The following is a 51,711-nucleotide window of genomic DNA, read 5'->3' on the forward strand; positions in this document are numbered from 1 at the left end:
GATCAGCGTGACCCGCGCGCCGGCCGCGGCGGCTGCCCGTGCCGCCGACAATCCGGCCGGACCACCACCGACAATTGCGATATCGGCAAAGGCATGACGGACGACGTAGCGATCGGGATCCGGCTCGGTGCCGGCTCTGCCGAGGCCAGCCGCCTTGCGAATGAAGTGCTCGTAGACCTTCCAGGCGCGCCGCGTCGGGCCCATGAAGGTCTTGTAGTAGAAGCCGGCCGAAAGAAACGGCGCGAACAGGCCATTGACGCTTTGCACGTCGAAGGCGAGCGACGGCCAGCGGTTCTGGCTTTCCGCGACCATGCCGTCGTCAAGCTCCAGCGTCGTCGCCGGCAAGTTCGGCTCGCGCCTGCCCGCTGTCCCCAGCGTGACCAGGGCGTTCGGCTCCTCCGGCCCGGCGGAAAGAATGCCACGCGGACGATGATATTTGAAGCTGCGCCCGACCAGGGTGACGCCGTTGGCGAGCAGCGCGGATGCGAGCGTGTCACCACGATATCCGGCCATCTTTTGGCCGTCGAAGCTGAATTCGACGGGATAAGAGCGGTCGATGCGACCGCCGCCTTGTAGCCGCTTGTTCCGGGCGTTCATGCTTGCGATGTCCTGGCGAAGGTGACCGAAGAAACGACGTGGTTGCGTGTGTCGCGCTCGACCACCAACCACTGGCGGCAGCCGACCACGTGCTGCCAGAACTCGCGGTGGAGGCCTGCGGGGTTTTTCCGGACATAGACATAGGCGTACCAGGCCTCCGGATCGGGATCGTCATGGGCCGGACGCCGGACGGAAGCATCGCCGCCATAGCGGAACTCGTCATGGTCGCGCGGACCGCAGCAGGGGCATTCGATGCGCAGCATCTTCTTCCCGCCTCCTATTGCAGCCAGGCGGAGGGGCCGGCGCCGGCTTCGTCCAGCGTATGGCCGGTCCGGAAACGGTCGAGCCCGTAGCCCGCGATCAACGGATGCGGCTTGCCGGTGGCGATCGTGTGGGCGAAGCACCAGCCGGAAGCCGGCGTCGCCTTGAAGCCGCCATAGCACCAGCCACCGTTGAGATAGAGGCCGTCGATCGGCGTCCGGCAGATGATCGGGCTGGCATCCGGGGTCATGTCCATCACGCCGCCCCAATGACGCAGCAGACGGATGCGCGAAATGCACGGCATCAAGGCGATCGCCGCCTCGGCCACCTCGCGCACGACGCCGAGATTGCCGCGCTGGGCGTAGGAATTGTAGCCGTCGAGATTGCCGCCGAAGACCAGTCCGCCCTTGTCCGACTGGCTGACATAGAAATGATCGGCGCCGTAGGCGACGACATGGTCGACCAGCGGCTTCAACGGTTCGGTGACGAAGGCCTGCAGGACATGGCTTTCGATCGGCAGATCAAGGCCGGCCTTGGCACCGAGCACGGATGTATGGCCGGCAACGGCGAGGCCGACCTTGCCGGCGCTGATCCGGCCTTTCGTCGTCTCGACGCCGACGATCCGTTCGCCATCGCGAATGAAGTCCGTCACCTCGCAGTTCTGGATGATGTCGATGCCATGGCCATCGGCGGCGCGCGCATAGCCCCAGGCGACGGCGTCGTGCCGCGCCGTGCCCGCGCGGCCCTGGAAGATCGCGCCATGGATCGGAAAGCGGGCCGTGTCGGAAAAATCGAGATAAGGCACCAGCCGGCGCACGTCGTCACGATCGAGGATGTCGGCGTCGATACCGTTCAGCCGCATGATGTTGGCGCGGTGGCCGAAGCCGTCGAGCTGATCGGCCGAATGCGCGGTGACGAGCTGGCCGCGCTGCGAAAACATGACGTTGAAGTTCAGCGCGCGCGACATGCCCTCCCAGAGCTTCATTGAGAATTCGTAGAACTGGGTGTTGCCGTCGAGCAGGTAGTTGGAGCGGATGACGGTGGTGTTGCGGCCGACATTGCCGCCACCGATGTAGCCTTTTTCGAGCACGGCGACATTGCGGATGCCATGGTTTTCGGCGAGGTAGAAAGCGGTGGCGAGGCCGTGGCCGCCGCCGCCGATGACGATCACATCGTAGGACGGTTTGGGCTCCGCCGCCCGCCAGGCGCGCTGCCAGTTCTTCTGGCCGGACAGCGCATTGCGGAAAATCGAGAATGCCGAGTAGCGTGCCATGCGTAGGGAGGCCTATCGAACGATCGGGCCGGTCGGCGTGCGGGTCAGCACTTCGGCGCCCGCATCGGTCAACAGCACGGTGTTGGAGATGAAGTCATCGCCACGGCCGGTGCCCATCAGCCAGGACAGGATGTGGAAGCTCATCCCGGTCTCGATCTCGAGATCGGAATCGTGCCGCAGCCCGGTCACCGAATTGCCGCCGGTCCATGATGGCGGCTGGCCGGCGCCGACAAGATAGCCGCAGTGATGGCGGCGATAGTGGGCAAGGCCGGCCTCGTCGGCGACGGCCTGCCAGGCGGCGTAGACATCGCGCGCCTTGGCCCCGGGCCGCAGCGCCTTGACGACCGCGTCGAACGCCTTGGCGGTCACTTCAGCCATTGCGGCGTCTTCGTCGCTGATGTGGCCGATGCGAACGAGCCGGCCGAGCGGCGCGTGGTAGCGCGAGATGCAGCCGGACAGTTCGACGAAGACCGGCTCGCCCGTGCGATAGATTCCGTCGCCCCAGGTCGTATGCTCCTCGCCAAGCCGCGCGGCCGGGCGGATAAACGGGCCGAAGCCCGGCGCATGGCCACCGGCGCGGATCATCGCCGAAACACATTGGGCGGCGACCTCCTGCTCGGTGGCACCGTCCGAGATCGCCGCGATCGCGGCCCCGGCGGCGGCGTCGGTTACCTTTGCGGCTTGCCGCATCAGGGCCTGTTCCTCGGCGCTCTTCACCCGCCGCATCCTGTCGACCAGACCGGAGACGTCGCTCCATCTGGCATCCACCTGCGTCTGCAGCGCCACGGCAAGCCCGTGGCTGAGCCCCGCCGTCCAATATTCGAGACCGATCCGCCTACCGGACAAGCCGAGTTCCGCGAGGACCCGCGCGGCAAGATCCGCCGCCGTTTCACTGTCGGAATGGCCACGGAACTCCGCTGCCGTCACCTGCTTCTCGATCGTCACCCTTTCCATCGAACGGGTAACCAGAACGGGCTTGCCTTCGAGCGGGACGATCAGCAGGTGAGGGGCAAAATATCCCCAGTGATCGAGCCCGGTGAGGTAGAAGACGTTCTCCGGCGAAGCGAAGACCGCCGCGTCGAGTTCGCGCTCGGCCAGTGCCGCACGGATCCTTGCAAGACGGCCGGCGATTTCGGCTTCGGAAAAGGGATTGCGGTCCATCAGGCGTCCTCGTGCTTGCTGCTGCCGGCTTCGTTGCGGGCGGGGTCTCTCAACAGGTCCGGCTTCCCGCGCGCCATGGTCAGTCGATGACGATGAGTTCGCGCGCCACGTCGCAGAGGCGTTCCCCGCCGCGATCCGTGACGACGAAGGATTCCGAGATGGCGATGCCGAAATCGTCGAGCCAAACGCCGGCCATGAAGTGGAAGCACATGCCGGATTGCATTTCGGTGGTGTCGCCAGGACGAAGGCTTGCGGTGCGTTCGCCCCAATCGGGCGGGTATGCCAGCCCGACCGGATAGCCGACGCGGCTTTCTTTCTTCAGCCCGTTCTTGCGCAAGACAGCCTGCCACGCCGCTTCCACTTCTTCGGCGGTGTTGCCGGGCCGGGCCTTTTCGAGACCGGCATCGACGCCCTCGACGATTGCCCTGGCCATATCGAGGATGGCCGCTGGCGGCTTGCCGAAATGCACGGTGCGCGTCAGCGCCGCGTGATAGCGGCGGCGCACGCCGGCAATCTCCAGGATCGCAAGCCCACTGTCCGGCAGCGGCGCGTCGGACCAGGTCAGATGCGGCGTGCTGGTGCCCTCGCCAACGGGCATCAGCGGACAGATCGCGGCATAGTCGCCGCCGGCTCCGGGCACGCCCATGATCTGCGCGTGATAGATCTCGGCGATGACGTGGTTCTGGGGGACGCCGGGCCGCATCTTGTCGATGGCGCGGTTCATGGCATGGGTGCAGATCGCACCGGCCTCGCGGATCAGCGCCAGTTCGGCTTCGGATTTGACCAGCCGCGCCCAATTGACGAGATCGTGGTTGTTGGCGAAGTGCGCGTCGGGCAATCCTTGGGTGAGATGGGCGTGGCAGCGCGCGGTGTAGTAATGCGCGTCCATCTCGACACCGATGCGAGCGGTTCCCCAGCCGCGCGAGCGGATCAGCTGGGCGAGCTCGTCATAGGGATGTTCGACGGGCTGCTGCACCAGCCGTTCCGAGAACGGCACGATATTTTTCTGCGGTAGGCCAGTGGTGAGGCGTGCGCTGCGGGCATCTTGAGCCCTGCCGAACCAGATCGGCCGGTCCTCCTCCAGATGGACGAGCACGCACTGCGGAACATAAAACGACCATCCGTCATAGCCGGTCAGCCAGCACATGTTGGCGGGATCCTGACAGACGATGAGGTCGAAGCCGGCCTGTTCCATGCGTGCCTTCACGCCGGTCAAGCGCTGCGCATATTCCGCTTGCGTGAATGTTCCGAAATGGTTCGCGCTCGCCACCTGAATGCCTGCCTCCTGGATATGCCTTGCGATGGGCAAAATTGCCTAAATTGTGCACAACGTGATAGGAGCTTGTTGTATGAATGTCGAATTTTCAAAGGTGTCAGTGTCTTGGCTTGCACAATGTCTAGGCCAGTTGTATACGTCTGGTCAAGCGCGTTTCAACCTCGAAGAAGGCCGCGACGCTGGGAACCATCATCAGTTGTTCAATGGGAGAAAAGCATGTTCAATTCATCGATCTCGCGCCGTATCGTCGTGAAGGCGGCGGCCTGTCTTGCTCTCGCCGCCACGTCACTGACGTCGCTGCCCGCTCATGCGGAAACCACCCTGGAGCGGGCCAAGAAGGACGGCTATATCCGCGTCGGCTTCGCCAATGAGGCGCCGTTCGGCTATGCCACGCCAGATGGCAAGCTGACTGGCGAGGCGCCCGAAGTCGCCAAGGCGGTGCTCGCCAAGATGGGCATCAAGCAGGTCGACGGCGTGCTGACCGAGTTCGGCTCGCTCATTCCTGGTCTCAAGGCCGGGCGCTTCGACATCATCGCCGCCGGCATGTTCATCACTCCCAAGCGCTGCGCCGAGATCAACTACTCCGAGCCTTCTTACGGCATCGGCGAGGCCTTGCTGGTGGCAAAGGGCAATCCGAAGGCCGTGAAGGACTTTTCGAGCTTCAAGGACAATCCCGATCTCAAGCTCGCCGTGATGGCCGGAGCGGTCGAGGGCGGCTTTGCCAAGGATGCCGGTGTCGCGGCAGGGCAGATTGTTTCCCTGCCTGACCAGTCCAGCCTCGTCGCCGCCGTCCAGTCGGGCCGTGCCGACGCCGCTGCGCTAACCGCCCTGTCTATCGCCGACATGGCCAAGAAGGCCGACGGCGTGGAATCGACGAAACCATTCGGCGAAGTTGCCGGCAAGTCGGTGAAGGGCCACGGTGGCTTCGGCTTCCGCAAGGAAGACACCGATCTGCAAGAGGCATTTAACGCCGAGCTGAAGAAATTCCTTGGCTCGCCGGAGCATATCGCACTCGTCGAGCCGCTCGGCTTCGGCAAGGACTACCTGCCGAACAAGACCACCGCCGAGCTCTGCGCCGGGAAATAGGGTCCCAACTGCTGGGCGGCGCGAAGGCGCCGCCTCTTTTTCGGAGAGGCAGATGGGAATTGGCACGCTTGTAGCGATGCTGGCGATTGCACTCGCGGTCATCGGCGTCCTGGCGACACAGCAGGCCTACAGCCTGTTTCTACCCGGCTTGCTGCAGGGCGCGGTCTTGACGATCGAGATCGCCATCCTCGGCAGCCTGCTCGCGATTATCATGGGTGTGCTTGCCGCGCTCGCCCGGCTCTACGGTCCGGCACCACTCCGATGGCTGGCAACGGTCTATGTCGAGATCTTCCGCGGCACCTCGGCGTTGGTGCAACTGTTCTGGCTGTTTTTCGTGCTGCCGCAATTCGGCGTCACGCTCGCCCCATTCCCGGTCGCCGTGCTGGCGCTTGGGCTGAACGTCGGCGCTTATGGATCGGAGGTCGTACGCGGCGCGATCCTGTCTGTCGCTCGCGGCCAGTGGGAGGGATGCACGGCGCTGAATATGAGCCGAGCCCAGATGCTGCGGCGAGTGATCCTGCCGCAAGCTTTTGTCGCCATGATCCCGCCCTGGGGCAATCTGTTCATCGAGCTTCTCAAATCGACGTCGCTGGTCTCTCTGATCACGCTCTCGGATCTCGCCTTCAAGGCGCAGCAGATGAACCAGAATACGTTCAAGACCATTCCGATCTTCACCCTCGTCCTGCTGATGTATCTCGTCATGTCGCTGGTCCTCACCATCGGCATGCGGCTGCTCGAAAGGCGGGCGTCGGCTGGTCTGGCGCGGGGGAAGGCAGCATGATCTGGGACTGGAATTTCACCCTCGAAATCCTGCCGGTGCTGGCTCACGCGGCAATCGTCTCGATCGAGGCGACGCTGATCGGCTTCGTGCTTGCCGCCACCCTTGGCCTGGTGCTGGCGGTCGTGCGCATCGCCGTACCGCGGACCGGCTGGACGATCTCGGTTCTGGTTGAGCTGATCCGCTCGACTCCACTGCTCATCCAGATATTTTTTATCTACTTCGTCTTCCCGAAATTCGGCCTCGTGCTCGACGCCTTCACCGCCGGCGTGCTTGCCATCGGCATCCACTACGCCGCCTATTGTTCCGAGGTCTATCGCGCCGGTTTCGACAACATCCATCGCGGCCAGTGGGAAGCCTCGATCGCGCTCAATCTGTCGGCCTGGACGACGTTTCGCGACATCATCATCCCGCAGGCGGTTCCACCGATCGTTCCGGCACTCGGCAACTATCTCGTCGCCTTGTTCAAGGAGACGCCCTTGCTTTCCGCGATCGCCGTGATGGAGCTGATGCAGACGGCCAAGATCATCGGCTCGGAAACATTTCGCTACACCGAGCCGATCACGTTGGTCGGCCTGTTCTTCCTTGCCATGAGCCTGGTTTCAGCCGCGCTGATCCGGACTCTCGAACGCTTGCTCAACCAGAGGGCCACGCGATGACGGAACAACCGATGGTCCGTTTTGACAATGTGTCGAAACGCTATGGCACACTGACCGTCCTCGACGGGCTCAATCTTGAAATCGCGCGCGGTGAAAAGGTCTCCATCATTGGCCCTTCCGGCTCCGGCAAGACGACGGTGCTGCGCATGCTGATGACGCTGGAAACAATCAACGACGGCGTCATCTGGGTCGAAGGCGAGCCGCTGACCCATATGAAGAAGAACGGCATGCTCGTTCCCGCCGACCTTGCCCATATTCGCCGCATCAGGGCGAAGATCGGCATGGTGTTCCAATCCTTCAACCTATTCCCGCACATGACGGCGATGGCCAATTGCATCGAGGCGCCGATGACGGTGCTTGGCATGAAACGCGCGGATGCGGAGGCGCGGGCGGCCGAATTGCTGGAACTGGTGGGACTGGCTCAGAAGAAGGACCATTACCCGTCACAGCTGTCCGGTGGCCAGCAGCAACGCGTTGCCATCGCCAGGGCGCTGGCCATGCGGCCCAAGATCATGCTGTTCGACGAGGTGACGTCGGCGCTCGACCCGGAGCTTGTCGGCGAAGTGCTGCAGGTGATAAGGCAGATCGGGCGCGAGCACGATCTGACCATGCTGATGGTTACCCATCAGATGGGCTTCGCCAAGGAGTTTTCCGATCGCGTTTGCTTCTTCTACCAAGGCAAGATTTGTGAACAGGGGCCGCCAAACGAGCTATTCGGGGCGCCCAAGAACGAGCGGACACGGCAGTTTCTGCACGCTGTCCTGGAGGCTGGATGACGCTTGAAACGGATGCCGCGCCCACAGCCGTGACCCCGCGCCCGCTCTCGGCCCGGGAGCGGTTCGAGCGTATCTACCGGATCTTGCGCGACCGCATCTGCCTGCTGGACTATGCTCCGGGAAGCCGTCTCTCCGAGGAAGAACTCGCCCAGGAATTCGAGATCAGCCGGACGCCGGTTCGGCGCGTGCTGGCGCGGCTCGAATCCGAAGGTCTTGTTCAATCCGTCCATGGCGTCGGCACGATCGTCACGGACGTCGATATCGAGGAACTCCAGCAGGTTTATCATCTGAGGCTCGAGTTGGCGCTTCTGGTCGGCAAGCTGTCGCCGATCCCGCGCAAGCCGGAAGACCTCGATCGGATAAGAGCGCTTATCGCACGCTGTGACTCCGATATCCTCAACCCCGACCAGCGCGCTTTCTTGCGCCTTAACATGGATTTTTTCTACGAACTCACCGCGATGACCGGCAACCAGCCGCTGCGCGAGATCAGCGAGCGCCTGTATTTTCAGGTCGCGCGGGTCGTCCTGAAGATGATGCCGCAATTGGGCCTTGTCGAAGAATTCACTGCCTTCCGCCGGGAGATGGAGGAAGTCCTTGCCGCCGCGGAGATCGGAGACTGGGAATCGATCGGCCACATAAGGCGCGCCCATATCTCGATGAGCTTTCGCCGCATGATGCGTCACGCCGATGAGGCCACCGATTTCGACAATGGCATGTGATCTGCGGCATGTGATCCGCGCACTGGTCAGCGGTCGATCTCGCCGAACACGATATCAAGGGATCCGATGATTGCGGCGACATCGGCGATCATGTGCCCTCGGGACAGGAAATCCATCGCCTGCAGATGGGCGAAGGAAGGCGCGCGTATCTTGCATCGATAGGGAACGTTGCTTCCGTTCGAAACCAGATAGACGCCGAACTCGCCCTTCGGAGCCTCGACTGCCGCATAAACCTCGCCGGCGGGCACACGATGCCCTTCCGTGTAGAGTTTGAAATGCTGGATTGTCGCTTCCATCGAACGTTTCATCTTGGCACGTGGCGGCGGCGTGATCTTGTGGTTGGGGATCGCTACCGGCCCCTGGCCTTCCGGCGAGCGCAACTTTTCCAGGCATTGCTTCATGATCCGGACTGACTGGCGCATCTCCTCCATGCGAACCAGGTACCGATCGTAACAGTCTCCATTCTTCCCGACCGGTATGTCGAAATCCATCTCGGGATAGCATTCGTATGGCTGTGCCTTGCGCAGGTCCCACGGCGCTCCCGATCCGCGCACCATCACGCCGGAGAAGCCCCATGCCCAGGCGTCATCAAGCCCAATCGCGCCGACATCGACGTTGCGTTGCTTGAAAATGCGGCTGTTGGTGAGCAGGTCGTCGAGATTGTCGCAGACCTTCAGGAACGGGTCGCAGAAATTCCAGATATCATCGAGAAGCTCGGAAGGCAGGTCCTGGTGCACGCCGCCGATCCTGAAATAATTCGCATGCATGCGGGCGCCCGAGGCGCGCTCGTAGAAGACCATCAACTTCTCACGCTCCGCGAAACCCCAAAGCGGCGGGGTCAGTGCGCCGATGTCCATGGCCTGGGTCGTGACGTTGAGGAGATGCGACAAAAGCCGGCCGATTTCGCAAAAGAGGACACGGATAAGTTGCCCACGCCTTGGCACCGATATTTCGAGCAATTTCTCGGCGGCGAGGCAGAAGGCATGCTCCTGATTCATCGGTGCGACGTAGTCTAGCCGGTCGAAATAGGGCAGGGCCTGCAGATAGTTCTTGTACTCTATGAGCTTTTCCGTGCCGCGATGGAGCAGGCCGATGTGCGGATCGGCTCGGTCGACGATCTCACCATCCAGCTCCAGCACCAAACGCAGGACCCCGTGGGCCGACGGATGCTGCGGTCCGAAATTGATGGTGAAGTTGCGAACAGCGGCTTCGGCCATGGGCTCTCCGCGACATCTGCGTTTCGTTGCTTCACGGCCGTATGTTCGGATGGCCGATCAAGTCGTCGTCTGGATGATCAGCGTCAACGTGCCATCACCATCGATGTTGGCGGCCACGACCTGTGAAGAGTTGAGCCCGTTCGCCCTCAGCGCCAATGTTGCCTGAGGCGATGCATCGATGGAGTTCTGCAGACGCAGCAGATCTTCCGCACTGGTCTGGGTGATCACGGCTTCCGCCTGTGCCTTGATTTCCGCGGGTAGATCCTCGACGGCGACGATGGCAACATCGGTGAAATTCTCGTTAGGCGCCCCTTGCTCGGGCGGTATCTGGTCCGGCAGGGGTGTCAGCTGTGGACCCTGCGGGTCGATGGTTTGCCCGTAGAGAGGCTGTGTGATGACCGCACCGGCAAGCGCGGCGACTATCGTCAACATTCGCATGGTCGTTCCTTGCATTTCTTTCGAAACGTCGAAGACAACCCTTGTGCCGAGCGATGGTTCCGTAAGCACGATGACCGCCGGGCAATTTCAATCGTTTCCCTTTGCCGCCGTAGCCGCTCTTACCATCGATAACTACGAAGCTATCGAGGTCCAGGAGATGCTGAAGGCAGGCCCGATGCTCTCAAGCAGGTTTCCGCGACCGGAGGGACAGCGCCCCATGCCTTTTTGCGAGATACGGATCCGGAAATTGACGATCTCCAGCCGATCGACAATGGATTTCACTATCGCCCGGCACCACTCCGTACGAAATCGACAATTGGCTACGGTGTGAAAATGCGCAATCATCGCAAGATGGGACGCCGGTTGGACGACAAACTCGATTGCAAGGCTTGCGGAACGGTCCAGATGGACATTCCCGACGACGCCAAGGAGTCGACGCCAATCCATTGCAGCAATTGCGGTGCCTTCCTCGGCGAATGGGGCGAATTGCAGGACGATTTCTACCGCCAGGCTCGCGGCACCGAAGCATTCGACCTGCGCGACGGGAACATTATCAAGAAGTAGAACACGATATCTCCGAACAGCTGCGGGGTTGCTGCGTCGGTGTCGGCCGAGCGCACCTGTTCGGCCATGGCCTCGGTGTCGGTTAGCTGACATCGATGATGACCATCAGCCCGCCGCCGCCCTTTTCCTCGACGTTATTGTTCGTCGTGTGATGCGGAATGTGGCAGTGAATCAGCCACTTGCCGGGCCGCTGTGCCTTCCAGACGACGTCATAACGCTGCCCCGGCCCAACATTGATCGTATCGGCCAGGAAGCGCGCCGACGGGGCAAGGGTCTCGCCGTCGCGGGCGACGACCTCGAAGGGTCCGCCATGGATATGCATCGGGTGGATAAAGCCATTGTTGGTGCCGATGAAACGCACTTTCAGCGTCTCGCCGAGCTTCATATGAATCGTATCGGTTGAAGGATACGCTTTGCCGTTGATGGTGAAGAAGTTCGGCATGCCGCCGTCCATCGGCATCGCGGGATAGGTCAGGCCCTCGCGCACCAGCCATTCCTGGAGCTCGATCACATAGTCGTGGTCGGCCTGGACCTCGTCGGCGGGATTGGCGGGGTCGATGATCAGCGCGCCGTAGAGGCCGAGCGCCTGGGTGCGGTCGGGCTTGGCGTGCGGATGATAGAAATAGGTCCCGTGCTGGGTGGCGGTGAACTCATAGGAGTAAGATTGTCCGGGCTCGATCGGCGCTTGGGTAATGTCGGCGGGTCCGTCCATCTGGTTCGGCAGGATCATGCCGTGCCAATGCACCGTCGTTTCCTCCGGCAGGTCGTTGGTGACATTGATGCGTACCCTGTCGCCTTGGCGGATGTGGATGCGAGGCCCGGGAATCTGTCCGTTGTAGGCATAGGCATCGACCGCGACGTTGGGCAGTATCCGCCAACGGATCACCGATGGCCTGAGTTCGAACACCTTGATGCCGTTCTCCAGGCGAAACGGCAATTCCCGGTCGCCTCTGGCGGCGAGATCGTAGGACGCCGTCACCCGACGCGGATCGGCTGCCGCCATGTCACGCATTGCCTCGGCCGGGGTATCACGGTCCATGATCATGCCTTGCGGCATGATTACCCCGCCGACGTCACGGGCCGACAGCGTCAGGTTCAGCCAGTTCGCCGGTGCGGCCACGCCGATCGCCAGCGCAATCACGGATACGATGCCGAGTGCCGAGACCTGCGGCGTCGTGGCGTCCGTCTTCATCTGGTGGCCACTGCTTTTGCCCCTGTGGGAGGTGTCGTTGTGGCTTGTTCCGTGCCGTTGGTGCGCGGATTGCTCTCGACTGCTCGTTCCGGTGGTCCGCGGGCGCTGCGTCATCAATCCATGCTTCAGTCCGCGTGCCACCAGCCAGACATTGGCGGGGTAGGCGAGTGTGAAGCCGGCAATGACGCCGATCGACATCACGCCCCAGAATAGAAGTTCCGTTGGCTCCATCGCCCGCATGTCGCGCCCCATCATCAGGAAGCTCATCACAGGCGCCATACCCGCCATCATGAAGTTCATCGAGATGAACTCCGGCAGGAAGCTTTTGCGCACGTTCTCCCAATAGGTGCCGCCCATCATCGACTTCATGAACAGCGACTGAAAGATGAACAGACCGAAGGCGAAGCCGGAAACATATTCGACAATGAGGTCGAGCCACATAGGAAGACCGAGCGTCGCAGTGACGACGGCGGCGAGGATGATGCCTGTAGCATCTCCGGCAACGCAGTGAATGGTCGAGCCGACGCCTTGCTTCCACAGTGGTCTGGTGAAGTCCTCGTGCTCGCCCTGTCGCGGCTCCTTGTCGGCCAGCACATACAGCAGCAGGCCGATTGGACCCATGTAGAGGGTCACCAGGATGAATCCCCATTTCATCACCACCGGTTCGGGATTGTTGCGGTACTGATCAATGCCGACATAGAGCGTCGAGGCAGCGGCAAGAGTGAACCAGGCAACAAGAAAATAGTCGATCGGCTGGACGAACATGGGCAGAACCTGATTCTGGATCCGTGGCTGGTAATAACCCCTGTTTTCCATGAACGCGGCCGGCGGGTTTACGATCCAGCCAGTGAATTTGGCAATGACGAATTCTGTCAGGCTTCCGCTCTTGTCGGAGCATCGCCGCGCGATAATTCCCCTGAAGGGGTGGGCGCTTCTCCCTTTGAAACAGGAGCCGACCATGAAACACCAGACACTCGACCAACTGCATGCCGTCGCCGTCATCGAACCCTCGGCTGCATATTCGGCAATGACACGAAACCAGCGCATCGCGCGCTGGGCTGAACTTCTCGAGCGGAATCCCGAGCGACGCCTCGCGGCGTTTTCCGGCACCGAACATCTGCACCCGGAAGCACGCGCCACGGTGCGTGGCGAGGGGTCGGCAATTGCCGTTGCCTTCGAAGACACGGTGCTGCGCGCATCGGGCCTAAGGGATGACACCTATGGCGAGGCCAAGCGCTTCTTCGAGCTGAATGACTGGCAACTGCACGACATCGTCTGCGACTGTCACGTAGGCGCTACCATGAAAGCAGGGTGGGCCGCCGCCCGGGTCCGCGCAATGATCGGCGGAAACAGGTTTCTCGCGTGGTTGAAGCAAAGGATCATGCACTGAGCGAGAGTTGGGAATCGTCGCGTGCCCGCAACCGCGCGATTCCCGACCGCCCCATTTCCGGATCAGCGCCTGTCCTGGCGATACAGCCGGTCGGTTGCGCGGTCACGTTCCCTGCTTTCGGCGGGGCCGGGGCGGCGGCGTGTCAGCACGACATAGGCCATCAGCAGGATCAGCAACAGTGGCCCGCCGGCCACGACAATCAAACATGACACATCTCCTTTCCCGAACAAACGGGAAGGAGAAGAACTGTTCCGTTCACGCCGACATCGACCACGCGATCCGGGTTCCTTCCACCGGCTTCATGCAACCCATCAAATCCGTTCGTATGTTCCGACGAGTTCTGCTTGCTCGATCAGATGTTTTTGCGCTTCCTGCCAGATACGCTGGATGCCGGCGCTTGCCGGGATAGCAAGGTTTGGCGTGTCGAGCGCGGCCAGCTTGAAATGATAGTGATGGACGCCGTGTCCGACCGGCGGTTCAGGGCCGTCATAATAGGCATTGCCGAAATCGTTCGTCGCCTGCCTGAGGGCCTGCGGACCCGGCTTGCCGCTTGCCGCTTCGGGAAGTTCCTGGGTGTCGGGGGACATGTTGAACACCGCCCAATGGCCGAACGTTCCGCTCGGTGCATCCGGATCCTGGACGATGAGAACAAGGCTTCTCGTATCATTCGGGACCCCCGACCACTTCAGCGGCGGAGATACGTTTTTGCCATCCCGCGTATATCTTTCGGGGATTTTTGCGCCTTCGGCAAAGGCGGAACTGCTGAGCGTGAGTGGCATGAGTTGCTCCTTCGGAAGACAATTGCTACGCGGATATCGGCGCATGGGGCCGACCTCAACGACCTCCCCGATGCTTGTTGTGAGAGCTTTCCTGGTTCTCTCCGCGGATGATGTTCCGATCATCGGGGTCGGCAATATCCCTCAGCTTGGGCCTGAGGTTGTCCTGCCGCGAGGCTGCGCGCTCAGCGTCGCTCTTTCCCAGCTCCGTCTTCGCGTCGAAGTCCTTGCCGGCATTCTTCGTATTCTCGCGCTTTTCGATTACGCGAAGGCTTTGCTCGTGGGTTTTGTTTCCGGCCATCGATAGCCTCCTTTCTCGTGCGGTTCGGGCGCTACTTGTTCGTCCGTATTTTCTGCCTTGGATTGATTCCGCCGGCGGCCGTCGTGTCGTTCTCGACGTCGCCCTCGATAGTGTTTTCGCCTTCAAGGTAGAGCTCATCGCCTTCCTTGATCGTGCCCTTGGAGGTTCCGATGCCCGGATTGTTCACCAGGTCGGCATCGCTCGGCTTTTTCCACTTTGGATGTTTGCTTGTGCTCATGAGACAACTCCTTCGAGGGTTCCGGTTTCAAAACCCAAGGCCGGCCGAAATGTTCCGAGCCATTCGCTGTTCGCCGACGGCTAAAGTCCGAACGGATAGGTGTCGGGAACGCCAGCTCTTGCATGCTCCGGGCCAAGCGGAGTTACCGCGGTGGTTTTGTCGAACCACACGAAGGCGTCGAATTGCTGGGGTAGGGAAACGTCGGCATAATGGCTGCGCAATTCGGTTTCCGGCCGATAGATCACCCCGATGAAGCGTTCCAGCCTGCGTTCCAGGAGCCGCTCGCGCAGCGCCTCGTCGCGCTTCAGGTCGAGCAGAAAACGCGGAACGCCGCAGTCATGGCAAAGCCGCTCGTAGCTGTCGGCGTGTGAAGGCCGCACCTGCTTCACCCTCATCTCGCCGTCCCAGTCGGAGGCGGCGGCCACGGTGCCGGAATGCGTGCCCAGACCGATCAGGGCTGCCCTGTCGCCGAACCGTTGCCGGCAAAGCTGGCCGATATTCAGTTCGTCCCGGACGACGCCCATTTCGGTATAACGGGCATCTCCGATATGGGAATTGTGCGCCCAAACAACCGCCTTGGAATTCGGTCCGTTGGCGTCCAGCAGATGTTCCAGCGTTTCGAACATATGCGTGTCACGCAGGTTCCAGGATTGCGCGCCACCATAGTACATGATCCGGTAATAACGTTCGGCGGAGGCTATCAGCCGGGCGTTCTGAGCGGCATCGAGAAAGTCGCTGCCGTCCCGTCGGGCATAGTCCAGTTGCCTGGCGAGCAGGTCTCGACATTGTTCGAGAACCGCCTGCTCGCATTCCCGGTAGCCAGAGGTCAGCGCCGCACGGCCGTAGGTGGACGGTTCGTTTTGCCACGGGGTCAGGCAGCCATAGCGCTCGCGCGCGATCTTCGCTGCCTGCGGATCAACCCGGTCAAGATATTCGAGAACCGCGGCTATGGACCCGCTCATATTGTAGATGTCGAGACCGTAGAATCCTGCTTGCCTGGATGGCTCGAGCTTTTCGTTGTGGTCGCGCATCCAGCCGGTGAAGGCCGCAACGTCGGTGTTGCGCCACATCCAGGTCGGGAACCGCTGGAATGGCGCGCTGACACCGGCTCGTGGCTCGCGATGACGAACATAGCGGTCGATGGCCGCGGCATCGGGCCAATCGGCTTCGACCGCAACAATTGTGAAACCGTGCTTGTCGACGAGCCGGCGGGTGATCGCCGCGCGCGCCTTGTAGAACTCCGACGTGCCATGGCTTGCTTCGCCAAGCAGAACGACGCGCCGGTCGGCGAACCGATCGAACAATTCGCCGAAGGCGGGGTCGTCGAAATCCGGAAGCGGCTCGGCCGCCATTGCGATCATATCGGGCAGACTGGCGGGATGCGGATGCCGGAGCGGACGACCGACCTCGACGATTTCGCCACTCTCGGGCCAGCCTTGCTCGCCGATGAGAGGGACGAACCGCACGCCGCCGAAATCCTCCTCGCTGTAGGCTGCAGCGCCCGTTCGGGTGACCTTGAGCAGGCGTTGCGAATTCAGATCGTCACCGACCGGAATGACGAGCCTGCCGCCGACATCCAGTTGTTCCTGCAGGGCGAGCGGCGCGCCGGGTCCGCTGGCCGTCACCACGATGGCGTCGTAGGGCGCTGCCTCCGGCCAGCCCTTGGTGCCGTCGCCGGTCCTGACCGCGATGTTCTCGTAGCCAAGTCTCTCAAACCGACGCTTCGCGGTTTCGGCCAATCCGGGATGACGCTCGATCGTGTAGACCTGTTCGACGATCCGGCTCATCACGGCCGCCGCATAGCCGGAGCCGGTGCCAATCTCCAGTACGTGGTCACCAGCCTTGACGTCCGCCAGCTCGATCATGAGCGCGACGATGTAGGGTTGCGATATCGTCTGTCCATCAGCGATGGGCAGTGGTCCGTCCTCATAAGCGAATTCTTCGAAGCCGGGATCGACGAAAGCCTCGCGCGGAACTTCCCGCATGGCCTGCAGGATCTCGCGACTGCGGATGCCACGCCGGGCGAGATGAACATTGACCATCCGGTCGCGAGCACTGGGAAGATCGAGCATTTTCAGCTCCCTTGGCGGCCGCTTGTCCGCGATTGTTCAAGGATATCCTTCGTCTTTGGCCGGTGAGCCACGTCCTCTGCCTTCAGCGGCTCTCCCGGCTCATGCCTCTAACCGCTGGAGGGCCTCAAAGTTCCTTCCGTATTTGCAGGACAAGTCCACCTGACCCGCTGGAGACGCCGACTGGTTCTTGCTTGCCCAAGCGTCGCCTCGGCATTGCTTCGAGCGCCATCGCCAATTTGGGCTTGCTCAGGCGCGAAGTCGCTCCAGTTATCTCCAGCGAACCGATGCTGGAAAACCGATGCTGGAGACTGGGCGATGAACGACAAGGCTGCCGCGACGACGCAGGCGATCAGCCTCGAACGGATCGATCTCATGAACCGCTACTGGAGCGCCGCGAATTACATCTCGGTTGGCCAGATTTATCTGCTCGACAATCCGCTGCTGCGCCAACCCTTGAAAGCCGAACACGTCAAGCCTCGGCTGCTCGGCCATTGGGGTACGACGCCGGGCCTCAATTTCCTCTATTTGCATCTGAATCGAATTATCCGTGAGCGTGATCTCGATGTGCTGTTTATCTGCGGTCCAGGACATGGCGGTCCGGCAATGGTCGCCAATACATGGCTAGAGGGCACCTATGGGGAGATCTACCCCGATATCGGCCAAGGCGAAGACGGCCTGAGAAAACTGTTCCGCCAATTTTCCTTTCCAGGCGGGGTGCCAAGTCATGTGGCGCCCGAAACGCCCGGCTCCATTCATGAGGGCGGCGAACTCGGATATGCCCTGGTCCATGCTTTCGGCGCGGCGTTCGACAATCCGGATCTGGTGGTTGCCTGCGTGGTTGGCGACGGCGAGGCCGAAACCGGTCCGCTCGCGGCAGCTTGGCATTCCAACAAGTTCCTGAACCCAGCCTCGGACGGCGCGGTGCTGCCAATCCTTCATCTCAATGGCTACAAGATCGCCAACCCGACGATCCTCGGCCGCATGGATGACCAGGAGCTGCGCAACCTCTTCACCGGCTACGGCTACGAACCGTTCTTTGTCGAAGGCCATGAGCCGGTCGCCATGCACCAGGCGATGGCCAAGACGCTCGACAGTGTGCTCGATCGGATCCGTTCCATCCAGGAACAGGCGCGAGGTCCGGGATGGCGTGGCGAACGTCCGCAGTGGCCGATGATCGTCCTGCGCAGCCCCAAGGGCTGGACTGGGCCGAAGGAGGTCGATGGCGAAAAAGTCGAGGGTTTCTGGCGCTCGCACCAAGTGCCGGTATCGAATGCCCGCGGCAATGAAGAGCACCGCAAGATCCTCGAGACCTGGATGCGAAGCTACGAACCGGAAAAACTGTTCGATAAGGATGGACATCTGCTGCCCGAACTCGCGGCCCTTGCCCCAACTGGAACAAAGCGCATGGGCGCAACTCCGTATGCGAATGGCGGGTTGTTGAAGCGCGACCTGGCGCTGCCGGACTGGAAAAGCCTGGCGCTCGAAGTGCCTCGGCCCGGAGGCGTCATTGCCGAGGCGACACGGATTTGTGGTGGCTATCTTCGCGAGGTCTTTCGCCTTAACGCCAAAGCGCGGAATTTCCGGCTGATGGGACCGGACGAGACGTCTTCCAATCGCCTTGACGATGTGTTCGAGGTCACGGAACGGATCTGGATGGAACGCATCGAACCGTACGACGTCCATCTTTCCCGCGACGGCCGTGTCATGGAAGTGCTCAGCGAGCATCTTTGCCAGGGTTGGCTGGAAGGCTATCTGCTGACCGGCCGCCACGGTCTGTTCTCATGTTACGAGGCGTTCATTCACATCGTCGACTCTATGGTCAACCAGCACGCGAAATGGTTGAAGACCTCTGGCGAGCTCGCCTGGCGCAAGCCGATCGCTTCACTCAATTACCTGCTGACCTCTCATGTCTGGCGCCAGGATCACAATGGCTTCAGTCATCAGGACCCGGGCTTCGCCGACTTTGTCGCCAACAAGAAGGCCGACACGGTCAGGCTCTATTTCCCGCCGGATGCCAACACGCTGCTGTGGATCACCGACCATTGCCTGAGGACCTACAACCGCATCAACGTCATCACCGCCGGCAAGCAGCCGACGCCGCAGTGGCTGTCCATCGAAGACGCTGAAGCGCACTGCAAGGCCGGTGCGGGCATCTGGGAATGGGCCGGCACGGTTTCACAAGGCGAGGAGCCGGATGTGGTCCTCGCCTGTGCCGGCGATGTGCCGGCGCTGGAGACGCTGGCCGCGACGGACATTCTTCGCTCTGCAATCCCCGACCTGAAAATCCGCGTCGTCAACGTTGTCGACCTGATGACGTTGCAGTCGAATACCGAGCATCCGCACGGCCTCACCGACCAGGCTTTCGACGCGCTGTTCACGAAAACAAGGCCGGTGATTTTTGCCTACCACGGCTATCCCTATCTCATCCACCGCCTTACCTACCGTCGTGCCAATCATGACAACATGCATGTGCACGGCTTTCGCGAGGAGGGCACCACGACGACGCCATTCGACATGGTGGTGCTCAACGAACTCGATCGCTACCACCTCGCACTTGCCGCGATCGCACGCGTGCCGGGCTTGGCCGAAAGAGCGGAAAGCCTCGCCGGCGAACTGCGCGGCAGACTGGCCAAGCACAAGGCCTATGTCCGCGAGCACGGCGAAGACATGCCCGAGATCCAGAAATGGACTTGGCCGGCTCCGAACGGGGCAAAGGCTGGTCGATGAGGCAGTCGATCCTGGCGCTGAATGCCGGCTCGTCCAGCGTCAAGTTCGCGCTATACGATCTAGGCTCGTCGGATGGCCAGCAACTCGTCTCGCGCGGCACTCTGGATCTGGGCGACGCGCTCAGACTGATCGCGAAAGCGGCCGATGGAACAGTGCAGTGCGATAGGCAGTTCACAGCGGACGATCCGCATGGCGCGGGGATTGGCGAAATACTGAGTTTGGTGCAGGGCGAACTTGGTGGAAGAAAACTGATCTGTGTCGGCCACCGTATCGTGCATGGCGCAAACGAGTTCAGCAAACCTGTCCGTCTGACGCCCGCTAACATTGGGGCCTTGGACAGGCTGACCGCACTCGCGCCTTTGCATCAGCCTCGCAGTCTCGCGCCAGTTCGCGCGATAGCTGCATTGCAACCGGATCTGCCACAGGTCGGATGTTTCGATACCGCGTTCCACCAGACGATCGATCCGCTCGTGCGGCGCTTTGCCCTGCCGCAAAAATATGAACGGGAAGGACTGCGGCGCTACGGATTTCATGGCCTCTCCTACGAATATATTGCTGGGCGGCTGAGCGAGATATCGCCCGCGCTCGCGGCGAAACGGACAATCGTCGCTCATCTCGGCAATGGGGCAAGCCTTTGCGCTCTGCGCGAGGGCAAAAGCGTCGATACGACGATGGGCTTTTCGGCACTGGATGGTCTTGTCATGGGTACGCGTTGCGGCACCATCGATCCCGGCGTGCTGTTGTATTTCCTGCTGGAGAGGGGCATGGCAGCGGACGAGTTGCAGACAATGCTCTACGAGAAATCCGGACTGCTCGGCGTGTCCGGCATTTCGGGCGACATGCGCACGCTGGAGGCGAGCAGCAACCGTCGCGCCCGCGAGGCGATCGAGCTTTTCGCCTTCCGCGCCGCGCGGGAAGCATCCGCGCTCGCAAACACGATGGGTGGTCTCGAATGCCTCGTGTTCACCGCCGGTATCGGCGAAAGGTCATCATCCATCCGCAAGAAGATATCCGAAAAATTGACGTGGCTCGGCGTGGCGCTCGACGAGCCGGCCAATGACGCCCACGCCGAGATCGTCAGCCATCCGGACAGCAAGGTGGAAGTGCGTGTGATTGCGACTGACGAGGAAAGCGTCATCGCGCGCCATAGCCGCGCGGTAATGCAGGCCGGGTCCGCAACTTAAGGCGAGCAAGCTGGCTTCTGCTCACCTTGGGAACCAGCCTTGCCGTGCTTTCGCACGAGGTCCTTGGCAAGCAAGCCCGCCGTCGTGCGTCTGTCAGCAAAGGGAACCAGATAGGGCGTGCCGCGTCATAGAGGCAGAGTTCTGTCGCAGTCCAGGGAGTGACATCGATGATCAGGCTCCTTCTTGTCGCCGCCGCGGCGCTCGTCCTCGCATGCGGCGGGACGAAGGCGGCCAAGCTGGACCCAACCACTGTCAATCAGGCCCAATTCGCTGCCGGCGAGCCGAAGGGCATCGATCCGACAGTCCTGAAGGCGCAGATTCTCCTGGATCGCGCCCGTTTCTCGCCGGGCCTGATCGACGGCCGTCTGTCAGAGAATTTCGCCAAGGCGGTTAGCGCCTTTCAGACCGCGAACGGATTCCGGGCCGACGGCAAGCTCACTCAGGAGACCTGGGACAAGCTCGTGGCAAATTCCACCGGTCCGGTCCTGGTAAGCTATGAGGTAACGTCCAAGGATATACACGGACCTTTCACCAGGCGCATTCCGGCTCGCATGGAGAAGATGGCCCACTTGCGGCGGCTCGGCTATCACAACGCGGTGGAGAAGCTGGCGGAGCGCTTCCATATCAGCGAACAATTGCTCAGAGAGCTCAATCCGAGCATCGGCTTCAGGAAGGCCGGCACGATGTTGGTGGTACCCGATGTCGGCCGGGGCGATCGTCCTGACGCCGTTGCCGCCATCGAGGTCGACAAGGGCGCCCGTCTGGTGCGTGTGCTCGATGCATCCGGCAAATGGCTCGCAGTCTATCCCGCCTCGATCGGCAGCGACGAAAAGCCGGCGCCGAGCGGTACGGCGGAAGTCGAACGCGTGGTGCATAACCCCACCTATCATTACGATCCGGACTTCGCCTTCAAGGGAGTGAGGACCAAGCGGCCCTTCACCATCGCCGCGGGGCCCAACAATCCCGTGGGATCGGTCTGGATCGACCTCTCGGTCGAAAGCTACGGCATTCACGGCACGCCCGAACCCGGCAGGATCGGCACGACCTTCTCGCATGGCTGCATCCGGCTGACCAACTGGGATGCCGAAGACCTCGCTGCCATGGTGCGGAAGGGCACGAAAGTTAACTTCAAGGACGAGATGGCCGACGCTGGCGACACGCGGCCGCGGTAGCGTTCGCCAGCCGCGACACCGACATGGAAGCGCACGGTCCCCGATTGCGGGACCAGTATGGTGTCCGTTGGCGGTGCGGTCGCCCGGGATGAAATCGGCTCTATGAAGCGTTCATGGAATAGGCAACGCTCAAACCAGTCGCGTTAACACTGGTGCCATTGAGCAAGACCACTCGGGCATCCGCGCCATGCAGCGCGCGGAGCCCTGGGAGACGGAAATGCCCGCTAGCGCCTATATCAACCGGATTGCGACAGCGGTTCCTGAACATGAGGTTCATCGGTTCTATCTGCGGTTCGCGGCCTCCATGCTCGCCGCCAATCACCGCAGGGTATTCGAACGCATGGCCGGCCTCGCCGGCATCGAGAGCCGCTATTCCTGCTTTGCACCTGCTCTCGACCCGGAAGGGCCATCCGCCGACCTTGGCGGAACCTTCATTCGCGGCGCGTTTCCAGGAACGGCCGCGAGAATGGCGATGTTTGGCGAGGCCGCCCCTGTGCTGGCGCAAAAAGCCGTCGACGGGCTGCACCTTGGCGACGGGGCGTCGCGTATCACCCATCTCATCGTCACCACCTGCACCGGATTTTCCGCGCCCGGCATCGACTTGGATCTGGTTAAACGCTGCGGCCTGCCGGACGGCATCGAACGCACGATGATCGGGTTCATGGGCTGCTACGCGGCGATCAACGGCCTCAAGCTTGCCCGCCACATCGTCAGGTCGGATCCGCGGGCCAGGGTCCTGCTGGTCAATATCGAGCTCTGCACTTTGCATCTCAGGGAAAGCCCCGAACTGGAAAAGCTGCTGTCCTTCTGCCTCTGGGGGGATGGCTGCGCGGCAACTCTTGTCACCGCCGAGCCGCCCGGCATTGAACTCGACAGCTTTCATTGCATGGTCGCGGATGAGCGGCGCGACCTGATGAGATGGGATATTCGCGACCACGGCTTCGACATGGTTCTCTCCGGCCAGGTGCCGACGGCGATCCAAGACGTGTTGCGAAGCAACCAGGATGCCTTTCTCGGCGACCGGCCACCGGACGCGATCGACCTCTGGGCCGTGCACCCGGGCGGACGTTCGGTTCTCGATGCCGTCGAGAGGGCGCTGAAACTCGATCCCGCCGCGCTAACGCCATCGCGCGAGGTGCTGCGCCGATATGGTAACATGTCGTCGGCGACGGTGATGTTCGTGATGGAAGAAATGCTGAAGGCCCCATCCGGACTGCTCGGCTGCGGTATGTCGTTTGGACCCGGATTGACGGCCGAAACCATGCTTTTTCGAACCGTGTCATGAACGCGCTCAGTCACCGCAGCGTCGTCCCGGAAATCCTCGACGGACTTGCGGCCGAGGACCCACGGGCGCTGGCCTCGCGGCGCGACCTCCGTTGGATCAATGCGTTGATGTTTCAGGCGCCGATCATGGCGTCTTTGCTCAGGAAATTCCTGCCGAGACCGCCGCGCCGCATATTGGAGATCGGCGCCGGCGACGGCACCTTCGTGCTCAAGCTCGGAAGGCGATTGGCACGGCACTGGCCCGAGGTAGAGCTGACCTTGCTCGACCGCGTCGGCCTCGCCAGCACCGGAATCCTCGCCGAATTCACCAGACTGGGATGGAGCACCGAAGTCATCACCGCTGACGTCTTCGACTGGGCCGAAGGGACCCGGGGCGAGCGGTTCGACGCGATCACCGTCAATCTGTTCCTGCATCATTTCGACGATGTCGAACTCGTGCGTCTGTTTTCACTGCTGGCGTGGAAAGCCCCGCTGCTCCTGGCGACGGAGCCGCTGAGGGCAAGGTTCGCGCTGGCCGCGACCCGTCTTCTCCCGGCGATCGGCGCCAACGACGTCACGCGACATGACGCAGCTCAGAGCGTGCGCGCCGGCTTTCGTGGCAGAGAGCTTTCCGACCTCTGGCTTGCGGCCGGCGGCAGGCCACTCGAGGAGCGGCGTGCCGGTCCCTTTTCGCACGTCTTCGTCGGCGCCAGCGCCCATGCCGGCTGGGGATGACCATGAGGCGACCATCCACCCACGATGCGATTGTCATCGGGGCCGGCCCCGCGGGCACCTCGCTGGCGCTGCTGCTGGCCCGGCGCGGATGGGCCGTGGCGATCGTGGAAAAGAAAATGTTCCCGCGCCGCAAGGTGTGCGGCGAATTCATCTCGGCAAGCAATCTGGCGCTTCTCGACCGGTTGGAGATCGGCGCGGCCTGGCGCGCCAATGCTGGCCCTGAAATCCGCCGCGTCGGCTTCTTTTCCGGCGCGACTTGCATCGAGGCGCCGATGCCGGGTGTAAAATACGGGCCTCCTGTAAAAGACGCCTTCGGCCGGGCGCTGGGCCGGGACATGCTGGATTTTCTACTGCTGCGGGCGGCGCGATCGGCAGGCGCGGAAATCTTCCAGCCTTGCCGCGCTGTCGCCATTGATCAGGATGGCGACATGCAAGCGGTGCGAATTCAGGCAAAAGACGAGAATTCCGGGTACGAAACGACAATCTTGCGGGCTCCGGTGGTCGTCGCCGCGCATGGTTCCTGGGAACCGGGGCCGCTGCCAAGCCAGCTCGAAAAGGCCAGCCACCCGTCGGACCTGCTCGGCTTCAAGGCGCACTTCACCGGGTCGTCACTCGCGCCTGATCTGATGCCTCTGCTGATATTTCCTGGCGGCTATGGCGGCATGGTCCTGGCCGATCATGGCCGACTTTCGATCTCCTGCTGCCTAAGGCGTGACATGCTCGCGCGGCTGCGCAGGACCCGTGGCTCCGAACCTGATGACCCCCGGCAGGATGGCCATCCGTCGGCCGCCGACGCGGTCTTTCGCTATCTCATGACTTCCTGCCGGGGTGTGAGCGATGCTCTTGATGGGGCTAGCCTAGACGGTCCGTGGCTTGCAGCCGGCCCGATCCGGCCTGGCATCCGCGCCTGTTATGAAAACGATATCTTCCGTGTCGGCAATGCCGCCGGGGAGTCTCATCCAATCATCGCCGAAGGCATCTCGATGGCACTTCAGTCAAGCTGGCTGCTAGCCATGGAACTCGCTGATGCGCCAAGCGACCGGGCAGGGCGCGAAGGTGCCGGCAGACGCTACCAGGCCGCCTGGAGAGGACTGTTTTCGACGCGTGTCTACGCGGCCGCGGCCCTCGCCGGAATGGCCGCGCGTCCCGGAGGCGCGGCATTGATAGGCGCGGCTGTCCGGAGTTTTCCGCGAGCACTGACACTGGGCGCACATATGAGCGGCAAGACGAGGGCGATCCCCGGTCTTGGGTGATCCGCGCTGCGGCTCCGTTCACGGCATAGTCCGAGCAAGGTTATGGAACATTCCATCGGAACCAGCGTTTTACCAAGGTTTTGAGGTTATTTGCCTCGTCGCTGCGTGCTTTTTTAGATAGTTCACCGAAATCCGACGTGGACGCGACACGCGCCACATTTGTTGGAGGCATCACGATGACCCATAACCCGCGCAGCACAGCCAGCGTCGCCGGCCATCCAATTCATCCCATGCTGATTCCGTTCCCTATCGCTTTTTTTGTTGCTACCTTCGTTTGCGACCTGATCTTCTGGCGAACAGGCAATCCGGGATGGGTCACCGGGTCATTGTGGCTTCTCGGAGCGGGCCTGATAATGGCGGCCCTGGCCGCTCTTGCCGGCCTGACCGACATTCTGGGTGACGTTCAGATCCGCAATCTCACAACGGCATGGCTTCATGCAGGGGGAAATATACTCGTCGTCCTGATCGAACTTTACAACTGGTACTCCCGATACGAACATGGGGAGGCGGCTGTGGTCCCCACCGGCCTGATCCTGTCATTGATAGTGGTTCTCATCCTGCTGTTTACAGGCTGGAAGGGATGGGAAATGGTCTATCGGCATCGCGTGGGAGTCGCTGACGGCTCGGACGAATTGCGCTGAACCGGCGCGGCTTGCAACCGGGATATCGTTGCAAGTGCCAGCCGCATCTCGACGCCCATGGTGAGGATGCTCGGGTCAATGTCATACGGAAGTTCGCCGGGAACCCTCGCAAGGCTCAGCGAAGGTGCTTGGCGATTTCGCCGGAGACCGCTGGTTCTACCTCACCATTGATCGTGATCTCAAACAGATGCAAACCGCCGGCCGGATCGGTACCCGCGAGCGCTTCCGGCAAATCCGCAAAGATCTTCCAGGTGAAGTGCCGCCCTTTACCTCCCACGGCACGTGCGAGCCCCATGAAATCGGGCGCTTTGACCGTGTCAGCTTCAGCGTTGCCACAATCTCGGCCCGAACACTCTCCCGAAAGCGCCTGGAACCTCGATCTATCGATCGCGTTTCCGACGGGAGGTTCGAAAATGGTCCGGCGTCTATCCTGGAAATCGATGATCGATCATAATGCGCCGCTGGTGTTGCCGTCGGCGGGCGACGCGCTGACGGCCCGGTTGATCGAGCGCGCCGGATTCCCGGCCTATCAGATCGGCGGGTTCGCCATGGTCGCGGCCATGCACGCGGTTCCCGACATCGATCTCGAACAGTTTGGCGAAAAGCATGCCAGGGCACGTGAGATCGTCGAAGCTTCCGACCTGCCGGTGCTGATCGACGGCGACGATGGCTATGGCGACGTCAAGAATGTGACGCGCACCGTCAGGAGCTACGAGGCGATCGGTGCCTCGGCTCTGTTCATCGAGGACCAGAAGCCACCCAAACGCTGCGGCCACATGGCTGGCAAGGAGGTCGTTGCGCCGGAATTCATGGAGCAAAAGATTCGCGCCGCCGTCGCGGCACGCGCCGACCCGGTTTTCTTCCTGCTTGCCCGCACCGATGCGCGGCAGCCGCACGGGCTGCGCGATGCGATCGAGCGCGGCAAGCGCTATCTCGACGCCGGCGCCGATGGTGTCTACATCGAGGGGCCGACCAGCGTGGAGGAGCTGACCCAGGTCGGCGAGGCGTTCAGAAACGTTCCACTGGCCACGAGCATCCTGGAGCGCGGCGGCAAGACGCCCTGGCAATCGCCTGCCGAGTTGCATGAAATGGGCTACGACATGATCCTTTATCCGACGACGCTTTTGTTCCGCGCTGTCCATGCCCTGCAGCAGGCGCTCGACGATTTGCGGCAAGGCAAGCCGCTGGTGCCGGAAGCAAGCGTCGACCTCGCGGGCTTCGAGGACATCGTGCGCATGTCTGAATGGGCCGGCATCGAGAACCGTTTCATGGGTCAATCTCACGACGGCATGATAAAGAAAATCAAGCAGAAGCTGTCAGGACAGTGACCCCGCAGGCCCGGATCGAGCACTTCATTTCCCGACGGCCTGCCGTTCCCCAAAGCGGCGATATTTGTGACGATCACGAATGAATTCATTGAAGAAACGGCCTTTGGATGAGGCCTTTCTGAAAGCGGCGTAGGTTGCCGGGGCCACGTCCTCATAGTCATAGCGAATACCGCTCGGCACGAACCAGACGGAAAGGATCCTGGTCGCGGGGGCGTAGCTCGTGTCGCGGATCACAGTCGATGGCATGTCGGCACCCGATGTCACTCGGACAGAACCCGCTCGGGATTATCCGGTTCCACGGCGCGACGACCTGCCACGCGTTGATCGATATTCGAGGAAGCGCGATGCGGAATTCGGCAATCCACGCGACAGGTAGTAAGCCCCCGATACCTGATTTTCTGTTGTCTCTGCGCAAGAAGGTCGCGATCTTGGCTAGCCGGCCAGCCGAAGCTTTCGCGCAGGTGTTGATCAACGAGTACCAGCCTGGCGCTGGCATCGGCTGGCACCGCGACAAGCCTCATTTCGAAGACGTGGCGGGCGTTTCGCTGCTGGCGCCTTGCAGTTTCCGCCTCCGGCGAAAGAATGGAACCAGGTGGGATCGACAGACCATCCTCGTCGAGCCACGGTCGGCCTATCTCATGACCGGTCCCTCGCGCACGGAATGGGAGCACAGCATCCCGCCGCTTGCCGAGCACCGATATTCGATTACCTTGCGGACATTGCGCTCCCAAAATTCCTGACGCATCGCGCACTGGCCTTTCAGAATCCTGGGGCTCCGCGACCCGGCTCTCACGAGTCCTTGAACGCAAGCTGTTCCTCTTCAACGCGCTGGTGCACAGCCGCGACGTGACTTCCGCAATCCACCAGGCGCTCACCGGATTGCGGGTATCGGGCCTGGCCGCACGATTCAAAACCACCTTTCCAACCATACCGGATGCCCTAGCTGTCTCCTCGAGAGGAGACCGGATATGGCGATCTATGGTCTGAGAGTGATCAGCTTCATCTTCGTTGCATTGGCTTTCATCCCGGCCGGCGCGCATCTTTTCGCGATGTTCAACAAGATGAAGCTTGACGGGACGAGCTATCTGGCCGCGCAACGCGCCTATGATGGCTGGAGCCTGTTTGGCATCGTGGTGCTGGGGGCGTTACTCTCGACGGCTGCCCTGGCAGTTTTGCTTTACCGATCAGGCGGATCGTTTGGTTTGATCGTGGTCGCCTTTCTCAGCATCGGTGCCACGCAGTTTGCCTTCTGGACGCTGACTTATCCGATCAATCGGGCTACGCGGAATTGGACCATTCTGCCTGAAAACTGGGAGTTGCTCCGACGCCAATGGGAATATTCGCATGCCATCGCCGCGGGTCTCAATGCCTTGGCGCTGCTGCTGGTTTTCATATCGGCGCTTCGCACCGCGGAGCGCTGAGCAGCATTCGAATGTGCTATCTTGGTGCAAATTCCGCCAGCGCCCTGACGAATGCCTCCGGTGCCTCGATAGGCAGAAACTCGCCGCAATTGGCGATCACATGGCCTTGCAGGTTCTTCGCACCCGATAGCCTCAAACCTTCGAGATAGTCGTCGATCGATCCGAAGTCCGCGTCACCGCGGATGTAGAGAAGTGGAACCTCGATGCTTGCCGGAACGGCGTTGGCCTTGGCATCCGCTTCAAATGCGCGATACCAGTCGAAGCCGGCCTCGAGTGCCTCTGGCCTCGAATAGGCCGCGGTGAATATCTGCCGCATTTCATTCGTCACGGCGCCATGACGGCCAGCGAGCAGATCGAAGAAGAAGTCGAAATACGCACGCTGGTGGCCAGTCACCAATAATTCCGGCAGCTCCGGCACCGCATGGAACGCAAAATGCCAGATGGCCGGGTTTGCGATTACATCAGCCCATGGATGAAGGCCGGGGATGACCGTATTCATCGGCACCGCGCCAACGATGCGGTCGCCGTGGTAGCGCGCGGCGGCGAAAGCGATCATGCCGCCGACGTCAACGCCGGCAACCACCATGGACCTGGCGCCAATCGCCTCGGCGGCTGAAATCACGATATCTGCCAGGACTTTCTTCTCTGCCGATGGCGGGGCACCTCGCGATCCGCCAATCTCCGGAAGATCGAAAGCCAAAGTAAAATATCGCTTGCCGAGCTCATCGATCACTCCATCGTAGATTTCTCTGGAGTGGGGCCAGCCGTGGAGAAGGATCAGGGTTGGTCGATCCGGATCGCCGGCCACGGACACCGCCAACCGCAGGCCGCTTACTTCTGGGGTCTGGACGAGCACTGTATCCGTATCCATTCACAAGAACTCCGGGGAAACGACGGTCGGTCGAATAGATTGCCGACTGGGTCAGCCGGTGTTGCTCGACGTCGTCGCCCGTTCCCATCATGCGTCGGGCTCAAAATCCCGCCGGCTCCGAGCCGGCGGGACCGTGACGAAGTGGGAGGGGAGCCACTTCTCGCCGCCCAGTGCGAAGCGGCTGCTCAAGAACCGATATGGTTGCTTTCTGGTTCCGCAATGGATGGCAAAAAGCCTAGAATTCTTGTGCCAGGTCGACGGGAAAGACGTGGCTGTGCTGCCGGCTAACGGTCTGCCTGCCGTGTCCGTCCTCGGAACTAGGCTTTACCCTCGGCGTTAAATGCCGAGCAATCCCGCAACAAGTTGCATAAACGCTCCGCCGCATGGCAGTCGCGGCGATTGCGGTTGGCTGGGGATAACGCAGGAGATTTCACATGCCACTTACAGCTTTCGCCCTCAATTGCTCGCTCAAGGCTTCGAACGACAGGGAAAGATCCTCCACGGACCGGTTGCTTGCCGATGTTCTGGCGGCGCTGGTGCCATACGGTGTCAAAGGCGAGATCGTGCGTTCGGTCGATCACGATATCAAGCCAGGTGTGCTTTCCGATATGGGCAAGGGCGACGATTGGCCGAAACTCAGGAAGAAAATACTGGTGGCCGACATCTTCGTGCTCGGACTGCCAATCTGGCTTGGCCAGCCCTCGAGCCTGGCCAAGCGCGTTCTGGAGCGAATGGATGCGTTTCTAGAGGAGACCGACGACAAAGGGCGCATGCCGGCGGCAGGAAAGGTGGCTTTGGTGGCCATCGTCGGCAACGAGGATGGGGCGCATCACTGCCACGCCGAATGTTTTCAAGCCCTGAACGATGTTGGCTTCACCATTCCCGCCAATAGCGGAATCTATTGGGTTGGCGAAGCCATGGGGGATGTCAATTATGTCGACTTGCCGGGAACACCGGAAAAGGTCTCTGGCACGATCGAAATGGCTGCTTCCAACGCCGCTCATCTCGCTGGATTGTTGAAAAGCCAAGGCTATCCAGGTGTCACGGAGTGACCTTGTTCAAGACATGTTGAAACTGCCAAGAACCAACATGTCAGAACCAGTGGAACTCGCCCGGGAACAGGAAGGCTTGTGGCGAGTTCATAGTCTCAGCAGGCGGGCGCCGCTGCGTTTCGCAACGGAGGGAAGCCGCGGACAGGAGAACGTCATGAGTCTCGGGACCATTCTCATCATCATTCTGATTATTGCATTGCTTGGTGGCCTTAGTGGACTTGGCGGCGGGCCATTCTACGGCACCGGCTATTATGGTGGCGGCGGTCTTGGTCTGGTGCTGCTTATTGTCATCATCCTGGTCGTTCTCGGGCGCATCTAGCGTCGCCTGACGCGAATGTTCGGCTCGTCGCTTCCGAGCGAGCGGCGGGCTTTGTAATGCCTGACATAAAACAACAGCGAAGGAGAGAGCGCTGAACGCCAATGCTTCCGGTGGGGTGAGGGCGCCAAAATCGCGTCTTCTCACCGTCCTCGGGCCGGGCTTGATAACCGGAGCCTCCGACGATGATCCGAGCGGCATTGCCACCTATTCGCAGGCCGGCGCGCAACTTGGCTACGGACTAGCGTGGACGATGCTGTTCAGTTACCCACTGATGTCGGTCGTTCAGGAAATCAGCGCGCGCATTGGCCGGACCACCGGCCGGGGCATCGCCGGCAACATGCGGGTCCATTATCCAAACTGGCTGCTGCAGGCGATTGTTTTTCTCCTTCTCATCGCCAACACCATCAACATCGGCGCCGACCTTGGTGCCATGGCCGATGCGTTGCGGCTTATCGTTGGCGGCCCGCAACTGCTTTACGTCGCGCTTTTTGCGAGCATATCGGTGGTTCTTCAGATATTCTTGAAATACAGCCGCTACGTCTCGATCCTGAAATGGCTGACCGTTTCGCTGTTTGCCTATTTCGGTACGATCCTGTTCGTGCACGTGCAATGGGCGGAAGTCGCGCGCGGACTGTTCATCCCGACATTGTCGCCAGACCCGCAATTCTGGACCACGGTCGTGGCCATTTTCGGCACGACCATCAGCCCTTATCTGTTTTTCTGGCAAGCTTCGCAGGAGGTTGAAGAAGAAAAAGCCGGTCGACGCAAGCCTCTGAAAAAGGCACCGCGGCGGTCAACCCACGCCATCAAGCGCATCCGGCTGGACACTTATGTTGGAATGGCATTCTCGAATCTGGTGGCGCTTGCCATCATGATAACCGCGGGCGCCACACTGCATGCCGGGGGCGTCACCGACATAACGTCCTCGAGCCAGGCCGCGGAAGCGCTGAAACCCGTCGCCGGCCAGTTCGCCTTCACAATCTTTGCCCTCGGCATCATCGGTACCGGGCTCCTGGCAATTCCGGTCCTTGCCGGGTCGGCCGGCTATGCGCTCGGCGAGGCGCGCAAATGGCCGATCGGGCTGGAGCGCGAACCGCTGAAGGCGAAAGCGTTCTACGCAACGATCGCGCTGGCGACGTTCCTTGGTGCGTGTCTCGATTTTACGCCTGTCAATCCGATCAAAGCCCTCTACTGGAGCGCGGTGGTCAACGGCGTGGTCGCGGTCCCGGTAATGATGGTGATGATGCTGATGACAGCGCGACGCGACGTGATGGGAAATGCCGTTGTACCGATGGCTGTGCGCCTGGTGGGCTGGGCAGCGACAGGCATCATGACGCTGGCGGCGGCGGTCATGATTTTCCGATTGTTCTATTAACAGGCGTTCATGTGCTGCAGGGCAACCGCGATGTGGCGGTCGTCGATGCTCGAGGTGCCGAGCCTCCGGTCGCTGTCGAAGTAAGGACGGGGTTCCGAAACGTCTCGGGTCGCCAAGCTTGCCCGCGATCAAACCAGGAACCATTCGCGGCACCACTCGTTCAGAATCCATTGGCGAGTCGTGAGGATTGCAATGGTTGTGCCGCGTGCTGCCTGGAAAGGCTTCCTGAAGGTCGGATCGGTGTCATGCGGGGTCAAGATCATCGGTGCCGTCACCGAGGCCGAAAGAATTCACTTCAAGATCCTGAACCGCAAGGACGGATTGCCGGTCAGGAGCGCTTATGTCGACGAAGGAACCGGCGAAACGGTCGAAGCCGAAGACCAGCTGAAAGGCTATGAGACCGGAAAAGGCGACTTCGTTCGGATCGAGCCGGCTGAAATCAAGAAGCTCAAGCTGGTGTCGCAGCACACGCTCGAGGTTGGCGGCTTCGTACCGATTGATGACATCGATGCCCGGTATCTCGAAAAACCCTACTACCTTGTTCCTGCCGATGCCGCGTCCGCGGAAGCATATGCTGTGATCCGCGATGCAATGGCACACAAGAAGGTGGCCGCCCGCTCCTGCGTGGTGCTGTACCAGCGCGGCAGGGAAGTGCTGATCCAGGCAGAAGGCAAAGGCATGCTTCTGACCGAGCTGCGCAATCACAACGAGATGATCTCGGCTCGGTCGGTATTCAAAGGCCTGAAGGACCGTAAAGTCGATCCGGAGATGCTGGAGATCGCCCAGCTACTGATCGACAAGAAACCCGCCAAATTCGACCCGTCGAAATTCGAAGACACCTATGAAAACGCGCTCATCGCGATGATCGAGGCAAAGCGCAAGGGCAAGAAGCCGCCGAAGCCGGCGCCAGAACCCAAGACCAACGTCGTCAATCTTGCCGACATTTTGCGCAAGAGCCTGGCGCAGGAGGGTGGCAAGCCCACCACCAAGGCGAAGTCGACCGCGGCGAAGCGCAAGAGCGCATAGGACTGCGGTATGGCAAAGGACCTCTCCGCCATTCGCAAGGCGCTGAAGGGCAACGTCGATGCCGACCCTTCAGGCAAGGAAACTGGCGAAGGAGGCGAAAATCTCCCTCAATCGAAAACCCGCGCCTCGGTGAGAACGCCGGGCCGACCTTGCCGATCCGCCGTGGCCATCAAGCGATATACGCTGTTAAGAGCGGCTATGGCTTAGCTTCTGAACCTGCCGGGCCGACTGCTTTCACCCATCACGCTGCTGAGTCATTCATGGTGAGGGCGTCTTTGGTGCCCGGAGGCGATAGAAGATTCTCGCCACTGCGTACTCATTGCAGTGGGCGGTCCACCCCGACATGGGCGGGGCGGATCGCGGTGGCCGGAACTGTTAGGTCAGAATCAGCACGATCTTGAACGTATCCGGATCGACGATGACGATCCGACCGTCGGCAAGCAGGAAATATTCATAAGTTTCGTAAGCCGGGACAATCTTGACGATGCGCGCCGGCAAACGATGCAGCCTGATTTTGTGCCGCGGAACTTCCACGCCTATGGAGATGTCGAAATCGACACTGGCTACCGGCTCGACCTTTGTCTCCCTGATCACTTGGGTGATCTGGGTTTTCTGTTCAACCGTGACATTGTTGATCGAGCCGGTCGAAGTCGTATCCTGTGCAGGAGTTTTGCCCTGGGCCTGCTCGTCGGTCTGGACCTTGGCTTTGCCCTGCGCCTGCTGATCCGTGGTGGCGCCAGCCTTGCCCTGGGCCTGCTCGTCGGTCTGGATCTTGGCTTTGCCCTGCGCCTGCTGGTCCGTGGTGGCGCCAGCCTTGCCCTGGGCCTGCTCGTCAGTCTGGACCTTGGTCTTCCCCTGCGCCTGCTCGCCCATCTTCGAGCCGGGCTGGCAGTTAGCCTTCGCGGATGTACAGTTGGTATCCGCTCCTGATGGGCTTTCGGCTGGCTGTTGTGTCTGAGCCATCGCCATCCCGCAGCCGAGACCGATCGCCAGCATGCTGGTCATGAGAACATGTTTCATAGGAAATCTCCTGGGAAAAGTTCGTCCCTTCGTTCGGTAAACTTGAACCAAAAAGCTTTGTTCCGAGATGGCGATGCGTGACTGCCAAGACCACAAAAGCCGAGCGCTCTTCGAACCAACAAGGAATTCCATTCAGTGCGCCGGTTCGCTGACCAGGCTGAATTTTTTGACTTCGCAGTGCTGGTCCAAGAGAGAAAGCAAATCTGTCGGCGGGCCGCTACGGTCCGGTCGCGTCCAGCCAATTTCAAATGAGAATACAGGGTCGTGGTGATCCGGGCGTCGCTCCATTCCGACCAACCGTGCCCGGTAACCGAGCGGCCTGACGATTTCGCCGAGATCGCCGGTCTTTCCCGCCTTCCAGGCGATATCCAGTTCGGCGTGATGGTCGCGGGGAATGCGCACGTCGACCCATTTCAGCACGAGAAGTGTCAACAAGGTAAGCGCCGTCCCAGCCACCCCCAAACCATACTGACCACCGCCGAACGCCAGCCCGATCGCGGTCATCACCCATAATGTGGCAGCCGTTGTGACTCCGCTGACAAGGTTGCCGCGGCGAAGAATGGCGCCGCCGCCGATAAAGCCGACGCCGGTCAGCACGCCAAGCGGAAAGCGCAACACGTCCATGGAGGCAAAGGAATCGGGATTTTTGCCGCCGACTCCCAGCAGCAGATTTGCCTGTGCCATTGTGAGAGCGGCGGCCAGTCCGACCAGAATGGTTGTCCTCAGCCCTGCCGAGTGGCCGCGCGCTTCACGATCCAATCCTATCAGCGCACCGGCAAGCAAAGTCAAAACCAACCGTGCCGCGATATCTTGCCAATCCGGATTAAGGGGCATCGCAATGACCTGGACTCGAACTCCCGTGCGCACTCAATCCGTAGTCGCACGTTAGGTTCCCGACGACGCCATCTTGGCTGTAAGCCGCGCGATCGATTGGCAGACGAGATAACGACGTCGTAGCGTCAGGCTGGGGGACCGGATTTAGCGGCGCGGATGGCGAATCGGAATCTGCACCACATTCTCCGATCCAGGGAGATCGAACGCCATGGCCAACCGGCGAACAGAGGCCATTTCCACGATCAGTTCTTCGATCGAAAGGTCCGGCAGACCTGTCTTCACCTTCTGCCTCACCCTGGCTGCAAGCTCATGAACCCGGACGGGGACGAAAAGCGGACTGTCGTCCAGCAGTTTGCTGATTTCGATCACCACATCGGCGTCGATGTCTTTCGGCAATTCCCGCATGGGCGTCACCTTGGTCTCGAAATGCCCGTCAGGTCTTTCGATCCGGGCGATCAGGGCACTGCCCACCAGGCGATGGTGGAGCCTAGGCGTGCAGAGCGCGGATCAACAGTCGGATACATTGATCCGCCAGCGCTGGCATGTCACGAAAAAACGTCGGTACGGCAATAACCAAGCGGTTGGGCACGCAATCCATATGCGGCTTGTTTGAATCCGCGGCGCCCGCAGTGGCTCTCTCCGAGGAACAAAAAATATCGTCCGGAATTGAGACTGATGGATCGGAGGATCGGTGTCATGGACAGCAGGGAAGAGCGCATCAAACGGCGTGCCTATGAAATCTGGGAACGGGAGGGCCGTCCGACTGGACGCGAGCAGGAGCACTGGGATCAAGCCGTGCAGGAGATCGAGGGAGAAGGTCCCGAGACCGAACGCGGCCCTGTCGTGCCCGACCCGACAGTCAGCGCCGGCTCAAAAAGCTCGAAGGATTGAAGGCTGGCCCGAGCATCCAGCAAGGCAACCAAATTCGCGGAGCCTCGTTTGTCGAATATCAGTCAGAGGAGGTTTCGATGAAGAAATCCTTGTCGCTTCTGGTGTTGGCTGCTGCTCTTGCGCTCGGCGCCTGTGATAACAGCGTCGAACCGACGAAAGCCAACACCGACACCATCAACAAGAACCCGCAGGTTGACCAGGATGCCAGACCCAAGTCGACGACTGGCGGCGACCAGCCGGTTACAGCGCCGGAGAGCAAATGAACCCTATTTCATCTTGCGATACGCCACTGCTGCGCATCGCCTATCTCGGTGGCGGGCCAGAAAACGGTGCGCCCGTTGTCCTGCTGCACGGGTGGCCGGACGACGCGACCACTTACGCGCGCATTTCGCCGGTCCTTCATGAGGCCGGCTTTCGGACGTTTTCGCCGTGGCTGCGAGGTTTTGGACGGACATCGTTCCTGTCGAAGGAAACCATGCGATCCGGCGAAATTGCTGCAATGGCGCGCGATGTGCTCGACTTTGCCGACGCGCTTGGCCTCAGCCGCTTTGCGGTCGTCGGGCACGACTGGGGAGCTCGGATCTCCTACCTCCTGGCCTCGATTTTTCCCGATCGCATCAGGTGCTGTGCCGCGCTGTCGCTTGGCTGGCAACCCGGCAAGCCGGCAACGCCAGCGCCCGAACAGGCGAAAGCATTTTGGTATCAATGGTTCATGGCAACAGCGCGGGGCGCCGAGTTCGTGCGAAAGAATCGCAAGGAATTCGCCAGATTCCAATGGGACAGCTGGAGCCCGTTGGGCTGGTTCGACGATGCCATTTTCGATGAAGTGGCTGCATCCTTCGAAAATCCGGATTGGCCTGACGTGACATTGCATTCCTATCGGGTTCGCTGGGGTGAGGCGGAGCCCGATCCCCGCTACGCGGATCTGGCCGGCCGGCAAACATCGGTCAAGATCATCACGGTGCCGACCTTGACGCTTCATGGTGGCGACGACCGTGTTGTGCTGACCGCATCGTCGGAAGGGCTGGAGGAGCATTTCACCGCGCCCTACAAACGAGTGGTCCTGGATGCGGTTGGGCACTTCCCAACACGTGAGGCCCCACAAGAGGTTTCGCGACTGTTGGCGAGCTTTCTCGACAGTTACGGCAGGCGATAAAGCGCTTGGCTCGGCAGTCAGTCGGCTTCATCGGACAAGCTGGAACCTGATGCATCGCCGCGCATTTCGTCTCCATGGATGGCGAACCGGAACGCCGTCGCGATCAATCGGTAGCCACGGAGAATTCGGATGCAAACTTCAGTCGCAACTTCAGAACACCACCGCCCACTAACCATAGAACCGTTTGCCGGCACGGTAACGGTGCGATTCTCCGACGCCATAGTCGCGGCCACGGAGCGCGCGAAGGTACTCAGGGAAGAGGGACATGAGCCGGTGTTCTATATTCCGTTCGAGGACATCTATTTCGAGCTTTTCGAAAAGACAAACACGACAAGCAGTTCACCGCTGAAGGGAACCGCTAGCTATTGGCGTGTCCATGCAGTTGGTGGCGCGGCCGATGACTTCATGTGGGCATACGAGACGCCGGATACGGCAGCGCGGGCCATTGCACGTCATGGTGCTTTCGATCCAGAAAAGGCGCGCATCGATATCGACCCGGTGGAGGACAAACGGCACACGCCACATGTCAGGGAATAGTATCGTTGGACCTCTGGCAGGCATTTGCTAGCGCCCGGAGAATTCCTCATCGAGAATGCGCAAGGCTTCTTCGTATTTGGCTGTCGAGGCTCCAATTTGCCGTGACTGCCAGATGTTGTCTTCGAGGTCAGCGCGTTTTACCGGCAGCGCCAGCGGATTCGATGCGGCCCGCCGCACGAACGTGAAATAGTCCTCGCCGTCTCTGCGCGACATGGCATCGACCGCGGAAGCAATCGACGGTCCAAACCCGGTCGCTTCAAGCTTGGCTCGTGACCAGCCTTCGCCTTTTTCCAGGACATCATGCAGATAGGCGACGACCTTCTGATCCATCGTCTCGACAGCGTCGACGACACGACGGCAATGCTCGATATAGGGCCGCCCGGTCTTGTCGCGCTGCGCTGCGTGAACCTCTTCCGCAATCTTGGCCGCTCGATAGAAAATGCTCATCGTCGCTGTCCCGGCCGCTTGTCGAATGCCCAGGCGCGGCCATCGGAATCTCCTGTGATTTCATCTCCAAGTCGCCGAGGCTATTGTTCCTTGCCGCAAGGATTTCGTTGAAGCGCCGTCCGCCTCACCAGTGGGCTCTTCCAGCGGATGGCATCGGATCCATGAGGCGGAAACGTCGATGGCTGATGTCGGTTCCTGAAGCGACAAGGAACGAGTGCCGGCACGGGACGTTCTGATCGATGCCTTCGATGGCAAGGAAAAGCTCGTGAAAAAATCCGACCGCGTACGGACTTCCTGATGTCGATGCCGGGTTTGGCATACGGGCCTCTGGGCGACCGCTGCATGCATGTCTGTGTTGACATGCAGCGGCTGTTTGCCGAGCCGTCACAGTGGGCCACTCCATGGATCACTCGCGTGCTCCCTCGCATCGAGAGCCTGGTCGAAAGGAAGGCGCAACAGACAGTCTTCACGCGCTTCCTGCCTGCCCAGAAGCCGGGGCAGGGTGTAGGCACATGGAAGCGCTACTATGAGCACTGGACCACGATGACTATCGAAAGTATCGGCGACGAAATGGTCGACCTGTTGCCGGCATTGGCCGCTTACTGCCCGCCGGCGGCAGTCATCGACAAACACATCTACTCGCCCTGGTTTGAGGGCCGGCTCAGGGCTTTTCTGGCAGAGCGCGATATCGATACGCTGGTCATCACTGGCGGCGAAACCGATGTATGCGTTCTGGCCACGGTGCTCGGAGCAATCGATTTCGGTTATCGCGTGGTTCTCGTCACGGACGCGCTGTGCAGTTCTTCCGACGCGACGCATGATGCGCTGCTGACCGTTTATCACCAGCGATTTGCCCAGCAGGTCGAGACCGTCGAGATGGAGGTGGTACTGTCGCACTGGATTTGATGTCGCCGGGCTTCAGCCAGGCAGAAGCATCGAGTGCTTCTGCCTGCGGTCTGGGATACCTATTTCGAGGGAACAGCAGGCATAGGAACAGACGTGGCGCAACGATCGGGCAGTGCTGATCTTCCACTTCACGGCGGACGCGTGCCGAAATGGCTTGGCGACCGCATGACGCGCCTTGGCGCCGTGATGTGCGAGGCAATCATTCATCACTACGGTCGCAACGAGTTGCTGCGCCGGTTGGCGCATCCGTTCTGGTTCCAATCCTTCGGCGCCGTCATGGGCATGGACTGGCACTCGTCCGGTATCACGACCAGCGTCGTCGGCGCCTTGAAACGCGGTCTGACGCCGCTCTCCGGCGAACTGGGCATTCATGTCTGCGGCGGCCGCGGCACGCATTCGCGCAAAATCCCGCATGAACTTGCAATCATCGGCGAACGCGTTGGCTTTGACGGAGCGAGCCTGGCAACCGTCAGCCGGCTTGTCGCCAAGGTGGACAGCGCCGCCGTCCAGGATGGTTTCGACCTCTATCTGCACGGGTTCATCGTCACCGATGACGGCGACTGGGTCGTGGTCCAGCAAGGCATGAACGGCGACAGCAAGGTGGCGCGCCGCTATCATTGGCTGTCCGAAGGTTTGAAGAGTTTCGTCGACCAGCCGCACACCGCCATCGAAGGCGCCAACCAGGGCGAGATCGTTAATCTGACCGACCGGCGCGCCGAAGCTTCGCGCCAGGGACAGTTGGATCTGTTGCAGGACCTTGGGCCGGATCGCATCCTCAAGGAGTTCGCCGCATTGGAGCGCGGCGCGGCACCGGCACCGCAACAGCTGTTGCTGCCGCATCTGATCATGCCAGCTCACCACGATGTGCGCGAAAGCGATGTCATCATGCGTCGGCTGCATGGAAACATGGCGGCCGCTGCCGAACGCGGCCCCGAGGACTTTTCCGAGCTCCTTCTGGTACCAGGTGTCGGTGCGCGCACGGTGCGCGCGCTGGCCCTTGTCGCCGAAGTGGTGCATGGCGCGCCGTGCCGTTTTTCCGATCCCGGCCGGTTCTCGCTGGCACATGGCGGTAAGGACAGGCACCCATTCCCTGTGCCTCTAAAAGTCTATGACGAGACCATCGGGGTGCTGAAGTCCGCCGTGCAGAAGGCGAAACTTGGTCACGAAGAAGAAATCGGCGCCTTGAAGCGGTTGGACGACCAGTCGCGGCAGGTCGAACGATACGTCACCGGCCCCAGCCTGAAGGAAATTGTCGCCGGAGAATTCGACCAGTCGCATCTGCTTGGCGGTCGCAGTGTCTTTGGCTGGGAAGCCGCGCCGGACGAGGTGCCCGCGGAGAAGAGCAGGAAGGCGTGACAAGATCGCGCCTGAGTGAGGCCGGTTTTGCGCTTCACGCGTCCAGATCGATCAAAGCGACGCCGAGCTCGGGACGCTTGCGGCGGCGCAGGTGACCGGGCGCTTCCACCAGGGTGATTTCGAGCGTTGGCCGAACGATGCCGTCAAGCAGATGCCCACCCCGAGTGGTGCCGTCGCTCAATCCGAGCACCACGTGGACGTGCAGGCTGGGCTTGCCATCGTCGCCCAGCGCAACGTCGCCGATCGCGCTCAGGACCTCGCATTGTTCGTCGATCGGGATTTTGCGATAGGTCTTCGCATTCGGATCAAACCAGCCCACGGTCGCTCTTTCGAAAGCCCCGATGGCGGTCAAGGATGCATTGCCGACTTTCTGGTTGACTGCGAAGGCGGTCACCGCGGCGAACGCTTCTTCGCCGGGGTCGAGCACCACGACGAATGTCCTTTGCCCGCTGATCTCGTTGACGAGCTGCGATTTCATGCCGGCACTCCCATCGCGTTGAGCCTTGTCAGTCTGAGTGGCTTCGTCCAGGTCAATGAACTCGATGTTCGGCGTTCCGCTTACGTGTTGCCGCGGCTTTCTTTGCCGAATCCGATCGGCTCGCGGCTGACCGTGACGCGGATGCCCTGCCGCCGCTTTTGCCGCCCTTGTGCGCCGCGGGATGGCCGGTATGTTTGCCGCGCCCGGAGCCGCCTTCTGTCTTACCGCCGCCATCGTCCTTGTTGACGGTCGCCCATGCCCGCCTTTCAGCTTCCTGGTCGGAGACCCCGCGCTTCTCATAGCCTTCCGCAATATGATCGGCTTTGCGTTCCTGCTTGTCGGTGTATTTCGATTTGTCGCCTCGTGGCATGACAGTTCTCCTGTTCTGTAGAGCCTGAACGGAAACCCAGCGAGGGAGTTCCAATCGGAAATTTGAAAAACAACCCGATCCCACGAAACTGCCTCGTCATGGCATGCGGAGATCAAACCCTATCGTTTCGCATAACTGCGGACCGGGCGGGACAGATGCTTTTTGCCATTCCTTGGCCAGAATATGAAACCGGGAAAAACTATCCTGTTCACCATACGGCCGTGTCCGGTTGACGCGGTCCACAGCACTGAGACAATGCGGCTCCAGACGACCGTTCCGGCGAGCTCCAATGAGGAGTTTCAATTGGAACGCAGCATGCACGCAAGGCGTGGAACTATCGCCCATCGGGCTTGGGTTTTGGAGAACGCAGCAGCAAAGCGAGGGGAACAAACAGGGCGGTCGCGATTGCGCAGTACCGAAAGACGTCGATATAGGCGAGCAATGAGGCCTGGCGCGCGATCAACTGCCCGAGCCAGCCGATCGCCTGCTGCTTCGCTTCGACCATCGGTGAGCCCTGAGCGACGAAATGCTCGGTTACCTGACGCAGCACCTGCTGGTAGCTTGGTGAGGATTGCGCGGTGTGGCCGACAAGATTTGCCTGATGCAGTTGCGCGCTTTGAGCGATCACCGTGTTGGACAGTGACACGCCGATGCTGCCGCCAATGTTGCGGGCAACGTTGATCAGCGCCGAGGCCTGGTTGGTCTGCTGCGGAGCGAGACCGACGTAAGCCGCCGTCGAAATGGGGATGAACAGGAACGGCAGGCCGATCATCAGGAAGATGCGTGCAAAGGCAAAGAAACGGAAGCTGGCGTCCGGGGTGAGCGACGTCATGTGCCACAAGGCGACCACCACAACCGACATGCCCATCATGATCAAATATTTGGGCTGAACGATGCCGGCGGCAAATCCGGAAATCGGCATCAGCATCAGCATGGCGATGCCGCCCGGCATCATCGAGAGGCCCGACAGGGTCGCCGTGTAGTCGAAAGCGGTCTGTTGCAGCTGCGGCATCAACTGCGTGGTGCTGAACAGCACGGCGCCGACCGCCATCATCACCAGGAACGACGTGCCGAACTGACGGCTGAACAGCAGCCGGATGTCGACGATCGGATCGCGGTGGCTGAACTCCCACGGGATAAGCAGCAGGAACGAGATCGCCGAAATCACCGCGAAAGTCGTGATGAAACCCGATGCGAACCAGTCGTTGCGCTGACCTCGGTCAAGGAAGATTTCCAGGCAGCCAAGCGCGGTCGCCACCAGAATAAACCCGACCCAGTCGATCCTGAGGCCGCCTCGCAACCGCTCCTGGCGTTCGCGTTCAAGCACGTCCGGTTCGACGACCAGCCACTGCACCAAAGCGAGCGACATGATACCGAACGGCACGTTGATGAAGAAAATCCAGTGCCAGGAGAAATGGTCCGTCAGCCAGCCGCCGATGGTCGGCCCGACCGTCGGTGCGACGATGACGGCTATGCCATAGAGGGCAAACGCCTGGGAGCGTTTTTCGGGTGGAAAAGTGTCGGCGAGGATGGATTGTTCGCTTGGCGCCATACCGCCGCCGCCGAGACCTTGCAGGATCCTGAAAAGGATGAGCAATTCCAGATTTGGCGCCAGTCCGCACAGCAGCGAAGCGATGGTGAAGGTCGCCACGCACAGCATGTAGTAGCGCTTACGGCCGATCACGCTGGCCAGCCAGCCGCTGACCGGGATGATCACGGAATTTGCAACCAGATAGGTGGTGATCACCCAGGTGCTTTCGTCCATCCCGGCCGCCAGGCTGCCGGCGATGTTGCGTAGCGCTACGTTGGCGATCGAGGTGTCCAGAACCAGCATGAAGGTCGCGATGGAGACGACGATGGCGATCAGCCAGGGATTGCGCCCACCGGCGGCGGACCGGCTTTCGCTTTGGTCTTTGGCCATCTCGCCACTCATCGTACCTTGACTGTCGGCACCACCGACAGGCCAGGGCCTAGCAGCACGCCGGGCGGTCTGTCGAAGACGATCTTCACCGGCACACGCTGCACCACCTTGACGAAGTTGCCGGTGGCATTCTCGGCCGGCAGCAGGCTGAAGGCGGTGCCACTGCCCGCCTGGATGCTGTCGACGCGGCCATGGAAGGATCTTTCCGGATAGGCGTCGATGTCGATATCGACCGGCTGTCCCGGCCGCATCAGATCGAGCTGTGTTTCCTTGAAGTTGGCCTTCACCCAGACCTCGTCGGGAACAAACATCATCAGCACCTGGCCGGGTTGGGCATAGGAACCGTTGGCAACCGAGATGCTCGTTGCTCGTCCGGAAACCGGTGCGGTGATGGTGGTGCGCGACAGCGTGGTGCGCGCCTGGTCCTGGCTCGCCTTGGCCTGATCGAGTTTGGCTTCGGCGCTCTTGATCTGTGCCTGCAAGACAACGACCTGGCTCTTGGCGGCAGTCACGTTGGCCTCAGCGCTATCGAGAGCAGCCTGATCCTGACGCAGCGTCGACGCTGCCTGCTGAGCCTGCTGTTGGGTGGCCGTGCCCTTGGCCAGAAGTTCACGGTTGCGTTTGTCCTCGGCCTTGGCGAAATCGAGTGCCGCCTGGGCTTGCGCCATCTGCTTCCGGGCTGCATCGATCTTTGCGTTTTGGGCTTCAATCCGAGCCCCGATCTCGACAATGTCGGCTTGCGCCGAGATCACGCCGGCATCGGCCTGTTTGAGGCTGGCCTGATAGTCGCTGTCATCGATGCGCAACAGGACGTCGCCCGCCTTGACGAGTTGGTTGTCGGTCACCGCGAGGTCGGTGATACGTCCCGATATTTCGGCGCCGATGGTTATGGTGCGGGCGTCGATGAAGGCATCGTCGGTCGATTCATATTGGCGGGCATTCAGCCACCACATGATCAGTTCCACGGCGGCCAGCGACACCACGATCAGGATTGCAATGGACATGTAAGGGTGTCGCCGGGGGAAGCTCAGGAGGCTGGGCTTTTGATCATCCGCTTCCTTGTCCCGCGCTTCGCGCTCCGGGGTGTCGGGCTGCGCCGCATCGCCCTTGCGTTTTGCCGACGCTTCCGATCTGGCCTTGCTCGAAGCGCCGCGCGGATCTCTGGTTTTGTCTGGTTCTTTGGTTTCGGTTTTCGCGTCCACGGGAGAACTCTCAAGCAAAGGCGCCGACGGCTTTTTTCGGGTCAACGGCAGCTGTTCACAAAAGTTCCTGACGAACAGGTTAGCGAGACAGTTCGCATTTTTCGGGGATTGCAGCCGAAGCCATTCAGCCGACAGCGAATCTGACCACCGCAATGAGGATCACAATACCGACGAGGCCTGCGACGAAGATGATACGGCGTGTGCGGGTTCGCAGGATGATCTCGCCTTGCCGCGCCTGCTCAGCCGAAAAGACAGGGCCTTCATCACCATTTCGATCGCTGCGTCGATCGCCCCGATCACTGCTCATGATCGTCTCCTTCCTTGGAGCCTGTCGAGGACAACCACCGCCCTGCGGCTGAAGTTCCGCATGACCGCGCTGCAAAAGAAGCGATCACAGCGATGTGAGGAGGGAACTTTGTTTCCCGCGAACAGTTTGGTCCGCTTGAGACCCCAGCCAGCCGGAAGCCAGCCATGTCTAATTCCACAAGTCCCAGCGGCCTGAGCAGACGCTCGTTCATGACGGGCTCTGTTTCGGCGGCAGCGGCAATGCCGCTCGTAGCCACGTCCACAAAAGCGGCCGAGCCGCCGACCGCCAAAGCGGCCGGGCCGCGCGATCTGTCGACGATCTCGATGCGGATCAACAAGCAGGCCTACACTCTCGCGCTCGACAATCGCACGAGCCTGCTCGACGCACTGCGTGATCATGTTGGCCTGACCGGCACCAAGAAAGGTTGCGACCACGGTCAGTGCGGTGCCTGCACCGTTCTTGTCGATGGGAAGCGGGTGCTCTCCTGCCTGAGCTTCGCCGTCATGAACCAAGGCCGCGAGGTCACGACCGTGGAAGGCCTGGCTTCAGCTGAAGGAGAGCTGCATCCGGTGCAGCAGGCCTTTGTCGACCATGATGCCTTTCAATGCGGCTACTGCACGCCGGGCCAGATCATGTCCGCCATCGGCTGCATCGACGAAGGCCATGCCGGGTCGGACAATGACATCCGCGAGCACATGAGCGGCAATCTGTGCCGGTGTGCTGCCTACCCCAACATCGTCGCGGCGATCATCCAGGCACGCGACGAGATCAGGAGGGCCTAGGATGCGTCCTTTCGTCTATGAAAGACCAACGAGCGTTTCGGTGGCGATCGCCATGGCGTCCCACCTCGACGCCAGGCATGTTGCGCCAACACAGGCCAACACCCAGTTCATCGCCGGCGGCACCAATCTGGCCGACTACATGAAGCTTGGCGTCGCGCAGCCTGAACGATTGCTCGATCTCAACAATCTTGCCGAGCCTGCCCTGCGGCGGATCAGGGTAAGCGATGACACCATCCGGTTCGGGGCGCTGGTCCGGATGGGCGAAGCAGCTGACAACAATGACGTCAGGCGCCGCTGCCCGCTCCTTGCCGATAGCCTGAAATTCGCCGCCAGCGGTCAGCTTCGCAACATGGCGAGCCTTGCCGGCAACGTGCTGCAGCGAACGCGATGCGAGTATTTTCGCGAAACCTCCTGGCCGTGCAACAAGCGTGAGCCCGGTTCCGGCTGTGCGGCGATGGAAGGGTTCAACCGCCAGCATGCCGTGCTCGGCACCAGCGATGCCTGCATCGCTACCTATCACGGCGATTTCGCGCAGGCCCTGATTGCGCTGGATGCGGTCGTCGAGGTGGAGGGACGCCATGGTCCGCGCAAGATCCCGTTCGCCAGACTGCATCGGCTTCCCGGCGAGACGCCCGACATCGAGACGGATCTGGCCGCCGATGAAGTCATCGTCGCCATCGATGTTCCGCTCGGCGCATGGAGCCGTCGTTCGCACTACCTGAAGATACGCGATCGCGAATCCTATGCGTTCGCGTTGGCCTCGGCGGCGGTCGCGCTGGACATGGATGGAGACACTGTCAGGCAAGCGCGCATAGCGCTGGGCGGGGTCGCAACCGTACCATGGCGTGCGAGGGCGGCGGAGGATGCGCTTCAAGGCAAGGTGCTGGAAGAGGATGTGGCCGAAGAGGCTGCCGACGCTGCTTTTGCCGATGCCAAACCGCGCGAACACAACGCGTTCAAGGTCCCGCTCGGAAAGCGCACGCTGGTGCGAGCGCTGCTCGAAACACGCGACATGAAGGTCTGAGCCATGAATCAAGCCGCGCCAGTTCCAAAAGAAAACCAAGGCGAACCGGTTGTCCGCATCGACGGCAGATTGAAAGTTACCGGGCAGGCCAGCTATCCGGCCGACATCGCCACAGCCAACGTCGCTTATGGTGCTCTTGCCACCAGCAGCATCGCTCGGGGCAAGGTTTCCAGACTCCATACCGATGAAGCCAGGGCCGTGCCCGGAGTGCTGGACATCATGACCTACGGCGACATGGATAAGACCGACACGCCGAAATTTGGCAACACTGGCGCGAGCTCCATCGCACCCCTGCACGACAAGACAATTTTCCACGACGGCCAGATCATCGCGATGGTTGTCGCCGAGACATTCGAGGCGGCGGAGGAGGCGGCGATGTTGATCCGCGCCGATTACGAAGACGAACCGCCCAGCGCCAGCTTCGATTCCAAAGGCGCGATGGTGGAACCGGCGGCCGGTAAGAGCCCGATGTTGAAGGAGGATGTCAAAGCCGGCGACTTCGACACTGCCTATGCATCCGCCGCCGTCAAGATCGACCAGAAATACTCGACGCCGACCCAACATCACAATCCGATCGAACTGTTTTCGACCACGGCGATGTGGCAAGGCGATCAACTCACCATCCATGAACCAAGCCAGAATGTCACCGGCTGGAAAATCGAACTCGCCCGGCAGTTGAAGATCGATCCTGCCAATGTGCGGATTGTCAGCCCTTATGTCGGTGGCGCCTTCGGCTCCAAGGGGCCGATGACGACTCGCACGGCAATTGTCGCGGTTGCGGCGCAGCGTGTTGGACGGCCGGTACGCTGCGTCGTCAGCCGCATGCAGGCCTTCAACACCCAGACCTATCGCGCCGAGACTCGGCATCGAATCCGCATAGGCGCCGGCAAGGACGGCCGCATCACGGCGTTCGGACATGAGGGCTGGGAGGTGACATCACGCCCTGACTCTTATGTCGTCGGCGGCACGTCGGCCACCGGCCGCATGTACAACTATGGTTCGGTGCTCACTCATGTTTCGCTCGTCCATGCCGATCGCAACACACCGGGCTACATGCGCTCGCCGCCCGAGACGCCCTATGTCTACGCGCTCGAGAACGCCATGGACGAAATGGCCGTGGCGCTCGGGATGGATCCTGTCGAGTTTCGGCGTATCAACGAGCCTGAAAAGGAGCCGATCGGCGGCAAGCCATTCTCCAGCCGGTCGCTGGTCAAATGCTACGACCAGGCTGCGCAAGCCTTCGGCTGGTCGAAGCGCGATGCCACGGTTGGGTCGATGCGTGATGGCGACTGGCTGGTCGGCATGGGTTGCGCGACCGCCATCTATCCAACGGCCAGCGCGCCATGCGCGGCCCGTGTTCGCCTGACCGCCGATGGCCAGGTTCGCGTTCAGTGCGGCTCGCATGAGATTGGCACCGGTGTGCGCACCGTGGCAGGCCAGATGGCGGCCGAGCGTCTAGGGATAGGGATTGACAAGGTCAGCGTCGAGATGGGCGACAGTGCACTGCCGCCGGCGCCGGTCTCGGGCGGCTCGATTTCGACTGCGAGCGTCTGCTCCGCGGTTCTGAAGGCCTGTGACGCGGTGCGCGGAAAACTTTTCGCGGCTGCCGTTGCTGGAGACGGGCCATTGGCTGGTTCCGGCAATGCCAGACTGGAAATGGAACAAGAGAAGATCGTGGCTAGCGGCGGCAAATCCGCCAAGCTGTCGGATGTCTTCAAGGCGATGCAGGTCGGTGCGATAGAGGAATACGCCGAGTTTGCGCCAAAGGGTTCGACGCCGGAAGCGCTGAAGAAACTCTATGCCGGGCAGGCGGAATTCCACGGCGGCGATCAGGACGAGGATTCGGTGAAATATGCCTTTGGCGCCGAATTCGTCGAAGTCCGCATCAACAGTTACACACGCGAAATCCGGGTGCCGCGCATCGTCGGCGCCTTTGCCGCCGGGCGGATCATGAACACCCGCACCGCGCGCAGCCAACTGATGGGCGGCATGATCTGGGGTATTGGCCAGGCCCTTCACGAGGCGACGGAAATCGACCGGCGCAACGCCCGCTATGTCAATCGTGACCTGCAGGATTATCTGGTGCCGGTCAACGCGGACATCAAACAGGTCGACGTCATCCTCGTCCCGGAGGTCGATCCGGACGTCAACCCGGCCGGCGTCAAAGGATTGGGGGAACTTGGCAATGTCGGGACGGCGGCCGCTGTCGCGAGCGCCGTGTATCATGCCACTGGCAAGCGCATTCGAGATCTGCCGATCAGAATAGACGATTTGATCGTCTGACGATCAGGGGGCGCGACGGCGCCGAACGGGAACATGGAACTCGTAACCCATAAGAAGTTCAAAAACGGCCGGTTGATGCCGTGGGGAAAAGGCACGGTCGTTACCGGAGCAAGGGGATTTGTCTACCTCTGCGGAAACACGGCAACTGCCGACGATTACGACCCAGCCGGCAAAAGGGGAGGTGGCTTCGCTGGCGATGCGGCGGCACAGTGGCGCGCAATTCTGACGAACATCAAATCAGATCTGGAGGAACTTGGTAGCGCGCTCGACTATCTTATCCGGCTGACCTTCTTCATCAAGGGGCCATTTCCCGATGGCGGCGTTCTGAGCTCTCCCAATTTTCGCCTCGACGTGCTGGACCAGTTCTTTGCCGAGCATTGCCCGAAGCACTGTAGCTACAACAACCCGCCGCCCTCGGAGGTGATCGGGGTTGCGGCGCTTGCGCAAGCCGACATCGTTGTTGAAATTGTCGCGGTCGCCGCGCTGCCTGACTGAGTAGGGTTTCCGCGTGGAGAAGCAATGGCGCCGGCCTGGTCGTTCCGCCTCATTCCGGCGCCGTGGCGGGTGCCGTATATCGCCGCCGAACCGCGTCGAGCACTCGCTTGCGGCTTTCCTCGGCTGAAAGCGTTTCGTCCTTTTCCGCCTCGGCCGTTTCGCGTGCCAGGTCCTTGTCCCTGATCTGATGGCGGAACCAATCGGAATAGTCGCCGGCGCGCAGGTGAAACTCCCAGGTCTTGTCGTCTATGCCTTCAGCCATCTGGGCGAAGATCATCAGATTGTGGGCCCTGAGATTCATCGCATCGTCGGGACCGTGGAAATAGAAGCTGCCCGCCTCATCGAGTTGCCCCTCGGCATATTTGCGGCTGTGCCGCTTCAGCGACTGGCGTGGCTCGATCACCTTGACCATGGCGAGTTTCTTGCGTTTCTGCGGCCGCCAGAACAACACGCGCTCGCCCTTGGGCGAGGAGATCTCCTTAGGCGGCGCGATGCCGGTCTCTTTGCAGAAGACCTTCACGACGTCCTTCGCCTTGGGGCCAAGCGCAATGATGGCCGTCACCAGGCGCAAGGCGTCGGTCGAGATCGCTTCCGGGTGAACGGTGATCAAGATCGTGCCCGGCAATTCCAATGACAGGATCGCCCGCGTATCGTCGCGCCGCTTGGGCAGGAGATGGTGTGCTTCGTCGATGACGAGCCAATGCGGTCTCGCGGTGCGACGGCGGAAACTGCCGAGGCCAGGCAGCAGGTCGGCAAAGAAATCCGGCCGCTCATTGACGCGCAGGGCCAGCCCATTGACGACGATATTGCTGTCGGCCTTGGCGATCAGATCCAGCACTTGAGCCTTTGTCGGCGCGCTGGAGCCGTCCCCCAGCCGAACCGCGCCTTCGAGACCGTCATAGTCGCCCTCGGGATCGAAGACGCAGAATTGAAACCCACTCTCGACGAAGCGTTCCGTCAGCGCGGTGGCCAAGGTGGATTTGCCGATGCCCGAACTGCCGGCGATGAGGACAGTATCGGTCGGCGACAAATAAATCTCGTCGCCGCCGGCGGATCCGAGAACGATGCCGTCATGGCGCCTCGGCACGATCTCATGATCGCGCTTGATCAGTCTGTCGACCAGTTCCTCCACGCCTTTCCCACGGGCGCCACGCATGACCAGATCGGCTGTGGTCTTGACCGCGGGAATTGCATTGTCGACGGCGACGCTGCAGCCACATGCCTGTAGGAAGGCATGGTCGTTCTCGGCGTCGCCGACACCCACCACATTGTGCGTCGAAAGCCGAAGATCCTGAAGTGCCGCGGTCAGTCCGGTGGCTTTGTTGATGCCGCTCGGCAGGATCATCACCGCGCCCTTGTTGAAGATGATTTCCAGTTCCAGTCCCAGTTTCTTGATGACCTCGAGCACGGTGGCCTGGTGGGGCTCCCAGGTCGCGACGATCGATCGCCCGACCGAAAGCGGCTTGACGCCGCACCTCTTCAGCCTGGCGACGAATTTGGGTTCCGGCGATGGCGAAATCACCCGTTCTTCCTCGCTGGCCGGGGTGTAGATCAGCGCTCCATTCTCGGCGACGACCTTGTCGAACAGGCCGATTTCGGGAAAGACGCGCTTCAAATCGGGCAGTTCGCGCCCGGTGACGAGAACCAGCTTGCGGCCGCTCTTCTTGAACCGCTCAAGGGCAGCCAGCGTTTTCGTAGCGACGATCCCGTCATGAGCCAGCGTGCCGTCATAGTCCGTCGCCAACGCAATGAAATACATTCTCGACCTTTCACGGTTCCGGTTTGCATTCCGGTTAGAACGTGTGATCGAGACAAAGGCTCCCATCGGAATTGAATCGCGGCGTTTCGAAAAAGGAGCAACGGTTTCGCCCCGGAGACCAGGAACTCCTCCGGTACCGGCACGTTGACCAGCAAGCCGGGACCAGTTTCCGGCGTTCGCGGGCGGCGGGCAAAGCCGCCGCCGAAATCAACCTTGAGAACAATGAAAGGTAAGGCCATGGGCTTCTTTTCGAAGGACATCAAGACACTCGACGATCTCTTCGTGCACACGCTGCGCGACATCTACTACGCAGAAAGGCAGATCGAGAAAGCGCTGCCGAAGATGATCGACAAGGCAACCGACCCGCAATTGAAAGCCGGATTCGAAAAACATCTCGACCAGACCAGGGGCCATATCGAGCGCGTAGAGCAGGTGTTCGAGTTGCATGGCGTCAAGGCCAAGGAGGTCAACTGCCCGGCGATCGACGGCATTCTCGAGGAAGCCGACGACGTAAGCGGCGACGTCGACGACAAGGAGGTTCTCGACGCGGCGCTAATAGCCTCGGCGCAGGCAGTCGAGCACTACGAGATGACACGCTATGGCACGCTCATCGCCTGGGCCAAGCAGCTTGGCCGCGGCGACTGCGCCAACGTCCTGGCCAAGAACCTGAAGGAAGAACAGGCGACCGATCGCAAGCTCACCGAAATGGCGGAAAGCAAGATCAACCTGCAGGCAGCCGAATGAGCTTACTCAGGTCGACCGGCCAGGGCACGTGGCCGGTCGACCGACGCAGGTAGCTGCG

Annotated in this window: 59 protein-coding genes (1 of these 59 cut by a window edge); 34 read left to right on the forward strand and 25 right to left on the reverse strand. The window is 61.1% G+C overall.

Features of this window, described 5'->3' with window-relative positions:
- From NKG99_RS04285 to NKG99_RS04305, 5 genes are all read right to left on the reverse strand, one after another.
- On the reverse strand, window positions 1-597 hold the 5' portion of the coding sequence (locus NKG99_RS04285; protein ID WP_352864532.1) for a sarcosine oxidase subunit alpha family protein. The gene continues 2,358 nt to the left of window position 1, outside the view; only the first 597 of its 2,955 coding nucleotides appear in the window; the start codon lies at window positions 595-597; its stop codon lies off the left edge, out of view.
- Window positions 594-860: a sarcosine oxidase subunit delta gene (locus tag NKG99_RS04290; RefSeq protein WP_352864534.1), complete on the reverse strand. Its 267-nt coding sequence runs from the start codon at window positions 858-860 to the stop codon at window positions 594-596. The genes NKG99_RS04285 and NKG99_RS04290 overlap by 4 nt, the downstream gene beginning before the upstream one ends.
- A gap of 14 nt (window positions 861-874) precedes the next feature.
- The gene (locus NKG99_RS04295) at window positions 875-2,131 is read right to left on the reverse strand and encodes a sarcosine oxidase subunit beta family protein (RefSeq protein ID WP_352864537.1); all 1,257 of its coding nucleotides are present in this window, start codon (window positions 2,129-2,131) and stop codon (window positions 875-877) included.
- A gap of 12 nt (window positions 2,132-2,143) precedes the next feature.
- The gene (locus NKG99_RS04300; RefSeq protein WP_352864539.1) at window positions 2,144-3,292 is read right to left on the reverse strand and encodes a M24 family metallopeptidase; all 1,149 of its coding nucleotides are present in this window, start codon (window positions 3,290-3,292) and stop codon (window positions 2,144-2,146) included.
- A gap of 79 nt (window positions 3,293-3,371) precedes the next feature.
- On the reverse strand, window positions 3,372-4,562 hold the full coding sequence (locus NKG99_RS04305) for a M24 family metallopeptidase (RefSeq protein ID WP_352864541.1): 1,191 nt from the start codon (window positions 4,560-4,562) through the stop codon (window positions 3,372-3,374).
- A 222-nt stretch (window positions 4,563-4,784) separates the two neighbouring features.
- On the opposite strand from NKG99_RS04305, the gene ehuB reads away from it, so the two are divergent.
- The 5 genes from ehuB to NKG99_RS04330 are packed head-to-tail and all read left to right on the forward strand — an operon-like array spanning window position 4,785 to window position 8,586.
- On the forward strand, window positions 4,785-5,654 hold the full coding sequence (gene ehuB / locus NKG99_RS04310; RefSeq protein ID WP_352656277.1) for an ectoine/hydroxyectoine ABC transporter substrate-binding protein EhuB: 870 nt from the start codon (window positions 4,785-4,787) through the stop codon (window positions 5,652-5,654).
- 52 nt (window positions 5,655-5,706) lie between these two features.
- Window positions 5,707-6,435: an ectoine/hydroxyectoine ABC transporter permease subunit EhuC gene (gene ehuC, locus NKG99_RS04315; protein WP_352864544.1), complete on the forward strand. Its 729-nt coding sequence runs from the start codon at window positions 5,707-5,709 to the stop codon at window positions 6,433-6,435.
- A complete protein-coding gene (gene ehuD, locus NKG99_RS04320) occupies window positions 6,432-7,091 on the forward strand; it encodes an ectoine/hydroxyectoine ABC transporter permease subunit EhuD (protein WP_352864546.1) in 660 nt (219 codons plus the stop codon). The genes ehuC and ehuD overlap by 4 nt, the downstream gene beginning before the upstream one ends.
- Window positions 7,088-7,867, forward strand: coding sequence for an ectoine/hydroxyectoine ABC transporter ATP-binding protein EhuA (gene ehuA / locus NKG99_RS04325; RefSeq protein ID WP_352864547.1), 780 nt, complete (start codon window positions 7,088-7,090; stop codon window positions 7,865-7,867). Before ehuD ends, ehuA begins: the two co-directional genes overlap by 4 nt.
- Window positions 7,864-8,586: a GntR family transcriptional regulator gene (locus NKG99_RS04330; protein ID WP_352864548.1), complete on the forward strand. Its 723-nt coding sequence runs from the start codon at window positions 7,864-7,866 to the stop codon at window positions 8,584-8,586. The genes ehuA and NKG99_RS04330 overlap by 4 nt, the downstream gene beginning before the upstream one ends.
- A 26-nt stretch (window positions 8,587-8,612) precedes the next feature.
- Here the strand turns inward: NKG99_RS04330 and NKG99_RS04335 are convergent, their stop codons facing one another.
- Together NKG99_RS04335 and NKG99_RS04340 are read right to left on the reverse strand one after the other, a co-directional pair.
- Window positions 8,613-9,803 carry an NADH-quinone oxidoreductase subunit D gene (locus NKG99_RS04335; protein WP_352864549.1) on the reverse strand — a complete coding sequence of 397 codons (1,191 nt, stop codon included), beginning with the start codon at window positions 9,801-9,803 and terminating at the stop codon, window positions 8,613-8,615.
- A gap of 57 nt (window positions 9,804-9,860) precedes the next feature.
- Window positions 9,861-10,235, reverse strand: coding sequence for a hypothetical protein (locus tag NKG99_RS04340; RefSeq protein WP_352864551.1), 375 nt, complete (start codon window positions 10,233-10,235; stop codon window positions 9,861-9,863).
- 411 nt (window positions 10,236-10,646) lie between these two features.
- Here NKG99_RS04340 and NKG99_RS04345 point away from each other — a divergent pair, with 411 nt between their 5' ends.
- Window positions 10,647-10,805, forward strand: coding sequence for a hypothetical protein (locus NKG99_RS04345; RefSeq protein ID WP_081850409.1), 159 nt, complete (start codon window positions 10,647-10,649; stop codon window positions 10,803-10,805).
- Between the two features lie 82 nt (window positions 10,806-10,887).
- Here the strand turns inward: NKG99_RS04345 and NKG99_RS04350 are convergent, their stop codons facing one another.
- On the reverse strand, window positions 10,888-12,762 hold the full coding sequence (locus NKG99_RS04350; protein WP_352864553.1) for a multicopper oxidase domain-containing protein: 1,875 nt from the start codon (window positions 12,760-12,762) through the stop codon (window positions 10,888-10,890).
- A gap of 193 nt (window positions 12,763-12,955) precedes the next feature.
- Here NKG99_RS04350 and NKG99_RS04355 point away from each other — a divergent pair, with 193 nt between their 5' ends.
- The gene (locus tag NKG99_RS04355) at window positions 12,956-13,387 is read left to right on the forward strand and encodes a hypothetical protein (protein WP_352864652.1); all 432 of its coding nucleotides are present in this window, start codon (window positions 12,956-12,958) and stop codon (window positions 13,385-13,387) included.
- 62 nt (window positions 13,388-13,449) lie between these two features.
- On the opposite strand, the gene NKG99_RS04360 is transcribed toward NKG99_RS04355, so the two are convergent.
- From NKG99_RS04360 to NKG99_RS04380, 5 genes are all read right to left on the reverse strand, one after another.
- Entirely contained in the window at window positions 13,450-13,599 is a 150-nt protein-coding gene (locus NKG99_RS04360; protein ID WP_352864555.1) for a hypothetical protein, read from the reverse strand.
- A gap of 99 nt (window positions 13,600-13,698) precedes the next feature.
- Window positions 13,699-14,166 (reverse strand): YbhB/YbcL family Raf kinase inhibitor-like protein, encoded by a 468-nt coding sequence (locus NKG99_RS04365; protein WP_352864557.1) that lies wholly within the window; start codon window positions 14,164-14,166, stop codon window positions 13,699-13,701.
- Between the two features lie 55 nt (window positions 14,167-14,221).
- Window positions 14,222-14,464: a hypothetical protein gene (locus NKG99_RS04370; protein ID WP_352864558.1), complete on the reverse strand. Its 243-nt coding sequence runs from the start codon at window positions 14,462-14,464 to the stop codon at window positions 14,222-14,224.
- 31 nt (window positions 14,465-14,495) lie between these two features.
- Window positions 14,496-14,702 (reverse strand): hypothetical protein, encoded by a 207-nt coding sequence (locus NKG99_RS04375; RefSeq protein WP_352864559.1) that lies wholly within the window; start codon window positions 14,700-14,702, stop codon window positions 14,496-14,498.
- Window positions 14,703-14,782: 80 nt separating this feature from the next.
- A complete protein-coding gene (locus tag NKG99_RS04380) occupies window positions 14,783-16,774 on the reverse strand; it encodes a protein-L-isoaspartate(D-aspartate) O-methyltransferase (protein ID WP_352864561.1) in 1,992 nt (663 codons plus the stop codon).
- A 315-nt stretch (window positions 16,775-17,089) separates the two neighbouring features.
- Here NKG99_RS04380 and NKG99_RS04385 point away from each other — a divergent pair, with 315 nt between their 5' ends.
- The 7 genes from NKG99_RS04385 (at window position 17,090) to NKG99_RS04415 (ending at window position 25,749) form a co-directional block, all read left to right on the forward strand.
- The gene (locus NKG99_RS04385) at window positions 17,090-19,501 is read left to right on the forward strand and encodes a phosphoketolase family protein (protein ID WP_352864563.1); all 2,412 of its coding nucleotides are present in this window, start codon (window positions 17,090-17,092) and stop codon (window positions 19,499-19,501) included.
- Window positions 19,498-20,685 (forward strand): acetate/propionate family kinase, encoded by a 1,188-nt coding sequence (locus NKG99_RS04390; RefSeq protein ID WP_352864564.1) that lies wholly within the window; start codon window positions 19,498-19,500, stop codon window positions 20,683-20,685. The genes NKG99_RS04385 and NKG99_RS04390 overlap by 4 nt, the downstream gene beginning before the upstream one ends.
- A gap of 167 nt (window positions 20,686-20,852) precedes the next feature.
- Window positions 20,853-21,857 (forward strand): L,D-transpeptidase family protein, encoded by a 1,005-nt coding sequence (locus tag NKG99_RS04395; RefSeq protein WP_352864565.1) that lies wholly within the window; start codon window positions 20,853-20,855, stop codon window positions 21,855-21,857.
- A 217-nt stretch (window positions 21,858-22,074) separates the two neighbouring features.
- Entirely contained in the window at window positions 22,075-23,142 is a 1,068-nt protein-coding gene (locus NKG99_RS04400) for a type III polyketide synthase (RefSeq protein ID WP_352864568.1), read from the forward strand.
- The gene (locus NKG99_RS04405) at window positions 23,139-23,855 is read left to right on the forward strand and encodes a methyltransferase domain-containing protein (RefSeq protein WP_352864570.1); all 717 of its coding nucleotides are present in this window, start codon (window positions 23,139-23,141) and stop codon (window positions 23,853-23,855) included. Before NKG99_RS04400 ends, NKG99_RS04405 begins: the two co-directional genes overlap by 4 nt.
- 2 nt (window positions 23,856-23,857) lie before the next feature.
- Entirely contained in the window at window positions 23,858-25,108 is a 1,251-nt protein-coding gene (locus NKG99_RS04410) for an NAD(P)/FAD-dependent oxidoreductase (RefSeq protein WP_352864571.1), read from the forward strand.
- Between the two features lie 176 nt (window positions 25,109-25,284).
- Window positions 25,285-25,749, forward strand: a complete 465-nt coding sequence (locus NKG99_RS04415; RefSeq protein ID WP_352864573.1) for a DUF2231 domain-containing protein — start codon at window positions 25,285-25,287, stop codon at window positions 25,747-25,749.
- A gap of 115 nt (window positions 25,750-25,864) precedes the next feature.
- Here NKG99_RS04415 and NKG99_RS04420 read toward each other — a convergent pair whose 3' ends face one another.
- Window positions 25,865-26,044: a hypothetical protein gene (locus tag NKG99_RS04420; RefSeq protein WP_352864575.1), complete on the reverse strand. Its 180-nt coding sequence runs from the start codon at window positions 26,042-26,044 to the stop codon at window positions 25,865-25,867.
- A gap of 118 nt (window positions 26,045-26,162) precedes the next feature.
- On the opposite strand from NKG99_RS04420, the gene NKG99_RS04425 reads away from it, so the two are divergent.
- A complete protein-coding gene (locus NKG99_RS04425) occupies window positions 26,163-27,077 on the forward strand; it encodes an isocitrate lyase/PEP mutase family protein (RefSeq protein ID WP_352864577.1) in 915 nt (304 codons plus the stop codon).
- 24 nt (window positions 27,078-27,101) lie between these two features.
- On the opposite strand, the gene NKG99_RS04430 is transcribed toward NKG99_RS04425, so the two are convergent.
- Entirely contained in the window at window positions 27,102-27,323 is a 222-nt protein-coding gene (locus NKG99_RS04430; RefSeq protein ID WP_352864654.1) for a KTSC domain-containing protein, read from the reverse strand.
- Window positions 27,324-27,334: 11 nt separating this feature from the next.
- Between NKG99_RS04430 and NKG99_RS04435 the strand changes: the two genes are divergently transcribed.
- Complete coding sequence (locus tag NKG99_RS04435; protein ID WP_352864578.1) at window positions 27,335-27,817, forward strand: alpha-ketoglutarate-dependent dioxygenase AlkB; 483 nt, start codon at window positions 27,335-27,337, stop codon at window positions 27,815-27,817.
- Window positions 27,818-28,045: 228 nt separating this feature from the next.
- Window positions 28,046-28,498 (forward strand): hypothetical protein, encoded by a 453-nt coding sequence (locus tag NKG99_RS04440; protein ID WP_352864580.1) that lies wholly within the window; start codon window positions 28,046-28,048, stop codon window positions 28,496-28,498.
- Window positions 28,499-28,514: 16 nt separating this feature from the next.
- On the opposite strand, the gene NKG99_RS04445 is transcribed toward NKG99_RS04440, so the two are convergent.
- Window positions 28,515-29,369 carry an alpha/beta fold hydrolase gene (locus tag NKG99_RS04445; RefSeq protein ID WP_352864582.1) on the reverse strand — a complete coding sequence of 285 codons (855 nt, stop codon included), beginning with the start codon at window positions 29,367-29,369 and terminating at the stop codon, window positions 28,515-28,517.
- Between the two features lie 434 nt (window positions 29,370-29,803).
- On the opposite strand from NKG99_RS04445, the gene NKG99_RS04450 reads away from it, so the two are divergent.
- The 5 genes from NKG99_RS04450 to NKG99_RS04470 all read left to right on the forward strand — a co-directional run bounded on the left by NKG99_RS04450 (window position 29,804) and on the right by NKG99_RS04470 (window position 33,348).
- Window positions 29,804-30,421 carry a flavodoxin family protein gene (locus NKG99_RS04450; protein ID WP_352864584.1) on the forward strand — a complete coding sequence of 206 codons (618 nt, stop codon included), beginning with the start codon at window positions 29,804-29,806 and terminating at the stop codon, window positions 30,419-30,421.
- Window positions 30,422-30,575: 154 nt separating this feature from the next.
- The gene (locus NKG99_RS04455) at window positions 30,576-30,740 is read left to right on the forward strand and encodes a DUF3309 family protein (RefSeq protein WP_352864586.1); all 165 of its coding nucleotides are present in this window, start codon (window positions 30,576-30,578) and stop codon (window positions 30,738-30,740) included.
- Between the two features lie 160 nt (window positions 30,741-30,900).
- Window positions 30,901-32,115, forward strand: a complete 1,215-nt coding sequence (locus tag NKG99_RS04460; protein WP_502910903.1) for an NRAMP family divalent metal transporter — start codon at window positions 30,901-30,903, stop codon at window positions 32,113-32,115.
- A 192-nt stretch (window positions 32,116-32,307) separates the two neighbouring features.
- Window positions 32,308-33,141 (forward strand): non-homologous end joining protein Ku, encoded by an 834-nt coding sequence (gene ku / locus NKG99_RS04465; protein WP_352864588.1) that lies wholly within the window; start codon window positions 32,308-32,310, stop codon window positions 33,139-33,141.
- Between the two features lie 9 nt (window positions 33,142-33,150).
- Window positions 33,151-33,348 (forward strand): hypothetical protein, encoded by a 198-nt coding sequence (locus tag NKG99_RS04470; RefSeq protein WP_352864591.1) that lies wholly within the window; start codon window positions 33,151-33,153, stop codon window positions 33,346-33,348.
- 168 nt (window positions 33,349-33,516) lie between these two features.
- Here NKG99_RS04470 and NKG99_RS04475 read toward each other — a convergent pair whose 3' ends face one another.
- The 3 genes from NKG99_RS04475 to NKG99_RS04485 all read right to left on the reverse strand — a co-directional run bounded on the left by NKG99_RS04475 (window position 33,517) and on the right by NKG99_RS04485 (window position 35,466).
- Complete coding sequence (locus NKG99_RS04475) at window positions 33,517-34,146, reverse strand: DUF1236 domain-containing protein (protein WP_502913069.1); 630 nt, start codon at window positions 34,144-34,146, stop codon at window positions 33,517-33,519.
- 147 nt (window positions 34,147-34,293) lie between these two features.
- Window positions 34,294-34,995 (reverse strand): MgtC/SapB family protein, encoded by a 702-nt coding sequence (locus NKG99_RS04480; RefSeq protein WP_352864594.1) that lies wholly within the window; start codon window positions 34,993-34,995, stop codon window positions 34,294-34,296.
- Window positions 34,996-35,139: 144 nt separating this feature from the next.
- Window positions 35,140-35,466, reverse strand: coding sequence for a hypothetical protein (locus tag NKG99_RS04485; protein ID WP_352864596.1), 327 nt, complete (start codon window positions 35,464-35,466; stop codon window positions 35,140-35,142).
- A 225-nt stretch (window positions 35,467-35,691) separates the two neighbouring features.
- Between NKG99_RS04485 and NKG99_RS04490 the strand changes: the two genes are divergently transcribed.
- The 4 genes from NKG99_RS04490 (at window position 35,692) to NKG99_RS04505 (ending at window position 37,579) form a co-directional block, all read left to right on the forward strand.
- Window positions 35,692-35,886: a DUF2934 domain-containing protein gene (locus tag NKG99_RS04490; protein WP_352864599.1), complete on the forward strand. Its 195-nt coding sequence runs from the start codon at window positions 35,692-35,694 to the stop codon at window positions 35,884-35,886.
- A gap of 77 nt (window positions 35,887-35,963) precedes the next feature.
- Window positions 35,964-36,149: a hypothetical protein gene (locus tag NKG99_RS04495; RefSeq protein ID WP_352864601.1), complete on the forward strand. Its 186-nt coding sequence runs from the start codon at window positions 35,964-35,966 to the stop codon at window positions 36,147-36,149.
- Window positions 36,146-37,042, forward strand: a complete 897-nt coding sequence (locus NKG99_RS04500) for an alpha/beta fold hydrolase (protein ID WP_352864604.1) — start codon at window positions 36,146-36,148, stop codon at window positions 37,040-37,042. The genes NKG99_RS04495 and NKG99_RS04500 overlap by 4 nt, the downstream gene beginning before the upstream one ends.
- 129 nt (window positions 37,043-37,171) lie before the next feature.
- On the forward strand, window positions 37,172-37,579 hold the full coding sequence (locus tag NKG99_RS04505) for a DUF427 domain-containing protein (protein WP_352864606.1): 408 nt from the start codon (window positions 37,172-37,174) through the stop codon (window positions 37,577-37,579).
- Window positions 37,580-37,606: 27 nt separating this feature from the next.
- Here NKG99_RS04505 and NKG99_RS04510 read toward each other — a convergent pair whose 3' ends face one another.
- Entirely contained in the window at window positions 37,607-38,026 is a 420-nt protein-coding gene (locus tag NKG99_RS04510; RefSeq protein WP_352864608.1) for an HD domain-containing protein, read from the reverse strand.
- A gap of 297 nt (window positions 38,027-38,323) precedes the next feature.
- Here NKG99_RS04510 and NKG99_RS04515 point away from each other — a divergent pair, with 297 nt between their 5' ends.
- Both NKG99_RS04515 and NKG99_RS04520 read left to right on the forward strand, forming a co-directional pair.
- Window positions 38,324-38,932: a cysteine hydrolase family protein gene (locus NKG99_RS04515; RefSeq protein ID WP_352864610.1), complete on the forward strand. Its 609-nt coding sequence runs from the start codon at window positions 38,324-38,326 to the stop codon at window positions 38,930-38,932.
- Between the two features lie 93 nt (window positions 38,933-39,025).
- Window positions 39,026-40,288, forward strand: a complete 1,263-nt coding sequence (locus NKG99_RS04520) for a DUF763 domain-containing protein (protein ID WP_352864612.1) — start codon at window positions 39,026-39,028, stop codon at window positions 40,286-40,288.
- 34 nt (window positions 40,289-40,322) lie between these two features.
- On the opposite strand, the gene NKG99_RS04525 is transcribed toward NKG99_RS04520, so the two are convergent.
- The 4 genes from NKG99_RS04525 to NKG99_RS04540 all read right to left on the reverse strand — a co-directional run bounded on the left by NKG99_RS04525 (window position 40,323) and on the right by NKG99_RS04540 (window position 44,061).
- On the reverse strand, window positions 40,323-40,766 hold the full coding sequence (locus tag NKG99_RS04525; protein ID WP_352864614.1) for a PPC domain-containing DNA-binding protein: 444 nt from the start codon (window positions 40,764-40,766) through the stop codon (window positions 40,323-40,325).
- A gap of 52 nt (window positions 40,767-40,818) precedes the next feature.
- Window positions 40,819-41,136 carry a plasmid stabilization protein gene (locus tag NKG99_RS04530; protein ID WP_352864616.1) on the reverse strand — a complete coding sequence of 106 codons (318 nt, stop codon included), beginning with the start codon at window positions 41,134-41,136 and terminating at the stop codon, window positions 40,819-40,821.
- Window positions 41,137-41,470: 334 nt separating this feature from the next.
- Window positions 41,471-43,057, reverse strand: a complete 1,587-nt coding sequence (locus NKG99_RS04535) for a DHA2 family efflux MFS transporter permease subunit (protein WP_352864618.1) — start codon at window positions 43,055-43,057, stop codon at window positions 41,471-41,473.
- A gap of 8 nt (window positions 43,058-43,065) precedes the next feature.
- Entirely contained in the window at window positions 43,066-44,061 is a 996-nt protein-coding gene (locus NKG99_RS04540; protein WP_352864621.1) for an HlyD family secretion protein, read from the reverse strand.
- A gap of 103 nt (window positions 44,062-44,164) precedes the next feature.
- Between NKG99_RS04540 and NKG99_RS04545 the strand changes: the two genes are divergently transcribed.
- The 5 genes from NKG99_RS04545 to NKG99_RS04565 are packed head-to-tail and all read left to right on the forward strand — an operon-like array spanning window position 44,165 to window position 49,150.
- Window positions 44,165-44,761 (forward strand): hypothetical protein, encoded by a 597-nt coding sequence (locus tag NKG99_RS04545; protein ID WP_352864623.1) that lies wholly within the window; start codon window positions 44,165-44,167, stop codon window positions 44,759-44,761.
- A gap of 14 nt (window positions 44,762-44,775) precedes the next feature.
- On the forward strand, window positions 44,776-45,348 hold the full coding sequence (locus NKG99_RS04550) for a (2Fe-2S)-binding protein (RefSeq protein ID WP_352864626.1): 573 nt from the start codon (window positions 44,776-44,778) through the stop codon (window positions 45,346-45,348).
- A 1-nt stretch (window position 45,349) separates the two neighbouring features.
- Window positions 45,350-46,372, forward strand: a complete 1,023-nt coding sequence (locus tag NKG99_RS04555; protein WP_352864628.1) for an FAD binding domain-containing protein — start codon at window positions 45,350-45,352, stop codon at window positions 46,370-46,372.
- Window positions 46,373-46,375: 3 nt separating this feature from the next.
- Window positions 46,376-48,655, forward strand: coding sequence for a xanthine dehydrogenase family protein molybdopterin-binding subunit (locus NKG99_RS04560; protein WP_352864630.1), 2,280 nt, complete (start codon window positions 46,376-46,378; stop codon window positions 48,653-48,655).
- Between the two features lie 33 nt (window positions 48,656-48,688).
- A complete protein-coding gene (locus NKG99_RS04565; RefSeq protein ID WP_352864632.1) occupies window positions 48,689-49,150 on the forward strand; it encodes a RidA family protein in 462 nt (153 codons plus the stop codon).
- Between the two features lie 49 nt (window positions 49,151-49,199).
- Here the strand turns inward: NKG99_RS04565 and NKG99_RS04570 are convergent, their stop codons facing one another.
- Window positions 49,200-50,909, reverse strand: a complete 1,710-nt coding sequence (locus NKG99_RS04570) for an HAD family hydrolase (RefSeq protein WP_352864635.1) — start codon at window positions 50,907-50,909, stop codon at window positions 49,200-49,202.
- Window positions 50,910-51,146: 237 nt separating this feature from the next.
- Between NKG99_RS04570 and NKG99_RS04575 the strand changes: the two genes are divergently transcribed.
- The gene (locus NKG99_RS04575) at window positions 51,147-51,653 is read left to right on the forward strand and encodes a YciE/YciF ferroxidase family protein (RefSeq protein WP_352864638.1); all 507 of its coding nucleotides are present in this window, start codon (window positions 51,147-51,149) and stop codon (window positions 51,651-51,653) included.
- Window positions 51,654-51,711: the final 58 nt, after the last annotated feature.

It is taken from the genome of Mesorhizobium sp. M1409 (assembly GCF_040317535.1).
Lineage (GTDB): Bacteria > Pseudomonadota > Alphaproteobacteria > Rhizobiales > Rhizobiaceae > Mesorhizobium.

Excerpts from the sequence above, each read along its gene's own strand:
- NKG99_RS04500 (WP_352864604.1), top strand. The coding sequence starts at position 36,146 with ATGAACCCTATTTCATCTTGCGATACGCCACTGCTGCGCATCGCCTAT.
- ehuB (WP_352656277.1), top strand. The coding sequence starts at position 4,785 with ATGTTCAATTCATCGATCTCGCGCCGTATCGTCGTGAAGGCGGCGGCC.
- NKG99_RS04495 (WP_352864601.1), top strand. The coding sequence starts at position 35,964 with ATGAAGAAATCCTTGTCGCTTCTGGTGTTGGCTGCTGCTCTTGCGCTC.
- NKG99_RS04510 (WP_352864608.1), bottom strand. The coding sequence starts at position 38,026 with ATGAGCATTTTCTATCGAGCGGCCAAGATTGCGGAAGAGGTTCACGCA.
- NKG99_RS04345 (WP_081850409.1), top strand. The coding sequence starts at position 10,647 with ATGGACATTCCCGACGACGCCAAGGAGTCGACGCCAATCCATTGCAGC.
- NKG99_RS04435 (WP_352864578.1), top strand. The coding sequence starts at position 27,335 with ATGTCACTCGGACAGAACCCGCTCGGGATTATCCGGTTCCACGGCGCG.
- ku (WP_352864588.1), top strand. The coding sequence starts at position 32,308 with ATGGTTGTGCCGCGTGCTGCCTGGAAAGGCTTCCTGAAGGTCGGATCG.
- NKG99_RS04575 (WP_352864638.1), top strand. The coding sequence starts at position 51,147 with ATGGGCTTCTTTTCGAAGGACATCAAGACACTCGACGATCTCTTCGTG.
- NKG99_RS04550 (WP_352864626.1), top strand. The coding sequence starts at position 44,776 with ATGACGGGCTCTGTTTCGGCGGCAGCGGCAATGCCGCTCGTAGCCACG.
- NKG99_RS04525 (WP_352864614.1), bottom strand. The coding sequence starts at position 40,766 with ATGAAATCGCAGCTCGTCAACGAGATCAGCGGGCAAAGGACATTCGTC.
- NKG99_RS04470 (WP_352864591.1), top strand. The coding sequence starts at position 33,151 with ATGGCAAAGGACCTCTCCGCCATTCGCAAGGCGCTGAAGGGCAACGTC.
- NKG99_RS04560 (WP_352864630.1), top strand. The coding sequence starts at position 46,376 with ATGAATCAAGCCGCGCCAGTTCCAAAAGAAAACCAAGGCGAACCGGTT.
- NKG99_RS04385 (WP_352864563.1), top strand. The coding sequence starts at position 17,090 with ATGAACGACAAGGCTGCCGCGACGACGCAGGCGATCAGCCTCGAACGG.
- ehuC (WP_352864544.1), top strand. The coding sequence starts at position 5,707 with ATGGGAATTGGCACGCTTGTAGCGATGCTGGCGATTGCACTCGCGGTC.
- NKG99_RS04370 (WP_352864558.1), bottom strand. The coding sequence starts at position 14,464 with ATGGCCGGAAACAAAACCCACGAGCAAAGCCTTCGCGTAATCGAAAAG.
- NKG99_RS04405 (WP_352864570.1), top strand. The coding sequence starts at position 23,139 with ATGAACGCGCTCAGTCACCGCAGCGTCGTCCCGGAAATCCTCGACGGA.
- NKG99_RS04490 (WP_352864599.1), top strand. The coding sequence starts at position 35,692 with ATGGACAGCAGGGAAGAGCGCATCAAACGGCGTGCCTATGAAATCTGG.
- ehuA (WP_352864547.1), top strand. The coding sequence starts at position 7,088 with ATGACGGAACAACCGATGGTCCGTTTTGACAATGTGTCGAAACGCTAT.
- NKG99_RS04295 (WP_352864537.1), bottom strand. The coding sequence starts at position 2,131 with ATGGCACGCTACTCGGCATTCTCGATTTTCCGCAATGCGCTGTCCGGC.
- NKG99_RS04505 (WP_352864606.1), top strand. The coding sequence starts at position 37,172 with ATGCAAACTTCAGTCGCAACTTCAGAACACCACCGCCCACTAACCATA.
- NKG99_RS04390 (WP_352864564.1), top strand. The coding sequence starts at position 19,498 with ATGAGGCAGTCGATCCTGGCGCTGAATGCCGGCTCGTCCAGCGTCAAG.
- NKG99_RS04450 (WP_352864584.1), top strand. The coding sequence starts at position 29,804 with ATGCCACTTACAGCTTTCGCCCTCAATTGCTCGCTCAAGGCTTCGAAC.
- NKG99_RS04530 (WP_352864616.1), bottom strand. The coding sequence starts at position 41,136 with ATGCCACGAGGCGACAAATCGAAATACACCGACAAGCAGGAACGCAAA.
- NKG99_RS04420 (WP_352864575.1), bottom strand. The coding sequence starts at position 26,044 with ATGGGGCTCGCACGTGCCGTGGGAGGTAAAGGGCGGCACTTCACCTGG.
- NKG99_RS04475 (WP_502913069.1), bottom strand. The coding sequence starts at position 34,146 with ATGACCAGCATGCTGGCGATCGGTCTCGGCTGCGGGATGGCGATGGCT.
- NKG99_RS04535 (WP_352864618.1), bottom strand. The coding sequence starts at position 43,057 with ATGGCCAAAGACCAAAGCGAAAGCCGGTCCGCCGCCGGTGGGCGCAAT.
- NKG99_RS04570 (WP_352864635.1), bottom strand. The coding sequence starts at position 50,909 with ATGTATTTCATTGCGTTGGCGACGGACTATGACGGCACGCTGGCTCAT.
- NKG99_RS04400 (WP_352864568.1), top strand. The coding sequence starts at position 22,075 with ATGCCCGCTAGCGCCTATATCAACCGGATTGCGACAGCGGTTCCTGAA.
- NKG99_RS04540 (WP_352864621.1), bottom strand. The coding sequence starts at position 44,061 with ATGTCCATTGCAATCCTGATCGTGGTGTCGCTGGCCGCCGTGGAACTG.
- NKG99_RS04430 (WP_352864654.1), bottom strand. The coding sequence starts at position 27,323 with ATGCCATCGACTGTGATCCGCGACACGAGCTACGCCCCCGCGACCAGG.
- NKG99_RS04395 (WP_352864565.1), top strand. The coding sequence starts at position 20,853 with ATGATCAGGCTCCTTCTTGTCGCCGCCGCGGCGCTCGTCCTCGCATGC.
- NKG99_RS04445 (WP_352864582.1), bottom strand. The coding sequence starts at position 29,369 with ATGGATACGGATACAGTGCTCGTCCAGACCCCAGAAGTAAGCGGCCTG.
- NKG99_RS04355 (WP_352864652.1), top strand. The coding sequence starts at position 12,956 with ATGAAACACCAGACACTCGACCAACTGCATGCCGTCGCCGTCATCGAA.
- NKG99_RS04365 (WP_352864557.1), bottom strand. The coding sequence starts at position 14,166 with ATGCCACTCACGCTCAGCAGTTCCGCCTTTGCCGAAGGCGCAAAAATC.
- NKG99_RS04555 (WP_352864628.1), top strand. The coding sequence starts at position 45,350 with ATGCGTCCTTTCGTCTATGAAAGACCAACGAGCGTTTCGGTGGCGATC.
- ehuD (WP_352864546.1), top strand. The coding sequence starts at position 6,432 with ATGATCTGGGACTGGAATTTCACCCTCGAAATCCTGCCGGTGCTGGCT.
- NKG99_RS04340 (WP_352864551.1), bottom strand. The coding sequence starts at position 10,235 with ATGTTGACGATAGTCGCCGCGCTTGCCGGTGCGGTCATCACACAGCCT.
- NKG99_RS04440 (WP_352864580.1), top strand. The coding sequence starts at position 28,046 with ATGGCGATCTATGGTCTGAGAGTGATCAGCTTCATCTTCGTTGCATTG.
- NKG99_RS04515 (WP_352864610.1), top strand. The coding sequence starts at position 38,324 with ATGTCGATGCCGGGTTTGGCATACGGGCCTCTGGGCGACCGCTGCATG.
- NKG99_RS04350 (WP_352864553.1), bottom strand. The coding sequence starts at position 12,762 with ATGTTCGTCCAGCCGATCGACTATTTTCTTGTTGCCTGGTTCACTCTT.
- NKG99_RS04455 (WP_352864586.1), top strand. The coding sequence starts at position 30,576 with ATGAGTCTCGGGACCATTCTCATCATCATTCTGATTATTGCATTGCTT.
- NKG99_RS04330 (WP_352864548.1), top strand. The coding sequence starts at position 7,864 with ATGACGCTTGAAACGGATGCCGCGCCCACAGCCGTGACCCCGCGCCCG.
- NKG99_RS04375 (WP_352864559.1), bottom strand. The coding sequence starts at position 14,702 with ATGAGCACAAGCAAACATCCAAAGTGGAAAAAGCCGAGCGATGCCGAC.
- NKG99_RS04300 (WP_352864539.1), bottom strand. The coding sequence starts at position 3,292 with ATGGACCGCAATCCCTTTTCCGAAGCCGAAATCGCCGGCCGTCTTGCA.
- NKG99_RS04565 (WP_352864632.1), top strand. The coding sequence starts at position 48,689 with ATGGAACTCGTAACCCATAAGAAGTTCAAAAACGGCCGGTTGATGCCG.
- NKG99_RS04380 (WP_352864561.1), bottom strand. The coding sequence starts at position 16,774 with ATGCTCGATCTTCCCAGTGCTCGCGACCGGATGGTCAATGTTCATCTC.
- NKG99_RS04335 (WP_352864549.1), bottom strand. The coding sequence starts at position 9,803 with ATGGCCGAAGCCGCTGTTCGCAACTTCACCATCAATTTCGGACCGCAG.
- NKG99_RS04480 (WP_352864594.1), bottom strand. The coding sequence starts at position 34,995 with ATGCCCCTTAATCCGGATTGGCAAGATATCGCGGCACGGTTGGTTTTG.
- NKG99_RS04425 (WP_352864577.1), top strand. The coding sequence starts at position 26,163 with ATGGTCCGGCGTCTATCCTGGAAATCGATGATCGATCATAATGCGCCG.
- NKG99_RS04415 (WP_352864573.1), top strand. The coding sequence starts at position 25,285 with ATGACCCATAACCCGCGCAGCACAGCCAGCGTCGCCGGCCATCCAATT.
- NKG99_RS04290 (WP_352864534.1), bottom strand. The coding sequence starts at position 860 with ATGCTGCGCATCGAATGCCCCTGCTGCGGTCCGCGCGACCATGACGAG.
- NKG99_RS04410 (WP_352864571.1), top strand. The coding sequence starts at position 23,858 with ATGAGGCGACCATCCACCCACGATGCGATTGTCATCGGGGCCGGCCCC.